57 protein-coding genes and 1 riboswitch (2 of these 58 only partly in view) are annotated in these 55,193 nt (G+C 73.2%); of the genes, 33 read left to right on the forward strand and 24 right to left on the reverse strand.

The annotated features are described in order from the left end of the window. From CFP66_RS21845 to CFP66_RS21900, 12 genes are all read left to right on the forward strand, one after another. On the forward strand, positions 1-292 hold the end of the coding sequence (locus tag CFP66_RS21845) for a xanthine dehydrogenase family protein molybdopterin-binding subunit (RefSeq protein WP_094926985.1). 2,102 nt of this gene lie to the left of the window's left edge; 292 of the gene's 2,394 nt are visible here — the last part of the coding sequence; its start codon lies beyond the left edge, outside the window; it ends in the stop codon at positions 290-292. Between the two features lie 3 nt (positions 293-295). Further along, positions 296-1,075 carry an enoyl-CoA hydratase/isomerase family protein gene (locus CFP66_RS21850; RefSeq protein WP_094926986.1) on the forward strand — a complete coding sequence of 260 codons (780 nt, stop codon included), beginning with the start codon at positions 296-298 and terminating at the stop codon, positions 1,073-1,075. Then, the gene (locus tag CFP66_RS21855; protein ID WP_094926987.1) at positions 1,076-1,954 is read left to right on the forward strand and encodes a xanthine dehydrogenase family protein subunit M; all 879 of its coding nucleotides are present in this window, start codon (positions 1,076-1,078) and stop codon (positions 1,952-1,954) included. Further along, the gene (locus tag CFP66_RS21860; RefSeq protein ID WP_094926988.1) at positions 1,951-3,156 is read left to right on the forward strand and encodes a 2Fe-2S iron-sulfur cluster-binding protein; all 1,206 of its coding nucleotides are present in this window, start codon (positions 1,951-1,953) and stop codon (positions 3,154-3,156) included. Before CFP66_RS21855 ends, CFP66_RS21860 begins: the two co-directional genes overlap by 4 nt. 8 nt (positions 3,157-3,164) lie before the next feature. Further along, on the forward strand, positions 3,165-4,049 hold the full coding sequence (locus tag CFP66_RS21865) for a LysR family transcriptional regulator (RefSeq protein WP_094926989.1): 885 nt from the start codon (positions 3,165-3,167) through the stop codon (positions 4,047-4,049). 129 nt (positions 4,050-4,178) lie between these two features. Then, positions 4,179-5,540 (forward strand): MFS transporter, encoded by a 1,362-nt coding sequence (locus CFP66_RS21870; protein WP_094927119.1) that lies wholly within the window; start codon positions 4,179-4,181, stop codon positions 5,538-5,540. 20 nt (positions 5,541-5,560) lie between these two features. Continuing rightward, on the forward strand, positions 5,561-6,328 hold the full coding sequence (locus tag CFP66_RS21875; protein WP_094926990.1) for an SDR family NAD(P)-dependent oxidoreductase: 768 nt from the start codon (positions 5,561-5,563) through the stop codon (positions 6,326-6,328). After that, a complete protein-coding gene (locus CFP66_RS21880; protein ID WP_198961586.1) occupies positions 6,325-7,722 on the forward strand; it encodes a sodium:solute symporter in 1,398 nt (465 codons plus the stop codon). Before CFP66_RS21875 ends, CFP66_RS21880 begins: the two co-directional genes overlap by 4 nt. After that, positions 7,719-9,104, forward strand: a complete 1,386-nt coding sequence (locus CFP66_RS21885; RefSeq protein ID WP_094926991.1) for a UbiD family decarboxylase — start codon at positions 7,719-7,721, stop codon at positions 9,102-9,104. Before CFP66_RS21880 ends, CFP66_RS21885 begins: the two co-directional genes overlap by 4 nt. After that, positions 9,097-9,681 carry a UbiX family flavin prenyltransferase gene (locus tag CFP66_RS21890; protein WP_198961587.1) on the forward strand — a complete coding sequence of 195 codons (585 nt, stop codon included), beginning with the start codon at positions 9,097-9,099 and terminating at the stop codon, positions 9,679-9,681. Before CFP66_RS21885 ends, CFP66_RS21890 begins: the two co-directional genes overlap by 8 nt. Further along, positions 9,678-10,298 (forward strand): VOC family protein, encoded by a 621-nt coding sequence (locus CFP66_RS21895; RefSeq protein ID WP_094926992.1) that lies wholly within the window; start codon positions 9,678-9,680, stop codon positions 10,296-10,298. Before CFP66_RS21890 ends, CFP66_RS21895 begins: the two co-directional genes overlap by 4 nt. Positions 10,299-10,345: 47 nt before the next feature. Next, positions 10,346-11,329: an LLM class flavin-dependent oxidoreductase gene (locus tag CFP66_RS21900; RefSeq protein ID WP_094926993.1), complete on the forward strand. Its 984-nt coding sequence runs from the start codon at positions 10,346-10,348 to the stop codon at positions 11,327-11,329. 34 nt (positions 11,330-11,363) lie between these two features. Here the strand turns inward: CFP66_RS21900 and CFP66_RS21905 are convergent, their stop codons facing one another. The 8 genes from CFP66_RS21905 to CFP66_RS21940 all read right to left on the reverse strand — a co-directional run bounded on the left by CFP66_RS21905 (position 11,364) and on the right by CFP66_RS21940 (position 20,589). Beyond that, positions 11,364-12,596 (reverse strand): amino acid permease, encoded by a 1,233-nt coding sequence (locus tag CFP66_RS21905; RefSeq protein WP_094926994.1) that lies wholly within the window; start codon positions 12,594-12,596, stop codon positions 11,364-11,366. A 34-nt stretch (positions 12,597-12,630) separates the two neighbouring features. Next, entirely contained in the window at positions 12,631-13,803 is a 1,173-nt protein-coding gene (locus CFP66_RS21910; protein ID WP_094926995.1) for a macrolide family glycosyltransferase, read from the reverse strand. A gap of 59 nt (positions 13,804-13,862) precedes the next feature. Next, the gene (locus tag CFP66_RS21915) at positions 13,863-14,738 is read right to left on the reverse strand and encodes a proline/glycine betaine ABC transporter permease (protein ID WP_094926996.1); all 876 of its coding nucleotides are present in this window, start codon (positions 14,736-14,738) and stop codon (positions 13,863-13,865) included. Between the two features lie 3 nt (positions 14,739-14,741). Continuing rightward, positions 14,742-15,965 carry a glycine betaine/L-proline ABC transporter ATP-binding protein gene (locus CFP66_RS21920; protein ID WP_094926997.1) on the reverse strand — a complete coding sequence of 408 codons (1,224 nt, stop codon included), beginning with the start codon at positions 15,963-15,965 and terminating at the stop codon, positions 14,742-14,744. After that, a complete protein-coding gene (locus CFP66_RS21925; protein ID WP_094926998.1) occupies positions 15,950-16,921 on the reverse strand; it encodes a glycine betaine ABC transporter substrate-binding protein in 972 nt (323 codons plus the stop codon). The genes CFP66_RS21920 and CFP66_RS21925 overlap by 16 nt, the downstream gene beginning before the upstream one ends. Before the next feature lie 87 nt (positions 16,922-17,008). Beyond that, the gene (locus CFP66_RS21930; protein WP_094926999.1) at positions 17,009-17,884 is read right to left on the reverse strand and encodes a TauD/TfdA family dioxygenase; all 876 of its coding nucleotides are present in this window, start codon (positions 17,882-17,884) and stop codon (positions 17,009-17,011) included. Between the two features lie 262 nt (positions 17,885-18,146). Further along, entirely contained in the window at positions 18,147-18,986 is an 840-nt protein-coding gene (locus CFP66_RS21935; RefSeq protein ID WP_094927122.1) for a pentapeptide repeat-containing protein, read from the reverse strand. 247 nt (positions 18,987-19,233) lie between these two features. Continuing rightward, positions 19,234-20,589, reverse strand: coding sequence for an aminotransferase class V-fold PLP-dependent enzyme (locus CFP66_RS21940; protein ID WP_094927000.1), 1,356 nt, complete (start codon positions 20,587-20,589; stop codon positions 19,234-19,236). A gap of 40 nt (positions 20,590-20,629) precedes the next feature. Beyond that, positions 20,630-20,742: riboswitch (SAM riboswitch) on the reverse strand. 184 nt (positions 20,743-20,926) lie between these two features. Between CFP66_RS21940 and CFP66_RS21945 the strand changes: the two genes are divergently transcribed. The 5 genes from CFP66_RS21945 (at position 20,927) to CFP66_RS21965 (ending at position 25,122) form a co-directional block, all read left to right on the forward strand. After that, positions 20,927-21,472, forward strand: a complete 546-nt coding sequence (locus CFP66_RS21945; protein ID WP_143517333.1) for a hypothetical protein — start codon at positions 20,927-20,929, stop codon at positions 21,470-21,472. After that, entirely contained in the window at positions 21,469-21,936 is a 468-nt protein-coding gene (locus CFP66_RS21950; RefSeq protein ID WP_094927002.1) for a hypothetical protein, read from the forward strand. The genes CFP66_RS21945 and CFP66_RS21950 overlap by 4 nt, the downstream gene beginning before the upstream one ends. Positions 21,937-22,088: 152 nt before the next feature. Then, the gene (locus tag CFP66_RS21955) at positions 22,089-22,973 is read left to right on the forward strand and encodes a carbohydrate ABC transporter permease (RefSeq protein ID WP_233159608.1); all 885 of its coding nucleotides are present in this window, start codon (positions 22,089-22,091) and stop codon (positions 22,971-22,973) included. Further along, positions 22,970-23,791 carry a carbohydrate ABC transporter permease gene (locus CFP66_RS21960; RefSeq protein WP_094927004.1) on the forward strand — a complete coding sequence of 274 codons (822 nt, stop codon included), beginning with the start codon at positions 22,970-22,972 and terminating at the stop codon, positions 23,789-23,791. The genes CFP66_RS21955 and CFP66_RS21960 overlap by 4 nt, the downstream gene beginning before the upstream one ends. A gap of 11 nt (positions 23,792-23,802) precedes the next feature. Beyond that, positions 23,803-25,122 (forward strand): sugar ABC transporter substrate-binding protein, encoded by a 1,320-nt coding sequence (locus CFP66_RS21965; protein WP_094927005.1) that lies wholly within the window; start codon positions 23,803-23,805, stop codon positions 25,120-25,122. Positions 25,123-25,173: 51 nt separating this feature from the next. Here CFP66_RS21965 and CFP66_RS21970 read toward each other — a convergent pair whose 3' ends face one another. Together CFP66_RS21970 and CFP66_RS21975 are read right to left on the reverse strand one after the other, a co-directional pair. Further along, positions 25,174-26,334, reverse strand: a complete 1,161-nt coding sequence (locus CFP66_RS21970; protein ID WP_198961588.1) for a Gfo/Idh/MocA family protein — start codon at positions 26,332-26,334, stop codon at positions 25,174-25,176. A 113-nt stretch (positions 26,335-26,447) separates the two neighbouring features. Beyond that, on the reverse strand, positions 26,448-27,059 hold the full coding sequence (locus tag CFP66_RS21975) for a TetR/AcrR family transcriptional regulator (RefSeq protein WP_094927006.1): 612 nt from the start codon (positions 27,057-27,059) through the stop codon (positions 26,448-26,450). 94 nt (positions 27,060-27,153) lie between these two features. Here CFP66_RS21975 and CFP66_RS21980 point away from each other — a divergent pair, with 94 nt between their 5' ends. Genes CFP66_RS21980 through CFP66_RS21990 form a run of 3 tightly spaced genes read left to right on the forward strand, consistent with a single transcriptional unit; the run spans position 27,154 to position 30,214 of the window. Beyond that, a complete protein-coding gene (locus CFP66_RS21980; RefSeq protein ID WP_094927007.1) occupies positions 27,154-28,371 on the forward strand; it encodes an MFS transporter in 1,218 nt (405 codons plus the stop codon). Then, complete coding sequence (locus CFP66_RS21985; RefSeq protein ID WP_094927008.1) at positions 28,368-29,291, forward strand: MBL fold metallo-hydrolase; 924 nt, start codon at positions 28,368-28,370, stop codon at positions 29,289-29,291. The genes CFP66_RS21980 and CFP66_RS21985 overlap by 4 nt, the downstream gene beginning before the upstream one ends. Further along, entirely contained in the window at positions 29,291-30,214 is a 924-nt protein-coding gene (locus tag CFP66_RS21990; RefSeq protein ID WP_233159609.1) for a fumarylacetoacetate hydrolase family protein, read from the forward strand. Before CFP66_RS21985 ends, CFP66_RS21990 begins: the two co-directional genes overlap by 1 nt. 95 nt (positions 30,215-30,309) lie before the next feature. On the opposite strand, the gene CFP66_RS21995 is transcribed toward CFP66_RS21990, so the two are convergent. After that, on the reverse strand, positions 30,310-31,008 hold the full coding sequence (locus CFP66_RS21995; RefSeq protein WP_094927009.1) for a GntR family transcriptional regulator: 699 nt from the start codon (positions 31,006-31,008) through the stop codon (positions 30,310-30,312). A 144-nt stretch (positions 31,009-31,152) separates the two neighbouring features. Here CFP66_RS21995 and CFP66_RS22000 point away from each other — a divergent pair, with 144 nt between their 5' ends. The 8 genes from CFP66_RS22000 (at position 31,153) to CFP66_RS22035 (ending at position 40,185) form a co-directional block, all read left to right on the forward strand. Then, positions 31,153-32,370 carry a serine hydrolase gene (locus tag CFP66_RS22000; RefSeq protein WP_094927010.1) on the forward strand — a complete coding sequence of 406 codons (1,218 nt, stop codon included), beginning with the start codon at positions 31,153-31,155 and terminating at the stop codon, positions 32,368-32,370. A gap of 127 nt (positions 32,371-32,497) precedes the next feature. After that, positions 32,498-33,268 (forward strand): RraA family protein, encoded by a 771-nt coding sequence (locus CFP66_RS22005; RefSeq protein ID WP_094927011.1) that lies wholly within the window; start codon positions 32,498-32,500, stop codon positions 33,266-33,268. Positions 33,269-33,293: 25 nt separating this feature from the next. Further along, positions 33,294-34,142: an NAD(P)-dependent oxidoreductase gene (locus tag CFP66_RS22010; protein ID WP_094927012.1), complete on the forward strand. Its 849-nt coding sequence runs from the start codon at positions 33,294-33,296 to the stop codon at positions 34,140-34,142. After that, positions 34,139-35,095: a carbohydrate ABC transporter permease gene (locus CFP66_RS22015; protein WP_094927013.1), complete on the forward strand. Its 957-nt coding sequence runs from the start codon at positions 34,139-34,141 to the stop codon at positions 35,093-35,095. The genes CFP66_RS22010 and CFP66_RS22015 overlap by 4 nt, the downstream gene beginning before the upstream one ends. After that, on the forward strand, positions 35,092-35,967 hold the full coding sequence (locus tag CFP66_RS22020; RefSeq protein ID WP_094927014.1) for a carbohydrate ABC transporter permease: 876 nt from the start codon (positions 35,092-35,094) through the stop codon (positions 35,965-35,967). Before CFP66_RS22015 ends, CFP66_RS22020 begins: the two co-directional genes overlap by 4 nt. A 15-nt stretch (positions 35,968-35,982) precedes the next feature. Next, the gene (locus CFP66_RS22025; protein ID WP_094927015.1) at positions 35,983-37,314 is read left to right on the forward strand and encodes an ABC transporter substrate-binding protein; all 1,332 of its coding nucleotides are present in this window, start codon (positions 35,983-35,985) and stop codon (positions 37,312-37,314) included. A 31-nt stretch (positions 37,315-37,345) separates the two neighbouring features. Beyond that, positions 37,346-39,343, forward strand: a complete 1,998-nt coding sequence (locus tag CFP66_RS47980; protein ID WP_158228169.1) for an enoyl-CoA hydratase — start codon at positions 37,346-37,348, stop codon at positions 39,341-39,343. An 8-nt stretch (positions 39,344-39,351) separates the two neighbouring features. Beyond that, positions 39,352-40,185, forward strand: coding sequence for an amidohydrolase (locus tag CFP66_RS22035; RefSeq protein ID WP_094927016.1), 834 nt, complete (start codon positions 39,352-39,354; stop codon positions 40,183-40,185). A gap of 175 nt (positions 40,186-40,360) precedes the next feature. On the opposite strand, the gene CFP66_RS22040 is transcribed toward CFP66_RS22035, so the two are convergent. Next, entirely contained in the window at positions 40,361-41,557 is a 1,197-nt protein-coding gene (locus CFP66_RS22040) for an MFS transporter (protein ID WP_094927017.1), read from the reverse strand. Next, positions 41,554-42,135 carry a TetR/AcrR family transcriptional regulator gene (locus tag CFP66_RS22045; protein WP_094927018.1) on the reverse strand — a complete coding sequence of 194 codons (582 nt, stop codon included), beginning with the start codon at positions 42,133-42,135 and terminating at the stop codon, positions 41,554-41,556. The genes CFP66_RS22040 and CFP66_RS22045 overlap by 4 nt, the downstream gene beginning before the upstream one ends. 82 nt (positions 42,136-42,217) lie before the next feature. On the opposite strand from CFP66_RS22045, the gene idi reads away from it, so the two are divergent. Then, a complete protein-coding gene (idi, locus tag CFP66_RS22050; RefSeq protein ID WP_233159610.1) occupies positions 42,218-42,757 on the forward strand; it encodes an isopentenyl-diphosphate Delta-isomerase in 540 nt (179 codons plus the stop codon). A gap of 26 nt (positions 42,758-42,783) precedes the next feature. Next, a complete protein-coding gene (locus CFP66_RS22055) occupies positions 42,784-43,728 on the forward strand; it encodes a ribose-phosphate pyrophosphokinase (RefSeq protein ID WP_094927020.1) in 945 nt (314 codons plus the stop codon). Between the two features lie 117 nt (positions 43,729-43,845). Here the strand turns inward: CFP66_RS22055 and CFP66_RS22060 are convergent, their stop codons facing one another. Genes CFP66_RS22060 through CFP66_RS22070 form a run of 3 tightly spaced genes read right to left on the reverse strand, consistent with a single transcriptional unit; the run spans position 43,846 to position 45,460 of the window. After that, on the reverse strand, positions 43,846-44,325 hold the full coding sequence (locus CFP66_RS22060; protein ID WP_233159611.1) for a nitroreductase family deazaflavin-dependent oxidoreductase: 480 nt from the start codon (positions 44,323-44,325) through the stop codon (positions 43,846-43,848). After that, a complete protein-coding gene (locus CFP66_RS22065; protein ID WP_094927021.1) occupies positions 44,322-44,861 on the reverse strand; it encodes a hypothetical protein in 540 nt (179 codons plus the stop codon). The genes CFP66_RS22060 and CFP66_RS22065 overlap by 4 nt, the downstream gene beginning before the upstream one ends. Beyond that, positions 44,858-45,460, reverse strand: coding sequence for a TetR/AcrR family transcriptional regulator (locus CFP66_RS22070; RefSeq protein ID WP_094927022.1), 603 nt, complete (start codon positions 45,458-45,460; stop codon positions 44,858-44,860). The genes CFP66_RS22065 and CFP66_RS22070 overlap by 4 nt, the downstream gene beginning before the upstream one ends. Before the next feature lie 65 nt (positions 45,461-45,525). On the opposite strand from CFP66_RS22070, the gene CFP66_RS22075 reads away from it, so the two are divergent. Further along, positions 45,526-45,888: a VOC family protein gene (locus CFP66_RS22075; protein WP_094927023.1), complete on the forward strand. Its 363-nt coding sequence runs from the start codon at positions 45,526-45,528 to the stop codon at positions 45,886-45,888. A gap of 5 nt (positions 45,889-45,893) precedes the next feature. Here CFP66_RS22075 and CFP66_RS22080 read toward each other — a convergent pair whose 3' ends face one another. Continuing rightward, positions 45,894-46,496: a TetR/AcrR family transcriptional regulator gene (locus CFP66_RS22080; protein ID WP_094927024.1), complete on the reverse strand. Its 603-nt coding sequence runs from the start codon at positions 46,494-46,496 to the stop codon at positions 45,894-45,896. A gap of 70 nt (positions 46,497-46,566) precedes the next feature. On the opposite strand from CFP66_RS22080, the gene CFP66_RS22085 reads away from it, so the two are divergent. After that, positions 46,567-47,460, forward strand: coding sequence for an NADP-dependent oxidoreductase (locus CFP66_RS22085; RefSeq protein ID WP_094927025.1), 894 nt, complete (start codon positions 46,567-46,569; stop codon positions 47,458-47,460). Between the two features lie 15 nt (positions 47,461-47,475). Here CFP66_RS22085 and CFP66_RS22090 read toward each other — a convergent pair whose 3' ends face one another. The 7 genes from CFP66_RS22090 to CFP66_RS22120 all read right to left on the reverse strand — a co-directional run bounded on the left by CFP66_RS22090 (position 47,476) and on the right by CFP66_RS22120 (position 53,871). Further along, positions 47,476-48,498 carry a S1C family serine protease gene (locus tag CFP66_RS22090; RefSeq protein ID WP_094927026.1) on the reverse strand — a complete coding sequence of 341 codons (1,023 nt, stop codon included), beginning with the start codon at positions 48,496-48,498 and terminating at the stop codon, positions 47,476-47,478. Positions 48,499-48,507: 9 nt separating this feature from the next. Continuing rightward, positions 48,508-48,837: a hypothetical protein gene (locus CFP66_RS22095; RefSeq protein ID WP_143517334.1), complete on the reverse strand. Its 330-nt coding sequence runs from the start codon at positions 48,835-48,837 to the stop codon at positions 48,508-48,510. A gap of 77 nt (positions 48,838-48,914) precedes the next feature. Beyond that, the gene (locus CFP66_RS22100) at positions 48,915-50,237 is read right to left on the reverse strand and encodes an ABC transporter substrate-binding protein (RefSeq protein WP_094927028.1); all 1,323 of its coding nucleotides are present in this window, start codon (positions 50,235-50,237) and stop codon (positions 48,915-48,917) included. Further along, positions 50,234-51,331, reverse strand: a complete 1,098-nt coding sequence (locus CFP66_RS22105) for a branched-chain amino acid ABC transporter permease (protein WP_094927029.1) — start codon at positions 51,329-51,331, stop codon at positions 50,234-50,236. Before CFP66_RS22105 ends, CFP66_RS22100 begins: the two co-directional genes overlap by 4 nt. After that, positions 51,331-52,209: a branched-chain amino acid ABC transporter permease gene (locus CFP66_RS22110; protein ID WP_094927030.1), complete on the reverse strand. Its 879-nt coding sequence runs from the start codon at positions 52,207-52,209 to the stop codon at positions 51,331-51,333. The genes CFP66_RS22105 and CFP66_RS22110 overlap by 1 nt, the downstream gene beginning before the upstream one ends. Positions 52,210-52,217: 8 nt before the next feature. Next, a complete protein-coding gene (locus CFP66_RS22115) occupies positions 52,218-52,970 on the reverse strand; it encodes an ABC transporter ATP-binding protein (RefSeq protein ID WP_094927031.1) in 753 nt (250 codons plus the stop codon). Positions 52,971-53,076: 106 nt separating this feature from the next. Continuing rightward, entirely contained in the window at positions 53,077-53,871 is a 795-nt protein-coding gene (locus CFP66_RS22120; protein WP_094927032.1) for an ABC transporter ATP-binding protein, read from the reverse strand. A gap of 180 nt (positions 53,872-54,051) precedes the next feature. On the opposite strand from CFP66_RS22120, the gene CFP66_RS22125 reads away from it, so the two are divergent. Next, positions 54,052-55,193, forward strand: partial view of a CdaR family transcriptional regulator gene (locus tag CFP66_RS22125; protein WP_094927033.1) — the 5' portion only. 127 nt of this gene lie beyond the right edge of the window; the window shows 1,142 of its 1,269 coding nt (coding positions 1-1,142); it begins with the start codon at positions 54,052-54,054; its stop codon lies off the right edge, out of view.

Genomic DNA, 55,193 nt, shown 5'->3' on the forward strand with positions numbered 1-55,193 from the left:
CGAGGAGTTCACCTACGCCGAGTCGGGCCAGCCCACGGCGGGCACGTTCCTCGACTACCTCTGCCCGACCACCGCCGAGACCGACTACGAGCTGCGCACCGACCACGTGGTGTCGCCGTCCCCGCTCACCCCGCTCGGGGCGAAGGGGTGCGGCGAGGGCTCGTCGATGAGCTTCCCGGTGGCGTTCGCGAACGCCGTCGCCGACGCGCTGCGCCCCGCAGGCGTCCCCATCACCCGGCTGCCCCTGCACGGCGACGTGCTGCACCGGCTGCTCGACACGAAGGAGTCCTGAGACATGCCCCTGACCGGCGGCGACGTGATCCTCGACCGCAGCGACGACGGACGGGTCGCGTACCTGACCCTGTCCCACGGCCGCTACACCGTGATCACCTGGGAGATGCGGCAGAAGGTGGCGGAGCGGTTCGCGGAGATCGACCGCGACGACGACGTGCGCGTGGTGGTGATCCGCTCCGACGGCGAGCACTTCTCCTCCGGCGGGGACATCGCCGGGTTCATGGAGGTCGAGCCGTTCGACTTCACCGACCTCGGGCACAACGTCACCGCGGCGGCGCGCAGCACCAAGCCGGTGATCGCCGCCGTCGACGGCTACTGCTTCGGCGTCGGGCTGGAGCTGGCCCTGTCCTGCGACATCCGGCTGGCCACCCCGCGCAGCCAGTTCGCGCTGCCGGAGATGAACCTGGGGATGATCCCCGGGTCCGGGGGCACGCAGCGGCTGGGCCGGCTCATCGGGCTGTCGCGGGCGAAGTTCCACATCATGACCGCCACCCGCATCCAGGCCCAGCAGGCGCTCGACTGGGGTGTGGTGGCCGGCCTGCACGACGACCGCGACGCGCTGAACACCGCCGTGGACGCGCTCGCCGCGAAGATGGCCGGCTTCTCGCCGTCGGCGCAGCGCACCGCGAAGGAGGTCCTCGACAAGGGCCTGGACGCGCCGCTGTACTCCGGCATCGAGCTGGAGCGCAAGGCGTACGCGATGCTGCGCGCCACCGAGGACTTCGCCGAGGGCGTCAAGGCGTTCGGCGAGAAGCGCAAGCCGAACTTCCAGGGCCGCTAGATGAAGGCCCCGCCGTTCGCCTACGTCCGCCCGGCCACGCTCGACGACGTCCTCGCCGAGCTGGCCGGCGGCGACGCCAAGGTGCTCGCGGGCGGGCAGTCGCTGGTGCCGGTGCTGGCGATGCGGCTGGGCAGGCCCGCGACGCTCGTGGACATCACCGCCGTCCCCGAGCTCGGCGACCTCGAGAACACGGCGGGGGGTCTGCGGGTCGGCGCCGCGGTGCGGCAGCGCACCGTCGAACGGTCGGCGCAGGCCCGTGGTGTGCCGCTGATCAGGATGGCGATGCCCTTCGTCGGGCACCGCGAGCTGCGCAGCCGCGGCACCGTCGTCGGCAGCCTCGCCCACGCCGATCCCGCGGCCGAGCTGCCCGCCGTGGCGTCCTGCCTGGACGCGATGATCGAGATCGCCGGCCCGGCCGGGCGCCGGACCGTGCCGGCGGGGGAGTTCTTCGCCGGCGCGATGACCACTGTCGCCGGCGCGGAGGACCTCGTCGTCGCCGCCACGTTCCCGCCCGCGCGCGCGGGGGAGGGCTTCGGGTTCGCCGAGATCGCGCGCCGGCACGGCGACTTCGCCCTCGCCGGGGTCGCCACCCGCGTGCGGGTCGCCGCCGACGGCGCGGTGACGCACGCGCGCCTCACCGGCTTCGGCGTGTCCGACCGGCCGGTCACCCGGGACGTCACGGCGCTGCTGGCGGCGCACCCGGACGAGGCGCAGCTGCGCCCGGAGACCGCGCGGATCGCGGCCGAGGTCGTCGACACCGGCGGTGACGCGCACGGCTCCACCGGCTACCGCAGGCGCCTGCTCGGAGTGCTCGCTGCGCGCGAGCTGGCCGGCGCCCTGCGCCGGGCCCGGCGCGCTGAACAGGAGGTAGCAGCATGAACCGCCGTCCGGACGCGCGCGCCGTGAAGGTCGCGGCGGGTGAGCGCGTCGAGATCGCGATGACGGTGAACGGCACCGACGTCACCGTCTCCGTGCCGCCACGCGTGCACCTCGCCGACGTGCTGCGCGAGCAGCTCGGCCTGACCGGCACGCACCTGGGCTGCGAGCACGGGGTGTGTGGCATGTGCACCGTGCTCGTCGACGGCGAGGCCGCCCGCGCGTGCCTGCTGTTCGCGGTGCAGTGCGAGGGCGCCGAGATCGTCACCGTTGAGGGGCTGGGCAGCGCCGAGGAGCAGCACCCGCTGCAGCAGGCGTTCTCCGCCCACCACGGCCTGCAGTGCGGCTTCTGCACCCCCGGCATGCTGATGAGCAGCTACGACCTGCTGGCCGACGGCCCCGAGGGCACCGCGATCAGCCCCGACGAGCTGCCGGTGGAGATGTCGGGCGTGCTGTGCCGGTGCACCGGCTACCGCGGCATCCTCGCGGCCGTGGCCGACGTCGCGGCGCAGCACCCCGACGGCTTGCCGGGCCCCCGCAACTGCGGTCGGCGCACCCTGGTCGGACGCGGCGGTGGGCAGCCCGCGGCGCGGGAGGGCGCCATCACCGAGGCCCCGCCCCCCGCCCCGGCCGAGGTGCGCCTGCCCACCGGCGCACCCTCGGCCACGGTCGAGGTGCGCAGCGAGCTCGGCGTGCCCGCGGAGAAGGTGTGGGAGGTGCTCGACGACTTCCACCGGCTGGCCGCCTGTCTGCCCGGGGCCGAGCTCGTCGAGGTGCTGGACGGCGACCGCTACCGCGGCCGGGCGACCGTGGCGCTCGGGCCGGTGAAGCTGGCCTTCGACGGGCTGGCACACGTCGTCGAGCGGGTGCCGGCCGAGCACCGGATGCGGGTGCTGGCGCACGGGGCCGACACCGGCGGCAGCGCCACGCAAGCCGACATCCGCCTCGCTGTCGAGCCCGCGGCCGGCGGCGCGGTCCTGCGTGCCGACGCCGCGCTGTTCCTGTCGGGGCGCATCGCCCAGTTCGGCCGGGCGCTGGCCGGGGACGTGAGCAGGCGGTTGTTCGAGCAGTTCGCCGCCGCCGTCGAGGAGAACGCGCGGACCGGTCGTGCACCGACCACGCCCGCGAGGCCCCCCGGAGCAGTGGCCCTCCTCGTGCAGACGGTGGCCGCGCGGGTGCGCGCGGCGCTGCGCCGTCGGCGATAGTTCCAGCCATGGAGCTGCACCAGCTGCGCTACTTCGTCGCCGTGGCGAGGGAGGGCAGCATGACGCAGGCCGCCGCTTCCCTGTTCCTGGCCCAGCCGACGCTGTCGATCCAGATCCGCAAGCTGGAGCAGGACGTCGGGGCCAAGCTGTTCGAGCGGCTGGCCCGGCGGGTGCAGCTCACGGCGGCGGGCGAGGCGCTCCTCGAGCACGCCGAGCGGGCGCTGGCCGAGGTGGAGCGCGGCCGCGAGCGGGTGGAGGAGGTCGTCGGCCTCCGGCACGGCCGGGTGGCGGTGGGCGTGCTCCCGAGCGTCGGCGCCCACCTGCTGCCCGCGGTGCTGGCCGCGTTCCGCGCCGAGCACCCGGCCGTGGCCGTGCGCATGGTCGAGCACGACGTCTCCCGCGACTTCGAGCAGCTGGTGCACAGCGGTGAGCTGGACATCGCCGTCACCCGCATGCCCGCGACGCTCGCCGGGCTCGGGTCCCGCACGCTCGTGCGCGAGCCCGTCGTGGCGCTGCTGCCGCCCGGTCACCCGCTGCGCGACCGGCCGGACGTCGCCGTGCGGGAGCTCGCCGACGAGGACTTCGTCTGCATGCGCAGCGGCTACGGCCTGCGCGAGCTGGCCGACCAGCTGTGCGCCCGCGCCGGGTTCACCCCCCGCGTGGTGATCGAGACCGGGCAGCTCTCGATCGTGCAGGGCATGGTGCGCAGCGGGGTCGGCGTCGCGTTGCTGCCCCGACTCGCCGCGAGCGGCGCCGAGCACGCGGTGCCGGTGTCCGACGCCGGGGCCCGGCGCGAGCTGGGTGTCGTGTGGCGCCCGGGCTCCCTGGCCTCACCACCGGTGGAGGCGTTCCTGAACAGGCTGCTGGCAGCGGCCGGCGCGCGGCTGGGCTGACGCGGTCGTCCTGGCTCCGCGCCCCGCGGGGACGCCTCGTCCCTATGCCTCCCATTGCGGATCCGACGTACCTTCCGGACCATCCGGATCGTACTGTCATGGGGACCTGTCCCAACGGAGGGAGTGACCGTGAGCGAGAGCGGAGAGCGCCCGAGCGCGCCACCCGCGCCGAGCCGCCGGCAGATGCTCACGGCGGGCTTTTCCTCGGTCGTCGGGTTCGGCTTCGACCTGTTCGACCTGTTCGTGCTGCTCTACGTCGCCCCGACAGTGGGCGCGCTGTTCTTCCCGACGTCGAGCCCCACGCTCACCCTCGCGGCGACGTTCGCCTCGTTCGGCGTGAGCCTGGTGATGCGCCCGCTGGGCGGCGCGTTCTTCGGCCGCTACGCCGACTCGAAGGGCAGGCGGCAGACGCTGATCGTCACCGTCGTCGGGGTGGGGATCGCGACGGCGCTGATGGGCGCCCTGCCCACGTACGCCGCGGTGGGCGCGCTCGCGCCGACCCTGTTCATCGCCCTGCGCCTCGTGCAGGGGCTGCTGGTCGGTGGCGTGGTCGCCGCCACGCACACGCTCGGCACCGAGACCGTGTCGCAGCGGTGGCGCGGCCTGGTGTCCGGGCTGGTGGCCGGTGGTGGGGCGGCCATCGGCGCGGTGGTCGCCTCGCTGGTCTTCGTCGGCGTGTCCGCCGCCTTCCCGGGGGACGCGTTCGCCGTCTGGGGCTGGCGGGTGATGTTCTTCAGCGGCCTGCTGGCCTCGCTGGCGAGCCTGGTGCTGTTCCGCGCCACGGAGGAGTCGCCGTTGTGGCAGGCGGGGAAGCGGGGCGCACCCGTGCAGGCCCGCGAGCTGTTCGCGCCGCAGCACCGCCGCGTCCTGCTGACCAGCCTCGCGCTCGTGATCGGCGGGGGCGCCCAGTACTACCTCACCGCGGGGTACCTGCCGACCTACCTCGCCGAGATCAACGAGGTGCCGGCGGGCCCGCGCGGTGCGCTGCTGGTGTGGACGAGCCTTGCGATCATGCCGGCGGCGCTCATCGCGGGACACGCGTCGGAGCGGTTCGGGCGGCGCCCGGTCTTCCTCGTGACCGGCATCCTCAACGTCGTAGCGCTGCCGCTGCTCGTGCTGGTCATGGCCGGGTTCGGCCCGCAGGACACCGGGCAGCTGCTCGGCTACGGCATCCTGCTCACCGTCTGCGCCAACGCCTCCTACGCCGCGGTGCCGATCTACCTCAACGAGCGGTTCCCCACCCGGCTGCGCGCCACGGCCACGGCCGTCGTCTGGAACGGCGGCTTCGCCATCGGCGGGCTCATGACCACCTTCGTGAGCCTCGCCAGCCCCACCGTGGCCGACATCCCCAGCCGGCTCGCGGCCTTCCTCGGCGGGTGCGTGGTGCTGTTCCTGGTCGGTGCGGTCCTCTCACCCGAGACCCGCGGCGCCCTGGAGCGGGAGCACACCCGCGCCCCGGCCGACCCCGCCGTGACACCCGCCCAGGCCTGACCCTTGCGAGGAGGACCGAGATGCAGTTCGACGGCAAGACCGTGGTGGTCACCGGTGCGGCCGGTGGTATCGGCGGCAACTACGTCCGGGCCTTCGCGGCCGCGGGGGCGAACGTCGTCGCGGCCGACGTCCCCGCCGCCGCCGAGGCAGGAGTCGCGCTCGCCGAGAAGGCCACCGCAGCCGGGGGTGGCCCGGTCGTCTTCGTGGCGGGCGACGTGACCTCCGACGCCGACTGGGCCGTGCTGGTGGCGCGGGCCCGCGACGAGTTCGGCGGGATCGACGCGCTGGTGAACAACGCCGCGATCTACCAGGGCCTGACGGCCAAGCGCCCGCTCACGGACCTGTCCACCGACGACTGGGACACGGTGCTGCGGGTCAACGTGCGGGGCACGTGGCAGGGGATCCGGGCGGTCGCGCCGGTGATGCGGGCCGGGGGCGGCGGCCGGATCGTCACCATCTCCTCCACCACCGCGCGCACGGGCGTGCCCGGCTTCGCGCACTACGTGGCCTCCAAGGCCGCGGTCGAAGGCCTGACCCGCGTGGCGGCGCGCGAGCTCGGTGCCGACGGGATCACGGTCAACGCCGTCGCGCCCGGCCTGGTGAGCGACGAGGCGTCCCGCGCGCTGAACAGCGACGCCTACCTCGCGGCCGCAGCCGGCGGCCGCGCGCTGGGACGGGAGATGCTGCCCGACGACCTCGTCGGGGCGGTGCTGTTCCTGACCTCCGACGCCGGCGGTTTCGTGACCGGGCAGACCCTGGTCGTGGACGGGGGAGGGGTGTTCACGTGAGCGCGCCCTGGATCGTCCTGCTCGTGGTCGCCGGCTACATGGTGGTGCTCGCGGGCATCAGCTACGTCGTGCGGCGCGCCTCCCGGACGTCGGAGGGCTTCGCCAGCGGTGGCCGGGTCTTCCCCGCCGTGCTGATCGGGTTCCTGCTGATGTCGGAGTTCATCGGGACCTCGGCGACGCTCGGGACGGCCCAGAAGGCGTACTCCGTCGGCATCTCGGCGGCCTGGAACGTCATCGCCCTCGCGATCGGCTTCGTCCTGTTCTCGCTCTTCGTGGCCCGCAAGTACAAGGCGCTGGGCGAGAACACGATCTCCGGCGCGCTGGCCACCACCTACGGCGAGGGCGTCCGCACCGCAACTTCGGTGATCATGACGTGCGCCCTGCTGATCGTCGCCGTCGCGATCTACGCCAGCGGCGGGGCGATGCTGTCCAGCCTGCTGGGCATCGACCGCGACTGGGCCATCGTCGTCGTCGGCGTGCTGGCCACGGTGTACGTGGTGGTCGGCGGGATGCGTTCGGTGGTCTACACCAACGTCCTGCACGCGGTGATGAAGCTGGCCGCGGTGGGCGTGCTCGCCGTCATCGGCGTGTCCCGCGTGGGCGGGATCGGTGAGCTGCGGGCGGCGCTGCCGGCCGAGAGCTTCTCCGTCGACGGCGTCGGCTGGGCCCAGATCTTCGCCTGGCTGATCGCCGGGGTCGGGGCGATCTTCGCGACGCAGTACGTGGTGCAGGCCGTCACCACGGTCCGCGATCCGGGACGCGCGCAGCGCGCCGGCTTCTACTCGGCGCTGATGCTGGTGCCGTTCGGCATCCTCGCGGCCGTGGTCGGCATGGTCAGCGCCGTGCTGTACCCGGGCATCGACTCGATCGACGCGCTGCCGGTGCTCGCCGTCGACATCCACCCGCTGCTGACCGCGCTCGTCATGTGCGGGTTGGTCGGGGCGATCCTGGGCAGCATCGCGGCCCTGATCATCGGGTCGGCGACGCTGCTGCTCAAGGACTTCTACCGGCCGTACTTCAACACCGACGGCGACGACCGCAAGGACGTCGTGTTCCTGCGGCTCGCGACGTTCGGGGCCGGCGTCGTGCCGATCGCGCTCGCCCTGTTCGCCGAGGACGTGCTCGCCGTGACATTCCTGGCCAAGTCGCTGCGCGCGGCCCTGGCCGTGCTGATCGTCCTGATGTTCTACAAGCCCGGCTACGGCAGCAGCCGCGGCGCCGCCGTGTCCATCGTCGTCGCGCTGGTGGCGACGACCGGGTGGTTCCTGGCGGGCGACCCGTTCGGCATCGACAACGCCTACGTTGCCGTCGCCTGCCCGCTGGTGATCATGACGGTGGTGCACGTGCTCGGGCGGCGCGGCCGAACACCCGTGGTGAAGGAGGAGGCGACATGAGCGTGCCCGTGGGCGCGTCACTGCGCGGGTGGCTGGACCACCTGGGGTCCCGGGACCGGCTCGTGATGGCGCAGCCGGGCGTGGACCTGCGCTTCGGCGTCGCCGGCATCGCGAACCGGTTCGACGGGGCCGCCGCCACCCTCTTCCCTCAGCCTGGTGGCCACGCGGTCCCGGTCGTGTCCGGCCTCCTGTCGGACCGCGCGTGGATGGCCGAGGCGATGGGCGTGCCGCAGGACGGGCTGATCGAGCGCTACCGCCACGCGTGCCTGGAGCCGGTGCCCAGCCGGGAGGTCGGCGAGGCGCCGTGCCAGCAGTCCGTCCGCAAGGACGTCGACCTCACCGCGATGCTTCCGATCCCCACGCACAACGAGCACGACCACGGCGCCTACATCACGGCCGGTCTGCTGATCGCGCGCAGACCCGACACCGGCGTGCAGAACGTCTCGATCCACCGCCTGCAGGTGAGCGGGCCGAACCGGCTCGGCGCGCTGCTGCTGCCGCGCCACACCCTGGCCTTCTTCCACGACCGCGAGTCCGCGGGCGCCGACCTGGAGATCGCCATCGTGATCGGGGTCGACCCGCTCACGCTGATGGCCTCCCAGGCGATTGTCCCGATCGACCACGACGAGCTGGAGATCTCCGGCGCCCTGCGCGGCGAGCCGCTGCCCGTCACCCGCTGCGTCACCAACGAGGTGCGGGTGCCCGCCGACGCGGAGATCGTGCTCGAAGGCCGGCTGCTCGCACAGGTGCGCGAGCCAGAGGGCCCGTTCGGCGAGTTCCCGCAGTACTACGGGCAGCGCGCCGAGCGACACGTCATCGAGGTCGACGCGCTCACCTCCCGGGAGTCGCCGCTGTTCCACACGATCGTCGGAGGCGGGCTGGAGCACCTGCTGCTCGGTGGCATCCCGCGCGAGGCGTCGTTCCTGGCGAGCCTGCGCCGCAGCTTCCCCTGCGTGCGCGACGTGCACCTCTCGCGCGGCGGGACCTGCCGCTACCACCTGTACGTCCAGGTGGAGCGGCCCGCGCCGGGCGAGGCGAAGAACGTGCTGCTCGGGGCGCTGGGCACCCACTACGACATCAAGCACGTCACCGTCGTCGACACCGACGTCGACGTGCACGACCCCACCGAGGTGGAGTGGGCCGTGGCCACCCGCTTCCAGGCCGACCGCGACCTCGTCGTCGTGTCCGGCAGCCAGGGCTCCAAGCTCGACCCGTCGACGGCCGAGGGGGTCGGCGCCAAGATGGGCCTCGACGCCACGGTCGCGGTGGACGCGCCGCCCATGAAGTTCACGCGGATCGCGGTGCCGGGTCAGCAGGAGCTCGACGTCGGGGCGCTCACCGCGCCCGCTACGGCCGACTGGCGGGAGGCCTGCCGTGGATGAGCCCCGGCTGATCGTGGGGATCTCGGGAGCCTCGGGCATCACCTACGGGGTGCGGCTGCTGGAGCTGCTGCGCCCCACGCCCGTGCAGACCCACCTCGTCCTCACCAAGTCGGCGCGGATGACGCTCGGCTACGAGACCGACATGTCCGTGGGCGACCTCACCGCGCTCGCCGACGTCTGCCACTCCAACACCGACCTCGGCGCCCCCATCTCCAGCGGCTCGTTCCGCACGCTCGGGATGGTCGTGGCGCCGTGCTCGGTGAAGTCGATGTCCGAGATCGCCTCGGGCGTGACGACGAGCCTGCTCGCCCGGGCCGCGGACGTGGTGCTCAAGGAGCGGCGCAGGCTGGTGCTGATGGTCCGGGAGACCCCGCTGCACCGCAACCACCTGCGCACGATGGCCGAGCTCACCGAGGTGGGCGCGGTGATCGCGCCGCCGGTGCCCGCGTTCTACGCGCGGCCGCAGACGTTGGAGGAGATGGTGGACCACACCGTCGGGCGCGTGCTCGACCTGTTCGACCTCGAGCTCGGCGTCGTCCGCCGGTGGGGAGAGGTTCCTGCGAAGGTGACGTCATGACCGAACCGCGCCTGGACCACCTCGTCTACGCATCCACCGACCTCGACGCGCTGGTCGCGGACTTCACCCGCCGCGCCGGTGTGGCACCGGTGCTCGGCGGTCGGCACGTCGGTCGCGGCACCCGCAACTTCCTGGTCGGGCTCGGCGGGAGCGCCTACCTCGAGCTGATCGGGCCCGACGACCCCGCCGCGGTGCCGCTGCCGGAGATCTTCGGCATCGACCGCCTGACCGGGCCGCGGTTGGCGGCGTGGGTGGTGCGGCCCTCCGACATCGAGACGACCGTCGCGGCGGCCCGGGAGGGCGGCTACGACCCGGGCGACATCGCGCCGCTGTCGCGCCGTACCCCCGCCGGGGACCTGCTGGAATGGCGGCTGACCCCCAACCGCGGCGACCGGTTCGGCGGGCTCGCGCCCGCGCTCATCGACTGGCTCGACGCCCGCCACCCCACCGCGGACGGGCTCCCGCAGCTCGCCCTGGTGTCCCTGACCGGGCACCACCCCGACCCGCCGGCCGTCCGGCATGCGCTGGCGGCCCTGGACGTCGAGCTGGACGTCACCACCGGACCGGCCGGCCTGGAGGCGGTCCTCGACACGCCCAACGGGCACATCACCATCTGAGCACAGGCATCTGAGCACAGGCATCTGAGCACAGGGAGGACACCGGGATGACCCAGCAGAGGAAGATCGGCCTGACGCTGCCGCAGCGAGGCACGTTCTTCGACGTCCTGAGCTTGTCGGAGCTGGTCGAGACCGGCCACTGGGCCGACGAGACCGGCCTGTTCGACTCGCTCTGGATCGGCGACAGCCTGCTCGCCAAGCCCCGGCCGGAGGCGGTGGCGCTGTTCGGCTCGCTCGCCGCCGTCACGCGCGACGTCACCCTCGCCGTGGGCTGCCTGGCGACCTTCCCGGTGCGGGACCCCGTCCTGTTCGCCGACCAGTGGGCCACGCTGGACCAGCTCTCGAACGGGCGCATGCTGCTCGCGGTGTGCACCGGGATCGTCAAGCCCAACGACGCCTCCGCGAAGGAGGGCGCCCTCTACGGCGTCACCGACAAGTCCCGGGCCGCCCGGATGGAGGAGAACATCGAGATCGTCCGCCGGCTCTGGACCGAGGACGACGTCACCTTCGCCGGTCGGTACACCTCGTTCGAGAACGTGACGGTCCGGCCCAAGCCCGTGCAGTCGCCGCCGCCGGTCTACATCGCCTCCAACCCGGTGCCGGACCCGCCGGCCACCCGCGCGCTGCACCGCGTGGCCCGGATCGCCGACGGGTGGATGACCACGCGCAAGAGCCCGGAGCACCTCACGGTGAACCTGCCCGCGATCAAGGAGTTCCTGGTGGAGGAGGGGCGGGACCCGGCCGCGTTCGGCGTCTCGGCCTACCACAACCTCAACCTCAACCCCGACCGCGAGGCGGCCTTCGAGGAGAGCTACCGCTTCCTCGGCGAGTACTACGGCCCGGTGTTCACCGAGGAGCAGACCCGCCACTGGACCGCGGCCGGCACCACCGATCAGGTGGTCGCCGACCTGGAGCGGCTCTACGCCGACGGCGCCACCGAGGTGACGCTGCGGATCACCTCGTGGGACTGGCGCCGCCAGCTCGAGCTGCTGGTGAAGGACGTGATCCCCCGGCTGCAGGCGGGCGCGTGAGCCGGCTGCGGTAGCCGTCGGGCCACGACCGGCGTCAGGCCCACCCCTGCGGGACCAGCCCCACGATCGTCAGCAGCGAGTACAGGAACGCCAGGCCGAACACCGCGACCAGCAACACCTGGACGACGGGGTGCGCGACCCAGCCCGCCTGCCACTCCGGCTCCCGGTCCCCGTGGCGGCGGGCCTGGCGCAACATCAGCACCGGGATGATCGACATGATCGCCCCGGCGAACCCGCCCGCGTACCCCAGCGCCGAGACGAAGCCGGCCAGCCCGATCGCGGCGATCAGGAACGGCGGCACGGCCACGAGCGCGATACCCATCACGCGGTGCCGCACCGAACCGGTGGCGGGCCAGGAGAACCGGTCGAAGATGTTGGTGAGCAGGGTCAGCCCGATCGCCCAGAAGGACGTGAGCATCGCGAGCAGGGCGAACACGTTGGCGCAGTAGTACGCGACCGGCCCGAGCCGGTCGGCCCACGCGAGCGTGACGACGGGCGTGATGGCGTCCGGGCCCATCATGCCGAGCGCCGCGAGCGGCACCAGCGCGAGGAAGAACCCGGTGGCGCACATCCCGGCGATCACCGCGCGCGGCAGCGCCCGGGGGGAGTGGGCCAGGCCGCGGGCCAGCTCGGGCACCGTGTACTGGGCGATGAAGGCGAACACCGCCAGGTTCACGATCGGGATGATGAAGTAGGGGCGCAGGTAGACCAGGTTCGCGCCGTCGACGCCGGGACCGAGGAGCGTCCAGCCCACCAGCACCACCATCAGCAGGACCATCCCGACGGTGATCGCCTGCTCGGAGCGGCCCGTCGCCCGCAGCCCCAGCCAGACGACCACCACGCCCGGGACGTAGAACAGCAGGCTGCCCACCACCTGCGGGATCCCGAACAGGTCGGCCAGGATCTGCCCGCTGCCACTGGCGTAGGCGATCAGCGCGCCGAGCCCGTTGACGGCGATGCCCGCGAAGATCAGCCAGGAGCCGGCGTTCCCGAGGTACTTGCGCGCCAGCCCGGACAGCTGCAGCGGTGTGTTCGTGCGCAGCGCCACCTCGGCGACGTACAGCATGGATGCGGTGGTCAGGAAGCCGGCGATCAGCAGCGCGGCCACCAGTGCGGGGAACCCGCCGGTGCGGGAGCCGTAGGGGAGGCTGAGGATGCCCGCGCCGATGTTGGCGCCGAAGATGATCGCGACGCCCTGCCAGAAGGTGATCCGTTCATGGCTCAGGCCGGCGAACTTCCGGGGGGCATGGCCGTCGGGGTCCGTCACACCCGTGATCCTCGCGCGCGCCGCGCGGAACGGCTCAGCCGAGGTGCTCCTCGATCACCTCGGCGCCGCGCACGACCCCGCCGCCGTCGTCGATGCTGCGGCGGATCCGCTGCAGGTTCGCCCGGATCCGGGGGTCGGCGGCCACGCGGGCGACGGTCGCCGCGAGGACGTCCGCGGTGAGGGCGGTGGGGGCGAGGCGCTCGCCGAGCCCGAGCTCGACGATCCGGTCGGCGTTGGCGACCTGCTCGGGCATCTGGGGGAAGGTGATCAGCGGTACGCCGTAGCAGAGGGCTTCCATCGTGGAACCCATTCCCGCGTGCGTGACGAACGCGCCGGCGTGGCGCAGGACCGCGAGCTGGGGGAAGCGCGCCCGGACCTCGACGTTCGCGGGGACCGGGCCGAGCGCGTCCGCATCGGTGCCGCCCACCGTCATCGCGACCTGCCACGGGCCGTCCCCGAACGCGTCGAGGCAGGTCCGGTAGAACTCCGGCTGCTCGGTGAAGATCGTGCCCAGCGAGACGTACAGGACCGGGCGGGCCGGATCCGGTGGTGACCACGGCTCGCGCTGCTCCCGCCGGCCGAGCAGGGGTCCGAGGAAGTGGAAGCGTTCGTCGAAGGTGTCGCCGAAGGGCTGGAACTCCCGCGGGACGAACACCAGGTTCACCGCCTCGGTGACGTCCATCGTGCCCGCCACGTCGAGGTCGACACCGTGTTCGGCGGAGAACTCGGCGCAGTCGGCGCCGAGCCCGGCCATCTCGGGGTGCTCGGGCGGGATGCCCTCCATCAGCTGTTCGTCGATCGAGTACTGCGCGTTCTCCGCCAGGTTGGGGATGCAGCGCACGGCCGGGATCCCCAGCTCGGTGGCCACGAGCCGGCCCGGCCAGTTCGTGACGTCGTAGCAGATGCCGTCCGGCCGGTCGGTGCGCGCACGCTCGAGCAGCACCGGGTAGGTCGCGCGCAGCGCGCGGAAGTAGTGCCGGAGCCAGAAGGCGATCACGGCGGCGTCGACCTGGGCGGGCGGTACGAACGGGACGAGCGGCGGCAGGGGCACCCAGCGCGCCCCGGTCCCCGTCACCGCGTCGCCGAACTCGCCGGAGGTGGCGTAGTCGACCCGGTGGCCGCGACGGACGAGCTCCTCGACGAGGGGCAGCGTCGGCGTGACGTGGCCGTGCCCGGCGAGCGCGACGAACAGCAGGTGCTTCGACACGACGGCCAGGCTAGGAACCGTTCACCCCGCACGCACCCGTATTGCGTACCCGTATTGCGTCAGCCCACGGCGGCCGGCTTCCGCACCGGCCGCAGCCGCCGCCACAGCCCGCGGCCCGGACGCTGCGCGAACGACGCGGTCAGGCGGTCGAGGAAGATCGCCAGGATGACCACGGCCAGGCCGCCCTCGAAGCCCTCCGCGATGTCGAGCTGGGTGACCGCCTGGACGACGACGCTGCCCAGCCCGCCCGCGCCCGCGAGCCCGGCGACGACCACCATCGACAGCGCCAGCATGATCACCTGGTTGATCCCGGCCATGATCGTGGGCAGGGCCATGGGCAGCTGGATCTCGCGCAGGATCTGGCGGGGGTGGGCGCCGAAGGCGTGCGCGGCCTCCACCACCTCCGCGTCCACCCCGCGGATCCCCAGCTCGGTGAGCCGCACGGCGGGCGGGATCGAGAAGATCGTGGTGGCGACGACACCCGGGACGACCCCGATGCCGAAGAAGAACACCGCGGGGATGAGGTAGACGAACACCGGCGTGGTCTGCATGAAGTCCAGCACCGGGCGGAGCACGGTGCTCGCGCTGCCGTTCCGCGCGGCCCACACCCCCAGCGGCACCCCGATGACGGTGGCGAGCACCGCGGCGACCAGCACCACCGCGAGCGTCTCCATCGTCTCGGGCCACAGGTTCATCGACGCGACGAGCAGGAACGCCAGGACCGTGAAGACGGCGAACCCGACCCCGCGGGTCAGCAGCGCGATGACGCCGAACAGCGCCACCCACACCAGGAACGACGGTGCGAGGAACACGGCGGTGATCGCGTCGACCAGCACGGTGAGCACCGCGCTGATCGCGTCGAACAGGCCGGGGACCACCCGTAGCAGCCAGGTGATGAACTGTTCGACAACGGCTCCGAGCTCGATGCGTGGCACGTCTCAGCTCCTGGTCGGAACGGCGGAGAGGGCGGCGAGCACGGCGGCCCGCGGTACGACGCCGAGCAGCCGGTCACGGTCGTCGATCACGGCCATCGGCACCGGATGGCGGCCCAGGCGGTCCATGATGTCGATCAGCGGACGGTCGGGCTCGGTGGTGGCGAAGTCGTGGTGCAGCCCGTCGCGCCCCACGGCGTCGTGGCCGTTGCGCGCGGCGTGGGCGAGCCACTCGTCGTGCACGATGCCGAGGATCCGCTGCTCCTGGTCGACCACGTACGCGTCGGTGGTCTCGAGGGCGCCCATGCGGCGCAGCGCGTCGTCGGGCCGCTCGTCCACCCGCAGCACGAGGCGCGCCTCGCGCAGGACGTCCTCCGCGGTGAGGACCCGGCTGCGGTCGACGTCGGAGACGAAGTCGGCGACGTAGTCGTCGGCGGGGTGCGCCAGGATCTCCGGTCCGGTGCCGAGCTGCACCTGCCGGCCGTCCTTGAGCAGCAGGATCCGGTCGCCGAGGCGCATCGCCTCGTTCAGGTCGTGGGTGATGAAGACGATCGTCTTGTTCAGGTCCTTCTGCAGCCGGATCAGCAGCGCCTGCATGTCGCGGCGGATCAGCGGGTCGAGGGCGGAGAACGGCTCGTCCATCAGCAGCACATCGGTGTCGGCGGCGAGCGCTCTCGCCAGCCCGACCCGCTGCTTCATGCCGCCGGAGAGCTGGTCCGGCAGGGCGTCCCCGCGGTCGCCGAGCCCGACCTGGTCGAGCGCCCACTGCGCGCGCTCCCGGCGGTCGGCGTCCCCGACGTGGCGCACCTGCAGCGCGTAGGCGGCGTTCTGCAGCACCGTCCGGTGCGGCAGCAGCGCGAAGTGCTGGAACACCATGCTCATGTGGTGGTTGCGCAGGGTGCGCAGGTCGGCGTCGTCGAGCCCGCCGAGCTCGCGGCCGTCCACCTCGATGGAGCCGCTGCTGGGCTCGATCAGCCGGTTGAGCAGGCGTACCAACGTCGACTTGCCCGAGCCCGAGAGGCCCATGACGACGAACAGCTCACCGGGCTCCACCGTGAACGAGACGTCGTGCACGGCCAGGGTGGCGCCGGTGCTCTCCTGCACCGCCGCGCGCTCGGCGCCGTCGCCGGCCATGCCCAGCGCCTGCTGCACCGCCGCCGCGGCGCCGAAGACCTTCGTCAGCTCCCGGCACCGGATGGCCGGGCCCTGGGCCGTCAGCTCGCCAGCCATTGCTGCACCACCTGGGGGTTGGCGTCGACCCATTCCTTGGCCACGGTGTCGGCCGACTCGCTGTCGACGTCGACGCGGCGCAGCATCGTCTCGATGTCGGCCAGCGGGAGCTCGAAGCGCTGCAGCATCGCGTAGAAGGCGGGTGCCTCCTGCTGCAGGTCGGTGCTCGCCGCCGTCCACGCCGAGTAGTCGGGCATCGCGCAGGCACCGTTGCCGGTGGTGAAGCAGTCCGGCTGGAACGGCGCGGGCTCCTGCAGCTGGGTCATGTCGAACTCCGCGAACACCCAGTGCGGGTGGTAGAGGTAGACCAGGATCGGTTCCTGGCGCTCGTACGCCCGGCGCAGCTCGGCCAGCTGCGCGGCCTCGCTCGCGGTGACCTGCTCCAGGTTCACCCCGTAACCGGTGAGCCGCTTCGCGTTCTGCTCGGTGGTCACCCAGCTCGGGTCGGCGTCCACGAGCCGGTTCCCGAGCGCGTCGGCGTAGTCGTTGAGCTGCGTGACGCTGGTGAGCCCCTCCAGCGGTTGCCCGGGCTGGGTGGCGTAGGTGGGCACGAACCAGCCCTGGGCGGCGCCGCCGTAGGTCTCGTGCACCATCGTGACCCGCTCGGCGGCGGAGTCGGCCAGCTCCTGCTGGTTGGGCATCGCGACCTCGGTGAGCAGGTCGAGGTCCCCGCGCTGGGCGCCCGCCCACGCCGGTGCGGGTCCGAGCGCGGTCGTCTCGATCCCGGAGACGCCGAGGTCCGGGTGCGCGGCCACCACCTCGGAGAGGATCGCGTTCGTGAGTGCGGCGGCGCTCCACGGGAACTCGACCGCCGAGACCGTGACGCCTTCGCCGGACGAGGACTCGGAATCGCCGGTGGTGTCGGCAGGGGCGCCGCTGCAGGCCGCGAGCAACGCCGTGGCGGCCAGCGCCGCGCTGAGCGCGCCACCGCGGCGGCGCCGGAACGAACCGGTCATGGTCTGATCCTTCTGTTCCGGGGAGTCCCGCACCTGGGGGATCGGCAGGAAACTACCGGGTGTGCGGAGCTGCCTCATCTCGAAGCGTCAGGCGGTAGGCGCCGCGACCCCGACCGGCTCGTCACCGCGCAGGGTGACGCGGTGCATCACGCGCCGTGCGTCGCCGTAGTCGCGGTTCGCGTAGTGGGCCGTGGCCCGGTTGTCCCACATCGCGACGTCGCCCACCTGCCAGCGGTGCCGCACGACGTGCTCGGGTTTGGTCAGGTGCGCGTAGAACAGGTCCAGCAGGTACCGGCTCTCCGCGTCGGAGACGCCGGTGATGTGGCTGGTGAAGCCCGGGTTCACGAACAGCGAGCGGCGGCCCGTCTCCGGGTGCACCCGCACCACCGGGTGCTCGACGGGCTCCAGGCTCCGGTAGCGCTCGCCGTCCCAGAGGCTGCCCTCGCCGCCCCGGCGCTGCGCGAGGTAGTACCCGAACTCGCGGGTGCCGTCGTGCACGGCGGTGAGCCGGTCGGCGAGGTCCCGCACCGGCGCCGACAGCGACGCGTAGGCGAGCTCCAGGTCCGCCCAGTTCGTGTCGCCACCGGACGGCGGCAGCGTCACCGCGCGCAGGACCGATCCGAGCGGCGGCCTGCGCACGAACGTCACATCGGTGTGCCAGACGTCGGCGAATCCGTTGTCGGCGCTGTCCAGCGCGTAGATCTCGGCGTGCGCCTCGTCGATCCCGGGGACGACCGGGTGCGACGCGGTGAGCCCGCCCAGCCGGTTGCCCAGGGCCACCTGCGAGTCGGGGTCCAGGTCCTGCCCCGGGAAGAACAGGACCTTGTGGGCGGTGAGCGCGGCGCGGACCTCGGCGATCACGGCGTCGGACGCGGTGGCGAGGTCGACCCCGTGCACGGCGGCGCCGAAGCCGGGGCCGAGGCGGTCGAGGTCGAGAGTGGGCGTGGCGAGCGTGCTGGTCATGGGGCTCCTTCGAGCTGTGCAGGACGGGCGGGCCCGGAGCGGGCGGCGGTCGGTGCTCAGCGACAGAGCGCGTCGGCCTGGAGGCGGCACAGGTCGACGTGAATGCGTTCCACGAGGACCAGGGCAGCGGGCACGTCCCGGATCCTCACCGCGCACCGGGCGGGATGCAACGAGGCATCCGGATCGTGGACGCAGCGGGTTGGTAGGGAAGCACCTGTCCGGACAAAGCCCCGCGCGGGGCCCGGATCCGGACGTACGAACGTCAGCGCTTGCGGCGGCGCCGGCGCGCGGATTCCGCGCGCTGCGGCCAGTGCGACGGGTGGACCAGTGGCTCCGACAGCGTCGTGCGGGCGTCGCCGCGCGCCGCGGCGAGCTGCGCCTGGGTGAGGAAGAGCGCGCCGGTCAGGTCGGCGGCCGCGAGGTCGGCGCCGCGCAGGTCGGCACCGATGAGGTCGGCGCCGGTCAGGTCGGCCTCCCGCAGGTCGGCGCCCACGAGCAGCGCGCCCCGCAGGTTCGCCCCGCGCAGGCGCGCACCCCGCAGGTCGGCCCCGACGAGGTCGGCTCCCCGGTGGTTGCGGCCCTGCGGCCGGGCCCGCTCGCTCACGCGCAGCAGCAGCTCGCTCACCTCCCGGCGGTGCGCCTCGACGTCCAGCTCGGCGAGCCCGGCGGGGTCGAGGCGGGTGAGCCGGTCCGTGGCGGCGAGGGCGTCGTCGAGCTCGTCGTGCAGCGGGGCCGCCTGCGGCAGCGCGCGGGCCTCGGTGAGGTAGCGGAGCAGCTCGTGCAGCGTGCGCATCACGGGGAACACCGCGAACATCTGCGCGGCCTCGCCGGGGCTGCGCCGCCAGTCCCGCCCGCCGAACGTCACCTGCACGACCTGCTGCCCGGCGCCGAAGCAGTCGTAGACGGTGCAGCCTGGGTAGCCCGACTCGCGCAGCTGCCCGTGGATGCCGCACCGGAAGTCCTCGCGCAGGTTCCGGCAGGGCGTGCCGGCCGGCTTGTCCACGGCGAAGTCGGCCGAGGCGGCGAACGGCAGGGCGGTGCAGCAGAGCGCGGCGCAGCGGGAGCAGTCGGCCTGCAGGTGCTCGGGGACGGGGGAGGACATCGCCTCCATTGTCCCTCGTCCCTCACGCGGCCGACTCGGGTGCCGGACCGTGATCACCTAATGGGTGCGACGGCGGCAGGATGTCGCCGCTCCTGCACCCAACCGGTGATCATGCGCTCCGGGCCCGCTCACGGCCGACAGCACGCCCGGTCCGCCGAGTGCCCGACCGAGCGCGTGCTGCGGCCGGGCGGACCGGGGGCTCGCCGCCCAGGGCGCGGGAGCGCCTGCCCCGGCGCGGTCCAGGGCGTCAGTGGCCGCAGGCGGGCAGTGGGGCGGTGCTGGTGGGGCCGACGCCGAGCGGGTCGAGGTCGCGGGGGTCGGGCGTCGGGCTCCACCGGCCGTCCACCACGGCGTAGGTCCACGCCGGGCCGTCGGTGACCAGCCACTCCAGCGCGTCGACGAGCCGGTCGACGTCGGCCGCCGTGGTGCCGAGACCGAAGCTGGCCCGCACGGCGCAACCGTCGTCGGTGCCGGCGAGGCGCTGCAGCAGCGGGTGGGCGCAGAACTTCCCGTCACGGACGCCGATGCCGTGCTCGGCGGAGAGGTAGGCCGCCACGAGCCCGGCCGGCCGGCCCTCGACCACGAACGTGGTGACGGCGACGCGGTCGGTGCTGTCGGGCCAGATGCGCAGGGTGCGCACGCCGGGGATCGCGGCCAGGCCCGTCTCCAGCCGGTGGAGCAGCGCCGCCTCGTGCGCGGGGTCGAGGCCGCTCTCGAGGTGGCGGCACGCCTCGGCCAGCGCGGCGGCCCCCAGGACGTTCGGCGTGCCGGCCTCGTGCCGGTGCGGTGCGGGCGCCCAGGACACCTCGGTGACGCCGTCGGCGTCCGGCGCGCTCACGGCACGCACCGCGCCGCCGCCGGCCAGGTGGGGCGAGGCGACGTCGAGCCAGTCGCGGCGCCCGACGAGCGCGCCCGCGCCGTAGGGGGCGTAGAGCTTGTGCCCGGACAGCGCGAGGTAGTCCACGCCCGCGGCGGCGATGTCGATCCGGCGGTGCGGCGCGAGCTGGGCCGCGTCGACGACGACCCGGGCGCCCGCGGCGTGCGCGAGCGCGGTGACCTCGGCCAGCGGGAGCAGCTCGCCGGTGACGTTCGACGCTCCCGTGACGGCCAGCAGGGCGGGCCGGTCCGCAGCCAGGGCGTCCCGCAGGTCGGCCAGGGTCTGCGCGACGGTGCCGCCCGTCCGCAGCACCCGGCCCGGCCCCCAGGCCAGCAGGTTCGCGTGGTGCTCGGCGTCGAGCCGCAGCACCGGGCCGGGCACGCAACCGGCCAGCAGGTTCAGCGCGTCGGTGGTGTTGCGGGTGAACACCACGACGTCGTCGGCGCGCGCCCCGACGAACCGGCCCACGGTCTCGCGCGCCCGCTCCAGCACGGTGGTGCTCACCTGCGAGGCGTACCCGGCGCCGCGGTGCACGCTGGCGTAGTAGGGCAGCAGCGCGGTGACGTGGTCGGCGACGGGCTCGAGCGCCGGCGCGCTGGCGGCCAGGTCGAGGTTGGCGTAGCGCACGCGCTCGCCGGTGACGAGCGGGACCTGCAGGTCCGCACCGACCACGCGGGGGAGCGCGGGCGCGCAGACGGCGGGACGGGTGGGCAGCACAGCGGTCATGACGGTCCTCCGGACCCTCTCAGGACCCGGACGGAACTCGGGTCCGCGCTTGCCGCCGTGGGTGCACGGCGGCCTGGTCGTCACCCGGAGCACCCCACCGCGGAGGAGGGTTGCCGGCCAGCGAGCCGGGGCTTGACGCTGGCGCTCTTGACCTGGGAGGCACGGTACGGGCGGGCGGCGGGATCGGTCAAGCGCGGCTCGGGGCACAGTCGATCCCGCGACCGGCTCCACTCGCTGGACCGCTCGGGTGATAGCGGTGCGAACGGCCACGGGGGGAGTGCCGCGACGGCTCTACTGATCGATCTGGGCCCCTGGGCGGGCTGTCGAGGAGGAGACGATGCCAGGTGCACGCCCTGTTCGATCAGCTGCGTCGACGTACGCGCGCGGTCTACTCGCGGCTGTTGTTCTGCTGATGGCGTGTGCGGGTCCAGCGACCGCTGACGAGCCGTTCAGGCCGCCGCGACCACCGATCGATCAGCAGGCAGAAATCATCGACAACTTCTACAACCCTTCCGGGGTGCCGGTGCACCTTCGTCGGGGATTTTGGAACGCGGGGGCACCCAACGCCGGCTTCGGCTGGGAGAAGATCCGCGGCAAGCACCAGGTCTCGAACATGGGCGTGGTTCGGCAGATGGTTCACGCGCCCGGCCGCATCTACGAGAACCCTCCCGGATCGAACCGCTGGATCCACGAGCACATCGCTCGGCGCTTCCGTTGCGGGTTCGGCTGCCTCGAGGTCGAACAGGTGACAGTCAAGCTGGTCGTCGACCACAACGACTTCCACGGGCGAGGCCCCATCGGCATCATCACCCTCTACTGCGAGAATCCTGACAGGTCCTGGGCATGCCCGGCCTATGTGAACAACGCGCTGAACGCCACGTGACAGGTCGGCAGCTCTCGACCGGTAGCAAGGGGAAGTGGGGCTCGTTCATGGTCGAGATGGTCAGGCCGCCGAGGCTCACCTATAGCGGGGTCGTCACCTCCGACTGGGCGTCCAGCGTCGCGCAACACCTCCTCTACGAGGCCGTCACGCTCGCCGATCAGAACCATCTGGAGGTCGTGGAGATCTGGGTGTCGGACGACTTGAGCATCTACATGAGGCATGTCCGGGCAGGCGCGAAGCTCGGGTTGCGCGTCGAGGAGCTCGGGGTGGACCCGATGGTGGGCACGCCGGCTCGCAGCTCCGACCTTGTGGGTGACTCGGTGTACCACTCCCTCTACGACACCCCGCCGGTCCGCGATTGGCGCGACGCGCTGGGGTTCGAGTGGTGGGGTGACGAGCCGGGCGAGGGGTGGGCGGCCGGGGTCGACCGTGCGCGCACCAGCACTCTGGTTCACCGAGCCTGATCACTATGTCGGGGACATGAGCTGCAGAGGTGCGGTTCACGTCCCGATCCCGACGATCGGGGCCCGGTGTGACGTCGGCGGGCCGCGGCCCGGTCGCTTGACAGCGGGAGGCCGGCGATCTTAGCTCCGTTCACCGGTTGCGGAGGGCGGACGTGAGGCAGGTGCGGGTGACCGGACGCGAGTCGCGCACGGCGTACCTGCTGCTCGGGCCCAGCCTGTTCGGCGTCGCCGCGTTCCTGGTGCTGCCGATCCTCGTGGTGGCGTGGCTCGCGCTGCACCGGTGGGACCTGATCAGCCCGCGCACGTTCGTCGGGCTGGAGAACGTGGTCGCCGTGGCGTCCGACGGCCGGTTCGCGCGGTCGCTGCTCGTCACGGCCGTCTTCGTGGCCATCGTGATCCCCGCCCAGACCGTGCTGGGGCTCGTCGCGGCCCTGCTGCTCAATCGCGGTCTGCGCGGCTCGTCGGTCTTCCGCGTGGTGTACGTGCTGCCGTGGATCTGCGCGCCGCTGGTACTCGGCGTCGTGTGGCGCTGGATCCTCGCGCCCACCGACGGCGCCCTGAACGCGCTGCTCGGCCGCCGCGTCGAATGGCTGGCCGACCCGGCGCTGGCGCTGCCGTCGGTGGCGGCGGTGACGGTGTGGACGCAGGTCGGTTACGTCGCGCTGTTCTTCGTGGCCGGGCTGCGCGCGATCCCCACCGCGGTCACGGAGGCCGCCCTGCTCGACGGGGCCGGCCCGTGGCAGCGGTTCTGGCGGGTCACGCTGCCGCTGCTGCGCCCCACCCTGTTCTTCGTGCTGGTCACCGGGGTGATCTCGAGCTTCCAGGTGTTCGACTCGGTCTACGCGCTCACGCCGAACGGCGGGCCGCAGGGCGTCACCGACGTCGTCGCCGGGCGGATCTACTACGAGGCGTTCGAGCAGCGGGCGGTCGGGCAGGCCGCGGTGATGGCGCTGGTCCTGTTCGTGCTGCTCGTGGTGGTCACCCTCGTGCAGCAGCGGTGGTTCGCCCGCCGCACGACCTACGACCTGTCGACGTGACCGGGCTGCGTACCGCGGGCATCTACCTGCTGCTCGTCGCCGGTGGGGTGCTCACGCTCGCCCCGTTCCTGCTGAGCCTGTCCACCGCGCTGAAGTCGCCCCAGCAGTTCGCGTCCGGGTCCGTGCTGGGCCCGCCCGCCCCGCCGACGCTGGCGAACTTCGGCGAGCTGTTCGGGGAGCGCTACGACTTCGTGGCACCGATCGCGGTGACCGCCCAGGTCGTGGCCGTGATCCTGGTGGGGCAGCTGGTGTTCTCCGTCTTCGCCGCCTACGCGTTCGCCCGGCTGCGCTTCCCGGGCCGCGACGCGCTGTTCTGGGTGTACCTGGCCACGCTGATGGTGCCGCAGGCCGTCACGATCATCCCGCTCTACATGCTGTTCACCGACATGGGCCTGCGCAACACGTTCTGGGCGCTGGTGCTGCCCCAGCTCTTCGGGTCGCCGTACGCGATCTTCCTGTTGCGCGAGAACTTCCGCGGCATCCCCGGCGACCTGCTCGACGCCGCGAAACTCGACGGCGCCGGCACGCCGCGCATCCTCTGGCACGTCGTGGTGCCGGTCAGCCGGGGGATCATCGCGACGCTGGCGATCATCACCGTCGTCACGCACTGGAACAACTTCCTGTGGCCGCTGGTGATCACCACCGGCAGGCAGTGGCAGGTGCTCACGGTCGCCACGGCCGGCCTGCAGTCGCAGTACAACAGCAACTGGACCATCGTCATGGCCGCGGCCACGGTGGCGATCCTGCCGCTGATGGTGCTGTTCCTGATCTTCCAGCGACACGTCGTCCGCTCGATCACGATCACCGGGTTCCGGTAGGAGAAGACCTGATGAGACTCCAGCGTCTGGCCACGGCGGCGGTCGCCGTGCTGGCCCTCGCCGCCTGCTCGCCCGCGGGCCCGGACGACGCGCCGGACGCCGAAGGCGTCACCACCGTGTCCCTGCGGCTGTGGGACGAGGACGTCGCCGCGGCGTACGAGGAGTCGTTCGCCGAGTTCAGCCGGCAGAACCCGGACGTGGCCGTGGAGCTGAACGTCGTGCCGTGGGCCGACTACTTCACGCGCCTGCCGCTCGACGTCTCCAGCGGCAGCGCCGACGACATCTACTGGGTCAACGCCCTCTACTACGGCGCGCTGGCCGACCAGGGCAAGCTCATCGACGTCGGGCAGGAGCTCGCGGACCAGGTGGGCGACTGGGTGCCGGCCGCCGTCGAGCAGTACTCGCGGGGCGGCGGGCTGTGGGGCGTCCCGGCGCTGACCGACGGGCGGATCGTCGTCTTCTACAACCGCGACATGGTGCAGGCCGCCGGCGTCGACCCCGAGAACCTCACCTGGCACCCGAGCGACCCGGCCGCCGACACGTTCCTCCCCGCGGCGCAGAAGCTGACGCGCGACGCCGCAGGCGCCACCGCCGACCAGCCCGGCTTCGACACCGGCGCCGTCACCCAGTACGGCTTCAACGCAGGCCGTGACCTGCAGGCGATCTACTACGACTTCGTCGGCTCCAACGGTGGCCGGATCCAGAACCCGGCCGACGACACGTTCGTGCTCACCGAGCCGAAGACCGTCGAGGCGTTCGGGTACCTGGTGAACCTGATCAACCGCGACCACGTGGCCCCGTCGGCCGCCGACACGAACGACAACAGCGACTTCAGCCGCGACCAGTTCCTGCAGGGGAAGATGGCGCTGTTCCAGAGCGGCACCTACAACCTGCAGAACATCCAGGACGGCGCGCAGTTCGAATGGGGCATCGCGCCGCTGCTCGCCGGGCCCGAGGGCCGGGTCAGCGTCGTCAACAGCGTGATCGCCGCCGGCAACGCCGACAGCCTGAAGCGGGACGCGATCCTGCGGGTGCTGGGGTGGCTGGGCTCGGCGGAAGGTGCGTCCTTCGTCGGCGCCGAGGGGGCCGCGCTGCCCGCCGTCACCGCCGCGCAGCAGGGCTACTTCGACTACTGGGCGGGCCAGGGCGTCGACACCCGCTACTTCGGCGACGAGGGGGGCACCGCGACGATCCCGGCGCCGTCGGGCCCGAAGTTCGGCCCGGCGTCCACGGCGTTCGAGCCGATCCTCAACGAGGTGTTCGCCGGACGCACCCCGGTGGCCGAAGGCCTGCAACAGGCCCAGGACACAGGAAACGCGGCGCTCCGCTGAGGCGGCGCGTCTCCCGGAGGTTCAGGAAAGCCACATTCCTGCCCTGCAGGTTCATGAAAGTGGCTTTCCTGAACCGGGGGCGGGGAAGTTCAGCTCGCTGAACAGCGCCAGCTGCTCCGCGCAGCGGCGGACCAGGGCGTCGGCGTCTCTCACTACCGGGCGGCCGTCGACCTCGGTGATCGCGGTCGCCGGGAGGTGGCGGGCGGGGCCGTCCCGGCGCACCGCCTCCAGCAGGTGCATGAACGGCGCGCAGGACGACAGCGGGGCCAGCAGCGGCACCGCCGGGTCGCCGAGGTGGGCCACGAGGTTGTCGAGCAGGACGGTGCGTCCGGCCGGCGCGGTGGCGGGGGAGCCGTCGGCCAGGGTGCCGGTGAGCGTGTCGGTGGTGTACTCCAGCTCCAGCCGCCCGTGCTCGCCGTGCACGACGATCACCGGCATGCGGTGCTCGGCGGCGCACAGGCTGACGGCCACGACGATGGGGATCCCGCCGACGGTGAGCCGCGCCGACGCGGTGTCGTCGCCCTCGGGCGAGGCGACCCGGTAGCGCTGCAGCTCCACGTCGACGTCCGCGTCGGCGGGGACGCCCGCCACCCGCAGCGCGGACGCGGTGGCGTGGGCGAACGCGTTGGTCAGCGCGCCGTCGGTGACCGGCTCGCCGTCGATCTCCATCCGCCCGGCCCAGGCGGCCCGGGCGAAGTAGGCGCGCTCACGCACCCACGCCCCGTGGACGCCGACGCCGCGCAGCGGGCCGAGCGCGCCGTCGGCGACGAGCCGGGCGGCGTGGGCGAGCGCGTGCGACCCGAACGACTGGAAGCCGACCTGGCACACCTTCCCGGCGGCCTCGACCTCGGCGGACAGCGCGCGGAACTGTGCCATCGACGCCGTCGGCGGCTTCTCCACGAACAGGTGCGACCCGGCGGCCAGCGCCGGCCGGGCCAGCGCGAGATGCGTGTGGATCGGGGTGGAGACGATCGTGACGTCCGGGCGCACGCGCTCGAGCAGCTCGGCCGCGTGGGCCAGCACCGGCACGTCGGCGCCCCCGGGCAGGGCCCGCACCCGCGCGAGCGACTCGGGTGCGGGTGGACGCGGGTCGGCCAGGCCGGCGACCCGCACCGCGCCGGCGCCGGCGAGGCGCAGCAGCCCGTCGAGGTGCACCTGCCCGTAGCCGTGCACGCCGATGAGCGCGACGCGCGGAGGCCCGTAGACGTCCATGGTCCCCTCCCTGGGAAAGCGGTTGCCAGCCTACGCGGAGCGCTCGCACACCGATTCGTGTGCTCACGCACCGACTGCAGTCGGTGCGGCAGCACAGAAGTCGGTGTATGGCGTCAGCCGTGGCGCCAGGCCGCCGTGATGAAGGAGCGGAGGAGCTCGACGTTCGACGCCGGCGGGGGAGTGGAGGCGAGGTTGCCGATGCGGTCGTCGAAGGCGCTCTGGGTGAGGGCGCCGACGGCGAACAGGTAGCTCCACTCGTAGAACCCCGGTGGCTTGCCGGGCAGGGCGCGGCGCAGTGCGGCGATGAACTCGCGGGCCATCGGGTCGAACAGCTCCCGGATGACCGGGCGCTGCATGCTGGACGGGTCGGCGGCCTCCCGCAGCACGAGCCGCCGGTACGAGGCGCCCTCGGCGGCGAGGGCGATCACGGGGTCCATGAAGGCGCTGACGATCCGGTCGAGCGCGTCGGGTGCGTCCAGGTCCTCGATCGCCTCGAGCATCCGCAGCCGCTCCTCGTTGACGTGCTGGCGGCGCGCGAAAACGGCTGTGTAGAGCGCGAGCTTCGACTCGAAGTGGTAGCCGATCAACGAGAGCTTCACCTCGGCCGCGGCGGCGATCTGGCGCAACGTCGTGCCGTGGTAGCCGGACTCGGCGAACACGCGCTCGGCGGCGTCGAGGATGCGCCCGCGCCGGTCGAGCGGCGGGTCGCCGGCGGGGGCCTGCATGGCGCCACGGTACTGGACGGCCGTGCAGTCACCTCTTGACCGTACTGACTGGACGTCCGTACAGTCGCCGCGACCGTTTCGAAGGGGAGACGCGATGCGACGCACGCGGTGGGTGGTGCTGGGTGGGAGCTTCCTCGCCTACATGTTCGACGCGATGGAGATCATCCTGTTGTCGCTGGCGCTGCCGGCGATCCGCGAGGACATGGATCTCGGCCCGGCCCAGGCCGGTCTGCTCGCCACCGCGACGCTGCTCGGCATCGGGCTGTCGAGCCTGCTCGCCGGCTACGTGTCGGACAACTTCGGCCGCCGGACCGCGCTGATCGCCTCGCTCGCGACCTTCGGGGTCTTCACCGCCGCACTCGCGGTCGTGCCGAACTTCGAGATCTTCCTGCTGTTGCGGTTCGTCGCCGGGTTCGGCCTCGGCGGGGTGTGGGGCGTGGTGTCGGCCTACGTCGTGGAGACGTGGCCGAGCGAGTCCCGCGGGCGGGCCGCAGCGTTCGTGCTGAGCAGCTTCCCGATCGGCGGGGTCGTCGCCGCGGTGCTTTCGGGAGTGTTCCTGCCCGACTGGCGGCTGATGTTCCTGGTGGCGGGCGCCGGGGTCGTGTTGCCGTTGCTGATCGTGATCATGTTATTCCCCGAGTCGCGGGCCTGGGTGGACGCGAAGGCGGCGGACTCCGGTGGCAGGGTGTCCATCACCGAGATCTTCGCGCCGCAGGTGCGCCGCCGCACGATCCTCGCGACGCTCGTGGCCGGCCTCGCCCTCACCGGCTGGTGGGGCGGCTCGACGTGGTTGCCGACCTACCTGGCCACCGAGCGGGGCATCCCGACGGCGACGGTGGCGGTGTTCATGACGGTGCTGAACCTCGGCATGTTCGTCGGCTACAACGTCTTCGGGCTGATCGCCGACCGGATCGGCCGCCGCTCGGCGATCATCGTCTCGTTGCTCGGCGTGGCCGTGACCCTCCCGCTCTATGCCCTCACCAGCAACCAGACGGCCCTGCTGTGGTTCGGGCCGCTGTTCGCCTTCTTCGCCGCGTTCACCGGCCTGTTCGGCTCCTACATCGGCGAGCTGTTCCCCACCCGCATCCGCACCACCGGCGCCGGGTTCTGCTTCAACGTGGGCCGCGGGGTGTCGGCGTTCGCGCCGTTCGGGCTCGCCGCGCTGGCCACGGTCACCGGCCTGTCCGGCGGCCTGCTGGTGTGCGCGGCGTTCTTCGCCGCGGCGGGGCTGCTGACGTTCCTGCTGCCCCGCACCGACTCGCCCCCCGCCGCGTCCGTCGTTCCCACCGTCACCACCGAGAGGACCGCATGACCGCGCTGCCCCCGCCCGAGCTCACCGAGCTCGCCCCCGGGATCTTCGCCTACGTCCAGCCGGACGGCAGCTGGATGATCAACAACACCGGTGTCGTCGTCGCGGAGTCGGGGCCGCTGCTGGTGGACACGACGTCCACCGAGGCGCGCAACCGGGCGTTGCTCGCGGCCGCGGCGGACGTCTGCCCGGGTTCGCCCCGGGCCCTGGTCAACACCCACCACCACGGTGACCACACCTACGGCAACTGGATGATGCCCCCGAGCACCCCGATCCTCGGGCACGTGCACTGCCGGGAGGACGTGCTGGCCGCCGGGCTGGTCGCCGCCCAGGTGCTCACCGGGCCTGACTACGGGCGCGTCGAGGTCCGGCCACCGGACGTCACGTTCACCGGGAGCATGACGCTGCACCTGGGGGACCGGCCGGTCGAGCTGATCCACGTCGGCCCCGCCCACACCCGCAGCGACGTCCTGGTGTGGCTACCGCACGAGCGCGTGCTCTTCGCCGGCGATCTCGCCTTCGCGGGCGGCCAGCCGTTCCTCGCGGAGGGGAGCCTCGCCGGCTACCCGGAGGCGCTCGCGCGGATCCGGGAGCTGCAGCCCGAGATCATGGTGCCCGGCCACGGTCCGGTGTGCCGCGGAGCGGAGATCCCCGCGCTGCTCGACGACCTCACCGACTACGCCGCGTTCGTCGACGCGGTGGCGCGCGAGCACCACAGCGCGGGCCGCCCGCCGTTGGAGGCCGCCCGCGCCGCCGCGGACAACCGGTTCGCCTCCTGGCAGGAGAGCGAGCGGCTCGCCGGCAACCTGCACCGGGCCTACAGCGAGCTCGACGGGAACCCGCGCGGCACCCGGATCCCGCTCGACTCGGTGTGGCCGGACATGGTCGCGTTCCACGGCGCCCCGATCGGGTGCGTGGCCTGATGCGCTGGGTCACCTACCGCGCCGTGGACGGCGCCGAGCGGGCCGGGCTGTTGCGCGAGGGCCGGGTGCACGGCCTGGACGGTTCCCTGCTCGCGCACCTGGAGTCCGACGGCGGGCTCGCTGCCGCGGGTGAACGGGCCGCGAGCGACCCGGTGGAGGTTGTCGACCTCGCCGACGTGGCGCTGTGCGCGCCGGTGCCGCGCCCGCCGTCGGTGCGCGACTTCCTGTCCTTCGAGGAGCACCTGCGCAACGCCGTGCGCGCTCTCGGGCGTGACGACGTCCCGCCGGTCTGGTACGAGCAGCCGGTCTTCTACTTCACGAACCCGGCGGCGATCCGCGGCCCGGACGCGGAGATCCCGATCTCACCGGGCTGCGCCGCGTTCGACTACGAGGTGGAGGTGGCCGCCGTCGTCGGCCGTGCCGGCAGCGACCTCACCCCGGAGGAGGCCGAGTCGCACATCGCCGGCTACACCGTGTTCTGCGACTGGTCGGCCCGCGACGTGCAGGCGCGCGAGTCGACGATCGGGCTCGGCCCGGCCAAGGGCAAGGACGGCGCCACCTCGCTCGGCCCCGTCCTCGTGACGCCCGACGAGCTCGAGCCCCACCGCAGCGGGAAGGGCTTCCGCCTCGCGATGCGGGCGGCGGTGAACGGCCGCGACCTCGGCGGCGGCACCTGGGCGGACATCCACTGGTCGTTCGGGCAGATGCTCGCCTACGCCTCCCGCGGCACGCAGCTGCGGCCGGGCGACGTGATCGGCAGCGGCACGGTGGGCACCGGCTGCCTGCTGGAGCTCTCCGGCCTCCACGGGCCCGAGCGCTACCCGTGGTTGCGGCCGGGGGACGTCGTCACGGTGGAGGTGGAGCAGCTCGGCGCCGTGACGGGCCGGATCGTGCCCGGCCCCGACCCGGTGCCCCTCGGCTGAGGCGACCGCCGGTCCCGCGCACTCGCACACCGACACCTGCGTTCACGCAGCGACTGCAGTCGGTGTGCGAGCGCGGGAATCGGTGTGCGAGCGGCTCACTCCGGGTCGCGGCGCTCGGCGAAGCTGCGCTCCCCGTGCACGGCCAGCTCGTCCAGCACCGCCTGCGGGTCGCCGGCCTCGATGAGCTCGAACAGGTAGCGGTGGCGCGCCACGTGCTCGACGAGGGTCTCGTGGTAGCGCTCGCGGGTGTCGAGGTTGCGCGACATGCACAGCAGCATCTGCTGCTGCACCGAGCGGTAGATCTCCGAGAGCCGCTTGTGCCCGGCCAGCCCGACGATCGAGGCGTGGAACGCGTAGCCGTCCTCGACGAGCGACCCGCGGTCCTCCTCGCGGGCGTCGCGCTCCATCCGCTCGACGGCGGCGCGGCAGACGGCCAGCCGGTCGTGGTCCTGCACCGGCACACCCAGCTCGACGGCCATCCGCTCCAGGCCGGTCCGGAGGGTGAGGATCTCGAAGACGTCCTGGTCGGTGAGCGTGGCCACGGTGGAGCCGTACCGGGGGCGCGTGACGACGAGCCCGTCGTTCTGCAGCAGCCGCAGCGCCTCGCGCAGGGGAGGGCGGCTGATGCCCAGGTGCTCGGTGAGCCGCTCCTCGATGAGCCGCTCGCCCGGCGCGAAGGCGCCGGAGAGGATCATCTTGCGGATCGACTCCGCGGCCAGTGACACCAGGCTGGGCGGGTCGATCCGCTCGCCGGGCCGGGTGCTCCGCGCCCCGGCGGCGTCGACGCTGGTCATGTCGCCCTCCCTGTTCTGCGTGCCCCCAGCATCCCGCACCGGGCTGCGCGCCTCGGCGCCGCGCCGATGAGTCGTGCGCGCCCACCGAGTCTGCCTCTGCGAGATCCTCTGACGGTCGGATCACGGAACGGAGCACTGCACACGATGACCTCCTCCACGAACGGCTTCTCCCGATCCGGTCTGCAACGGCTGCACCGCGCCATGGCAGGGCACGTCGACGCGGGCCGGGTGCCCGGCCTGGTCACGCTGGTGGACCGGCACGGCGAGACGCACCTCGACGCGATCGGGACGACCGAGCTCGGCGGCACCGTGCCGGTGCGGGCCGACACGATCTTCCGGATCAGCTCGATGACCAAGCCGATCACGGCGGTTGCCGTCATGATCCTGGTCGAGGAGTGCCGGCTGCGCCTCGACGCGCCGGTCGAGGAGTGGCTGCCCGAACTGGCCGACCGCCGGGTGCTGCGCTCCCCGGACGCCCCGCTGGACGACACCGTCCCGGCGGAGCGGCCGATCACCGTGCGGGACGCGCTCGACTTCCGGCTCGGGCTCGGGATGATCCTGACGGCGGAGGCGTTCGGGTCCCCGTTCTTCGCCGCGGCGCAGGAGCTGGGCGTCTCCGGCTTCGGCCCGCCGCGGCCGGACCTCCCGCACACCCCCGACGAGTGGCTCGCGCGGGTGGCGACGCTGCCGCTGCTCGACCAGCCGGGACGGCGCTGGAGCTACAACATCGGCTCGTACGTGCAGAGCGTCCTCGTCGAGCGCGCCACCGGGGCGTCGTTCCCCGAGTTCCTGCGAGAGCGGATCTTCGAGCCGCTGGGGATGCGGGACACCGGCTTCGCCGTACCGGCCGCGGATCTCGACCGGTTCACGGCCGCGTACGGCGTCGGCGCGGACGGTGCGCTGGAGCTCTACGACCCGCGCGAGGGCAGCGCCTGGTCGCGCGAGCCGGCCTTCCCCGACGGCGCGGGCGCCCTGGTCTCGACGGCGCACGACTACCTGGCGTTCGCGCGGATGCTGCGCGACGGGGGAACCTGCGGCGGCGAACGCATCCTCTCGCGCCGCGCGGTCGCGCTGATGACGTCGAACCGGCTCACCGCGCAGCAGTGCCAGGAATCCTTCGGCGGCGTGGACGGCTGGGGCTTCGGCGTCGGGGTCGGCCTGCGCGGCGACGACCTGTGGCGCACGCCGGGGCGGTACGGCTGGGACGGCGGGATGGGCACGTCCTGGTACACCGACCCGGCCGAGGGGCTCGTGGGCGTCCTGCTGACCCAGCGCCTCGAGTACCCGAGCGCGAACCCCGTGTGGCTGGACTTCTGGACCTCGGTCTACGCCGCGCTCGAGGGCGCCACTGTCGAGGGCTGAGCGCACGACCTCCTGCGGCACTGCGTGACCTCCGATCCTTGCGCGCGTCTTTTGACTGTTGTAGACAATAGCCGACTCGCAGCGGGGTGTAGGCCCGGCTGCCGGAGGACAACGCGAAAGGCGCCCGATGACGACCGCGCACGACCAGTCCGCCCCCGCCGGCCCCGTGAAGGCCGACCCCGAGAACCTCGGCTCGCTCTACCAGCACCTGCGGGTGGCCGACGTCGCCGACGCCCTCGACGGCATCGGCTACTTCGACCTCACGCTGATGACGCCGGACATCCGCCCGCTGTGGGAGGGGATGCGGTTCTGGGGGCCCGCGGCGACGCAGCGCTGCGTGCCGTCGAACAAGCCGATGTGGAAGCTCGACACCACCGAGGAGATCGTCGGGGCGCACGGCATCTGGTTCGACCGCCACGGCCACAAGCGCCTGCCCGACGGGCTCGAGCAGGGTCACGTCGTCGTCACCGACTCCGGTGGCGGGCGCGAGGTCGGGTTCTGGGGTTCGGAGAACACGATGGGCGCGGTCGTCAAGGGCGCCAACGGCATCATCACCGACGGGTACTGCCGCGACACCGACGAGGTGATCCGCCAGCGCACACCGGTCTGCGTGCGCCACCGCGGCCGCACGATCATCCCCGGCCGCATCGAGGTGGTCGAGGTGCAGACGACGATCGCGTGCGGCGGCGTTCAGGTCCGCCCCGGTGACATCGTCGGCGCCGACGGCGACGGCTGCATCGTCGTGCCCGTCGAGGTCGCGCACGAGGTCGCCACGCACGCCCGCGCGATCCTGCTCGCCGACATGGCCGCCCGGCGCAAGCACTACGCCGCCCTGGGCCTGCCCGCCGACAGCACCGTCGACATCGACGCCGTCGAGGCCTACTACGCCGGCGTCTGAGCCGGCCCGTCACCAGGAGCAACGCATGGCAGCGCCGCTCACCTCCGTAGGCCTCGTCGGCCTCGGGAACCTCGGCCTCCCGCTCGCCACCACTCTCGTGCGGGCGGGGTGGGACCTCGCCGTCCTCGACGCGCACGCCGAGCGCGCCGAGCCGGTCGTCGCGCTCGGCGCCACGGCGGTGCCGGACGTCGCCGCACTCGCCGACCGCGACGTGCTGGTGCTCGCCGTTCCCGACGACGCCGCGGTCGAGCAGGTGCTGCAGGGCTACCTCGCCCTCCACCGCCCCGGTCGCGTCGTGGTCGTGCACAGCACCGTGCTGCCGCAGACCGCGACGCGCCTGGCCTCGGTGGCCGCCGCACACGGGGTCGACCTACTCGACGCCCCCGTGAGCGGGGGCGCCGAGCGCGCCGGCACGGGCACCCTGACCGTGTTGGCCGGCGCCGACCCGGCGGTACTGGAGCGGGTGCGCCCCCTGCTGGACGCGGTGGGCGACCCGGTCCTGCACGTCGGCCCGGTCGGTGCCGGGGCGGCGGCGAAGCTCGCGAACCAGCTGACGATGTTCGCGAACCTCGCCGGCGTCTACGAGGCGATCGACTTCGCGGCGGCGCACGGCGTGGCGACCGACGCGCTGCTCACTGCCCTGGAGACCAGCCTCGGGGACTCGTGGATCGCCCGGAACCTCGGATTCTGGGACCGCACGGCCGCCGCGTACGACGAGAGCGGCACGCCGGTCGCCGCGCGGCCCTGGAGCAAGGACCTGGCCGAAGTGGTGCAGGCCGCCCGTGCCGCCGAGGTCCCGGTGCCGCTGGCCGGCTGGCTCGCGCAGACGCTCGCCGCCCGCGTCGAGGAGCACGCGCGGGAGGCGGCCCGATGACGGCCGGGACGGTGAGCCCGGTCGCCCCGACGGCGTCAACGCCGCCGCCGTCGGGGAGCGGGCGCAGCAGGCGCACCCGCGAGGCGCTCGCCGCCTACGGCTTCCTCTCGCCGTGGATCGTCGGGATGCTGCTGCTGACCATCGGCCCGATGCTCTACTCGCTGTACCTGTCGTTCACCCGCTACAACCTCATGACGCCGGCGCAGTGGGTGGGGCTCGACAACTACGTGCGGATGTTCACCGCCGACCCGCGCTACCTCGCGTCGGTGAGCGTCACGCTGCGCTACGTCGCGATCTCGGTGCCGTTGCTGCTGGTGGTGTCGCTGCTCGTGGCGATGGTGCTGAACAAGGGCATGGCGTTCCTGTCCGGCTACCGCGCCGCCTTCTACCTGCCGTCGCTGATCGCCTCGAGCGTGGCGATCGCGGTGCTGTGGCGGCAGGTGTTCGGCCAGGACGGCATCGTCAACGCGGCGCTCGCCCTCGTCGGGATCGAGGGCGGCAGCTGGATCGGCAACCCGGACACCGCCCTGTCGACGCTGGTGGTGCTGCACGTCTGGTCGTTCGGCTCCACGATGATCATTTTCCTCGCCGGGCTGCGGCAGGTGCCGAAGGAGTACTACGAGGCCGCCGCGGTGGACGGAGCGGGCGCGGTGCGCCGGTTCGTGCACATCACGCTGCCGATGATCACGCCGCTGATCTTCTTCAACCTGCTGCTGTCGACGGTCAACGCGTTCCAGGCGTTCACGCCGGCGTACGTGATCTCCGGGGGCGAGGGCGGGCCCCTGGACTCCACGCTGTTCTACACGCTCTACCTCTACCAACGCGGCTTCGCGAACCTCGAGATGGGCTACGCGTCGGCGATGGCCTGGGCACTCGTGGTCGTGCTGGCCCTGTTCACCGCGGGCCTGTTCGCCAGTGCCCGGTTCTGGGTGCATTACGGAGACGAACGATGACGGCTCTCGCTCCCCGCCCGCGGTTCGGGCGCAGGCCATCGCGCAACCCGCTCGTCCTCGCGCTCGCGCGGCACGCGCTGCTGGTGGCGATCCTGATCGTGATCCTCTACCCGCTGCTGTGGATGGTGGGCGCGTCGTTCCGGCCGAGCAACGAGGCGTTCGGCACGCTGTCGATCTGGCCCGGCAACTTCACCACCGAGAACTACACCGAGGGCTGGAGCCTGGGGAACCTGAACTTCTCCCGGTTCTTCCTGAACTCCCTGGTGATCACGCTGCTGTGCGTCGTCGGCAACGTGGTGGCCTGCTCGATGGCCGCCTACGCGTTCGCGCGGCTGAGTTTCCCGCTCAAGAAGACGATGTTCGCGCTGATGCTCGGCACGATGCTGCTGCCCTACCACGTGACGTTGGTTCCGCAGTACGTGCTGTTCAACGAGCTGGCGTGGATCAACACCATCCTGCCGCTCGTGGTGCCGAAGTTCCTGGCCACCGACGCGTTCTTCATCTTCCTGATGGTGCAGTTCATCCGCACCCTGCCCCACGAGCTGGACGACGCCGCGCGGCTGGACGGCTGCGGGCACGTCGGGATCTTCCGGCGGGTGGTGCTGCCTTTGTCGATCCCGGCGCTGGGCACCACGGCGCTGTTCACGTTCATCAACACCTGGAACGACTTCCTGGGGCCGCTGCTCTACCTCGTCCGACCCGAGACGTGGACGGTCGCCCAGGGCCTCAACGGCTTCCTCGACGCCACCGGCGAGTCCGCCTACGGGCCGCTGTTCGCCATGGCGACGCTCTCGCTCGCCCCGATCGTCGGGTTCTTCCTCGCCGCCCAGCGGCTGCTCATCGAAGGCATCGCCACCAGCGGGCTGAAGTAGTAGAAGGGAACAAGGGTGTTCTTCAAGAAGGCATTTGCGGCCGGCTCGGTCGCGCTCGCGCTGGTGGCCACGGGCTGCGCGGGTGGCACCTCCATCGGCGACAACCCGAACGAGGGCGCCGACGGCACCGGTGAGGTCACCGGGAACATCCGCGTCGCCTGGTGGGGCTCCGGCCCGCGCAACGAGGTGACCAACTCCGTGATCGATCTGTTCAGCGCGGCGCACCCGGGCACGACGGTGGAGGGGGAGTCGGCCGACTTCCAGGCCTACATCGAGCGGCTCAACGTGCAGGCCTCCAGCGGCAACCTGCCGTGCGCCACGCAGCTGCAGGGCCGCCAGCTCAACGACTACACCACCAAGAACGTGCTGCTCGACCTGCAGCCGATGATCGACGCCGGGACGATCGACGTCTCGCAGATCCCGCCCGAGGTGCTCGACACCGGCCGCGGGCTCGACGGCAAGCTCTACATGATCCCCTACGGCGCCGCCTACGACGCGATGACGGTGAACCGGACGCTCGCCGAGCAGGCCGGGGTCGAGCTGCCCGCGCAGGGCTACGACTGGGAGGCCTTCGCCGACTGGGCCGTGCGGGCCCAGCCGGGGCTGCCCGACGGCGTCCCGGCGGTGAACCTCGGCGGCGGGCTGCCCAACAACTTCATCTCCTACGTCGCCGGGCGCGGTGAGTCGCTGTTCGCCGACCGGCAGCTCGGGTTCTCCGAGGACCTGCTCGTCGAGTACTGGGAGATGTGGGAGCGCATCCGCGCCGCCGGTGTCACCCCTACCCCGGAGGTGAACGCCGAGGAGCCCGACCAGACCGAGCAGCGCTTCGTCGCCCAGGGCAAGGTGGCGGCCGACAACCTGCCGGGCAACGCCCTCACGCCGGCGCAGGAGACGCTCGACGGCACGCAGCCCGGCCAGCAGCTGGCCACCCTGCCGCTGCCGTCCGGCCCGGCCGGTTCCGGGAACGTGCTGTTCACCTCGGGCTTCGCCATCCCGACCACGTGCGCCAACGTGCCGGCCGCCGCGGCGTTCGTCGACTTCTTCGTCAACGACGACGCGGGCGCGAAGGCGTTCCTCTCGGCCAACGGCGCCGTCACCAACAGCCGGCACCTGCAGCAGCAGCTCGACGACCCGGCGCTGCCGGAGCTGAAGCGGGCCGAGCTGGACCTGTACCAGCGGATCGTGGCCCAGGGACCCGTCAGCGTCGTCTACCCGCCGGGGTACCAGGCGAGCTTCGAGAACGCGTTCGTGCGCGCGTACGAGAGCATCGTCTTCGCCGACACACCGCCGCGCGAGGCGGCGCAGGCGTTCATCACCGAGGTCAACACGGTCCTCGCGACCACCTAGAGTCCCGGACACCAGCGGAGGGAAACAACGCATGGCGACCCCTGAGGGCGCACTCGCGGGCATGACGGTCCTCGACCTCACCCAGGTCATGGCCGGCCCGTTCTGCACGATGATCCTGGCGGACCTCGGGGCCGACGTCGTCAAGGTCGAGAACCCGCAGGCGGGGGACCAGACGCGGGCGTCGTTCGGGCAGGCCGGGGCAGGCACGGACAGCAAGGCGTTCCTCGCGCTCAACCGCAACAAGCGCAGCATCACCCTCGACCTGAAGTCCGACGAGGGCCGCGCGACCTTCCACGAGCTCGTGCGCTCGGCCGACGTCGTCGTCGAGAACTGGCGGCCCGGAGTCGCGGCGAAGCTCGGCGTCGATCACGCCACGCTGGCCCCGCTCAACCCGGGGCTGATCTACGCGAGCGTGTCCGGTTTCGGGCAGACCGGCCCGTACGCGGACCGGCCCGGCTACGACCTGATCGCGCAGGCCATGGCCGGGGTCATGAGCGTCACGGGCGAGGAGGGGGACCGGCCGGTGAAGTCCGGCATCCCCATCGGTGACCTCGGTGCGGGCCTGTTCACCGCGGTCGGGATCCTCGCCGCGTGGGCGTCGCGGCAGCGCACCGGCGAGGGGCAGTACGTGGAGACGTCGCTGTTCGAGGCGGCGCTCGCGCTGTCGGTGTGGGAGTCCACGGAGTTCTGGGCCACCGGGGAGGCTCCGCGGCCGCTCGGGTCGGCCCACCGGATGTCGGCGCCCTACCAGGCGCTGGCCACGCGTGACGGCTACGTGACGGTCGGGGCGAACAACGAGCGGCTCTGGCAGCGCCTGTGCGGAGCGCTGGAGCTCCCACAGCTGGCCGACGACCCGCGCTTCGCGACCAACGCCGACCGGATGGATCACCGGGCGGAGCTGGTGGTGGAGCTGGAGCGCCGCCTCACCGAGGAGGACACCGGCGTCTGGGTGGAGCGGCTGCTCGCCGCCGGCGTGCCGGCCGGGCCGATCCAGGACTACCGGCAGGTGCTGGAGGAGGACCCGCACGTCAAGGCGCGCGGGATGGTGGCCACCGTCGAGCACCCGGTGGAGGGGGCGGTGCCGGTGCTCGGGTCGCCGTTGCACCTGTCGCGCACGCCCGCCCTCGTGCGGCGGCCGCCGCCGTTGCTCGGGGAGCACAACCGGGAGTTGCTGACCCGTGGTGAAGCTGCCTCCGATGGAACTGCCGTGAGTGGGTACGAGGGCTCCAGCACTCGTATCCACTCACGGCCGCAGGGGGAGGTCCGCAGCAGGCGCGACGGGCCCGTCCTGCACGTCGAGCTGGCCAACCCGGCCCGGCGCAACGCGCTCACCTGGGAGATGTACGACGAGCTGCAGAAGATCTGCGTCGCGGCACGCGCCGATGCGGACCTGCGCGTCGTCGTCGTCCGCGGGGCGGGCGAGGCGTTCGCGGCCGGCACGGACATCGCGCAGTTCACCGAGTTCTCCGGCGCTGCGGACGGTCTCGACTACGAGCGCCGGGTCGGGGCCGTCCTGGAGGACCTGCTCGCCGTGCCGGTGCCCGTGCTCGGTGTGGTCGACGGGCCCGCCGTGGGCGGCGGGCTGGCCATCGCCGCGTGCTGCGACGTGCTGGTGGCCACCGACCGAGCGGTCTTCGGCGCGCCCATCGCGCGCACGCTGGGCAACTGCCTGGCGCCGGCCGTGGTGGCCCGGCTGCAGCAGCGCCTCGGCGCCGGCCGGACCACGGCCATGCTGATGACCGCCCGCACGGTCGACGCCGCCGAGGCGGCCACCGCGGGGTTCGTGCACGCCGTCGTGCCGCCCGAGGAACTCGACACGGCCGCCGCCGAGCTCACCCGCCGGCTGGCGACCGGCGCGCCCCGCACCCTGGCGGGGCTCAAGGAGATCGACCGGCGGCTCGCCGCCGCGGATGGCGCCGCGGGTGTGGACGCCGACGATGTGCTCGCCGACTGCTACGGCAGCGCGGACTTCCGGGAGGGCGTCGCCGCGTTCGTCGCGCGCCGGCGTCCGGAGTGGACAGGACGGTGAATGCAGCCATGCGGATCGACACCCACCACCACTTCTGGCGCACCGCGGCCCAGGAACAGCCGTGGCGCGGGGCGACCCACGCCGAGCTGGCCGCCGACTTCGAGCCGGCCGACCTCACCCCGCTGCTGGAGGCATCCGGGGTCGACTCCACCGTGCTCGTCGAGTCGGTCGACAGCGCGGACGAGAACGACCGGATGGCCGCCTACGCCGCCGCGTGCCCGCAGGTCGCCGGCATCGTCGGGTGGCTGCCGCTCGCCGACCCGGACGCCGCGCGCGCCGAGCTCGCCCGGGCCGACCGGACCCGCTGGTGCGGTGTGCGCTGCCTGGTGGCCCGCGAGCCGTTGGACTGGCTCGCCCCCGACCTCATGGCCGAGCTCGCCGCGGCCGACCTGGCCTGGGACGTCGTCCCGGTCACCGACGCGCAGGTCGAGTCCGTCGTCGGGCTCGCGCAGCAGGTGCCCGACCTGCGGATCGTCGTCGACCATCTGGCGCGGCCGCCCCTGGACACGGGCGGTCTCGACGCGTGGTGCGCCCGGCTCGGCGCCCTCGCCGGCTGCCCCAACGTGGCGCTCAAGGTCTCGGTCGGCATCGACGTGCTCTCGTCGTGGGAGCGGTGGGAGCCCGGCGCGCTGGCCCCGGTCGTCGCGGAGGCGGTGGCGGCGTTCGGCCCGGAGCGGCTGATGCTCGCCAGCAACTGGCCGGTCGTGACCCTGCGCGCCGACTACGCCACGGCCCTGCGCGATCTCGACGCCGCGGTGGTGGGGGCGGGCGTCGGGGGCGCCGACCTGGCCGAGGTCCGGGCCGGCACCGCGCTGCGCTGGTACCACCTGCCCCGCAGCTAGCCCGCCCGCGAGTCGGGCTCTGGCTCTGTGGCTCCCGCGAGTCGCGCCGTGGTTCCCGCGAGTCGCGCTGTGGTTCCCGAGTCGGGGTCTGGCTCCGGCGAGTCGGGGTCCCGTCCCTGCGGGGGGCCGCGCCCGCACACCCGTTCTCCGGTAACGCCCCCCGTGTGCGTCGGCGCTACCCGTCGACCGGGTGCTTCGGCGCAGAAGGGGTGCGTCGGTGCAGCAGCAGTCCGAGTCCGGTGAGCGCCGCGAGCGCGGCGGCGGCGATCGTCGTGGCGGCCACGCCGGCGAGCGCGGCGGCCGTCCCCGCCGCGAGTGGGGCGACGGCGAGCCCGGCGGTGTAGGCCAGGTTGTAGAGCGCGTACGCGGCGCCGTAGGCGGGCGGGCGGGTGTGCTCGGCCAGCGCGCCGATCAACACGAGCGTGGGCGCCAGGACCAGCTGGGCGCCCACCCCGACCGTGACGACGCCGGCGATCGACGGCCCGGGCGCCGGCAGCCCGCACAGCACGAACCCGACGGCCGCGAGGAGCGTGCCGACCGCGGCGACCCGGGTGGCCCCGAACCGGTCGGTGAGCACACCCGCCAGCGGCGCGGCGAGCCCACCGAGCAGCGCCGCGACGCCGAAGACCAACCCGATCCCCGTGATGCCCAGGCCGAGGGCGGACAGGTGCAGCGGGAGCACCGGCTCGGCGAAGGCGATCGCCGCGGCACCGAGTGCGGTGAGCCCGATCAGCAGGCCGGCCCGTGGACCACGGGCCACGACGCGCAGGGGTGTCGGCGCCGGGGCACCGGCGACCGGCGCGATCCAGAGCAGCCGGGCCACCGCGTCGACCACGGCCAGCGCCGCGACCAGCAGGAACGGGGCGCGGAGCCCGAACGCTGCGGCCAACGGCCCGGAGACGGCGGGGCCGAGCAGCACCCCGACCCCGACGGCGGAGAGCGCGAGCCCCATCACGGTGCCGCGCCGCTGCGGGGGGTGCGTGGCGGCGATCAGCGCGAGCCCCGCCGACCAGGTCGCGGCGGCGGCGACGCCCTGGGCGGCGCGCGCCAGCAGCAGCACGGTGAGGCCGAGTGGCCCGGCGGCGTCGACGGCGGCGGCGAACAGCGCGGTGGCGGCGGCGAGCGCGAGCAGGCCCGCGAGCAGGGGAGCCCGGGGGCCACTGCGGTCGACCCAGCGTCCGACCAGCGGTATCGCGCCGAGCATGGCGACCGCGTAGACCGCGAAGAGCGCTCCCGCCGCGCTCGGGGAGCCGGCCACCGCGGGGAGCACGGGCAGCAGCGGGACGAGGCTGCCGTAGAGGAACATGTCGACGGCGAGCGCCAGGCTGACGACCGCGACGGCGGCGCGCGGGCGGGTGGCGGTGGGGGTCACGCGAGGATCCCTCCGAGTACGGGCCGGACGCTCGCGGCGTCGGCCGGGGGAACGAGGTCGGGGTCGTGACCGGCGAGCAGCGCGGTGCCGCTCAGCCAGGCCAGCAGGTGCGCGGCGGCGGGTGCCGGGTCGCCGCGCAGGTCCGCGCGGTCGCGGGTGAGGGCGGCGAGCAGCCGATCGTGCCAGGCCCGGAGGCCGGCGGCCTTCTCCTGCGTCGGGAACGCGCCGCCGGCCGCCCGCAGGCTCACCGTCATCAGGGCGGTGAAGTGGCGATCGGTGTGCAGCGCGGTCAGCCAGGCGAGCGCGAACGCCTCGAGGCGGTCGGCGAGCGCGGTGCCGCGCGGGTCGAGCGCGGCCCACACGGGCGCGGCGACGACGTCCCACTGCTCGGCGAGCACGGCCGCGAGCAGTGCGTCCTTGTCGGCGAAGTGGTGGTAGAGCGCGCCGCGGGTGACACCGGCGGCGGCGGCGATGCCGGCGAGCGTCGCGCTCTCGACGCCGTCGCGGGCGAAGGCGATGAGGGCGGCGTCGACGAGCGCGGCTCGGGTGGCTGCCGAGTCCTCGGCGGTCCTGCGCACGCCATCATTCATACATGCACGTATGTATGTTGACAACGGGGTCGGCGCGCGGGATCCGCCGGCATGGCGCACAGTGGTGCGCGTGACCGCCCCGGAACAGGTCGTCCTCCTCGACGACGACGGCCTCGCCATCGGCGTCGCCGACAAAGCCACGGTGCACGGGCCGACCACCCCGCTGCACCTCGCGTTCTCCTGCTACGGCTTCGACCGGGATGGGCGGCTGCTGGTGACGCGCCGGGCGCGGCACAAGCCGACCTTCCCCGGTGTCCGCACCAACACCTGCTGCGGGCACCCCGGGCCCGGCGAGGCGATGGAGGACGCCGTGCACAGGCGGCTGGACCAGGAGCTCGGCCTGGCGGCCGAGGACCTGCGCCTCGTGCTGCCCGACTTCGCCTACCGGGCCTCCGCGGGCGGTGTCGAGGAGAACGAGCGGTGCCCCGTGTACGTGTGCACGCTGGTCGGGGAGCCGCGGTCCCGGCCCGACGAGGTCGAATCGGTGGAGTGGTGGAGCTGGGAGGCCTTCCTCGCCGCGGCCGACGCGGGCGAGCTGTCGCCGTGGGCCCGGCTGCAGGCCCCGCTGCTGGACGCCCGGCGCGACGGCTGGGCCCGGGTTCTCACCTGAGGACCGAGGTGGAAGGGTGAGCCGCGATGAAGGAGATCACGCTCTTCACCGGCTCGGCACACCGGGAACTGGCGGCCGCGATCTGCCACCACCTCGAGGTGCCGCTGGCGCCGTCGCGGGTCACGCGGTTCTCCAACGACTGCCTCGAGGTGCAGCTGCAGGCCAACTGCCGCGAGCGCGACGTGTTCGTGGTGCAGCCGCTGGTGCCGCCGGTGCAGGAGAACCTCGTCGAGCTGCTGCTGATGCTGGACGCGGCCCGCGGTGCCTCGGCCGCGCGGATCACCGTGGTGATGCCGCACTTCGCCTACGCGCGATCGGACAAGAAGGACGCGCCGCGGATCTCGATCGGCGCCCGGCTGATGGCCGACCTGATGAAGACCGCGGGCGCGGACCGCGTGCTGACGATGACGCTGCACTCGCCGCAGGTCCACGGCTTCTTCGGGATGCCGGTCGACCACCTGCACGCGCTGCACGAGCTGGCGGAGCACTTCCGCGCAGGCGACCTGTCGCACTCCGTCGTGGTGTCGCCCGACCTCGGCAACGCCAAGGAGGCCTCGCGCTTCGCCCGCCTGCTCGGCACCCCGGTGGCCGCGGCGGCGAAGGAGCGGCTCTCCGACGACAAGGTCGTGATCAGCTCGATCATCGGTGACGTCCGGGGCAAGGACGTCGTCGTGCTCGACGACGAGATCGCGCGCGGCAGCACGATCGTCGAGCTGCTCGACCGGCTCGTCGAGCACGACGTCGCGTCGGTGCGGGTGGCCTGCACACACGGCCTGTTCAGCGACGGAGCGCTTCAGCGGATCGGGCAGCGCGACGACGTCACGGAGATCGTCTGCACCAACACGGTGCCGGTCCCCGGCGCCGATCGGGCGCCGAAGCTCACGGTCCTGTCGATCGCGCCCGCGCTCGCCGAGGCGGTGCGCCGGATCCACAACGGCGAGTCCGTCAGCGTGCTGTTCGACGCGCACTAGCCGCGCCCCGGAGCGCGACACGCGCGCACGGAGACCCCGACACGCGGGGGCCCTCGCGAGTCGAGGTCCGGGCGCGTACGTGTCGCGCTCGCCGAGGACGTCGAAGGCTCGGGTCGGTCATGGCGTCGGGCGCAGCGCGACGAGCGGGACGCCCTGCTCGCGGTCGGCGCCGAGCCGTTCGTACGCCTCCGGGCCCTCGACGTCGTGTCCGAGGGTGCGCATCAGCGCCGCCGCGGTGCGGGGGTGGTCGTGGGCGTAGGCGGCGAGCCTGCGGCCGGACTCGGCGGGGGGCAGAACCTCGGCCCGGCCGGTGAAGCGGCGTCGGCCGACCTGGAACCGCACCCGCGGCTGTGCCGTCACGTTGCGGAACCACTGCGCGCGGCCGCCGTACCCGGAGGCGACGAGGTAGCCCTCGCCCTCCCGGCCGACGACCTCCAGGACGACCTGCCGCTCGCGCCCGGTCGTGCGCCCGACGTGGGTGAGCAGGACGAGCCGGGAGCCGAGCAGGCCGCCGAGCCCGAGCCGGAACAGCAGGACGGGGGCCCGGTGCACGGCGCGCTGCAGGCGGCTGCGGGGCGGGCGGGCGAACAGGCTCACGATGCCTCCTCGGGCAACAGGTGGCCCAGCAGCAGCTTGACCAGCAGAACGGGGGCGACCCAGGCCAGGAACGCGGGCAGCGGCACGGCCACCAGCGCCGCGACGCTGCCCACCGCGGTGACGGCGAAGCCGAGCGGGCGGCGCAGTCGCGGCTCCGTCAGGAGCAGGGCGACGGCGCCGCCGACGGCCAGGCCGTAGGCGAGCGCGGCGGCCGTCCAGCCGAACCCGGGCACCAGGAGGGCCAGCAGGAACGGCTGCACGTGCGCCGCCACGAACGCGAGCCGGTGCGCGCCGGAGCGGCCGGGGCCGTGGAAGCGGCGCTTCGCCGCGGGCGTGGCGTTCACGACCGCGCCGCCGACCAGGTCGAACGCGACGGCCGCGAGGACCACCACCGACCACCACCTGAGCCCGGCGCCCTGCGCACCGGCCGCCGCGATCGCGGCGCCCGCGCCGGCGGCGACGTAGCAGAGGGCGCTCTCCGCCGTGTCCGCATCGGGTGCGACGAGGACCGCGTTGACGCGGGCGAGCACCGTCACGACCGCGCCGCCAGCCCGTCGAGGCAGACCGCGACGACGGCAGCGTCCATCCCGGCGATCGGCAGCCCGGGGTCGACCACCCATTGCAGCAGGCATCCCTCGATCGCCCCGACGACCACGGCGGCGTGCGCGGGGGAGACGTCGGCGCGCACCTCCCCGCGGGCGGACGCCTCGGCGAGCAGCACGCCGATCGCCTCCCGGTACTCGGCGTAGAGCGCGGCCATGTCCAGCGGCACGCGCGCGTCCCCGCGCCGGCCCAGCGACCACAGGTCGAGCAGGACGCGTGCGAGGTCCGGGTCGGCGGTGGCCGCGGCGAGGACTCCGCGCACGAGCTCGGCGAGCCGCTCCAGGGGTGGCCCCCCGCCCGAGCGGGCGCGGCCGAGCACGTCGCGCGACGTGGCGCTGAGGGCGGCCAGCGCGGCGTCGAGCAGGGCATCGCGGCTGTCGAAGGAGAGGTAGACGCTGCCCTTGCCGACGCCCGCCTCGGCGGCCACGTCCTCGATCCGCGTGGCGGCGAAGCCCTTGCGCGCGAACACCCGTACGGCCGCGGCGAGGATCTCCTCCCGCCGGGCCGCGTGGTCCACTCGCTTCGGACTCATCTCTCGCTCCTCATGGCTGACTGGTCAGTCATGTTAGCAGGCCGCGGAAGCGGGAACGCGCACACATGGTCAGCAGAGTGCTAGCGGTGACCGTCGACTGCCGGGACGCCGAACGCTGCGCCGCCTTCTGGTGCGCGGCGCTCGGCACCGAGGTCGAGGAGCGGTGGCGGGATGCGCACGGCGTCGAGTACGTGCAGATCGGCACGGGGGAGGGCGCGCCGCTGCTGTTCCAGCCGGTGCCCGAGGGCCGGTCGGGAAAGAACCGGCTGCACCTGGACCTCGCACCGGCGCGGGGAACGCAGGAGGTCGAGGTCGCGCGGCTCGTCGAGCTGGGTGCAAGGTGCCTGTCCGACCCGCCCGAGCACCCGTGGGTGGTGCTCGCGGACCCGGAGGGCAACGAGTTCTGCGTGCTGCCCCCGCGCGAGTAGCAGGCTCAGGCGCTCCGACCCGGCAGGCGCGGAGAGGGGCAGGCGACCTCCCAGGCCGCCTCGATCATCCGGAAGACCTCGTCCACCGCGGCCTCCGGATCGACCGACTCGCGGGCCAGCGAGAAGGCGTCGACCACGAAGCGCGCGATCGTCCGGCAGGCCGTCGTGGTACGTGGCAGTTCGAGATCAGCGGCGATGGCCGTCGCCAGCGACTCCGCGTGGCGCAGCCTCATGGAGCTCTCGTACTCCTGCAGTGCGGGTGATCCGTCGATCATGCGCCAGAGCGGGGCGGCGCTGTCGGCCGCGCAGTGTCGCACCATGGCCCGGATCTCGCGGCGCAGCGCAGGGATGAGCGGGTCGTGCGGCGCTCGCCCGGTGACCGCCTGGGTGAGGCGTTGCTCGAAGTCGTCGTCCTGATCGAACACCAGGGCCTCTTTCGAGGCGAAGTGGGAGAACAGCGTGGTGACGGCCACGTCGGCCTCCATGGCCACATCCCGGATGCCCACCGCGTCGTACCCGCGCTCCAGGAAGAGCCGCAGAGCGGTGTCGGCGATCTTCTGGCGGGTCGCGGCCTTCTTGCGCTCACGGCGGCCAGGCGGCTCGGTCATCAGCTGATGCTAGCAGTTACGAAAGCCTAACTGCTCTGAAATGCTAACGGTTAGTGTTACAGTCGGTCGCATGAAGAGAGTGAGCTTCGACGAGTTCGGCGGTCCGGACGTTCTGCAGCTCGTGGACGCCGAGGAGCCCCACGCGGGTCCCGGCCAGGTCCGCATCGCGGTGCGGGCGGCGGGTGTGAACCCCGTGGACTGGAGGATCCGCGAAGGACAGTTCCGGGAGGCCCATCCGATCGACCTGCCCTCCGGGGTCGGGCAGGACGCCGCCGGGGTGGTGGACGAGGTGGGCGAGGGTGTCGACGGGGTCGAGGTCGGCGACCACGTGTTCGGTGAAGGCGCGAGCACCTATGCCGAGTTCGCCGTGCTGTGGGCCTGGGCCCGCATGCCCGGGGGCCTGACGTTCGACGAGGCAGCCGGGTACCCCTCCGTGGTGGAGACCGCGCTGCGCATCATCGGCCAGGTCGGAGTGTGGTCCGGGCAGACGCTGCTGGTCAGCGGTGCGTCCGGGGGAGTCGGGTCGGCCGTGCTGCAGATCGCCCGCGACCGCGGCATCACGGTGATCGGCACGGCCGGGGCCGGGAACCAGGACTACCTGCGCAGCCTCGGGGCCGTCGCCACGACGTACGGCGAGGGCTGGGTCGAGCGGGTGCACCGGCTCGGTCAGGTCGACGCGGCTCTGGACCTGGCCGGATCGGGCGCGGTCCGCGAGCTCGTCGAGCTGACCGGGGACCCGCAGAAGGTGATCTCCATCGCCGACCTCGGTGCGCCGGAGCTCGGTGTCCGGTTCTCCGGAGTGGCCGCGAGCATGGCCGAAGCGCTCGCCGAGGCCGTCGACCTCATCTCGCGGGGAACGCTCCGCATCCCGGTCGAGAAGTCGTACACGCTCGCCGACGCCGCGGCGGCGCAGATCGACAGCCGGGCCGGTCACACGCGCGGGCGGCGGGTCGTGCTCGTCTGAGCGCGGGGTGCCGGTTCAGCCGGACTCGGAGCCGATCGTCACCGGCAGGTCTACGCGCTGGCCACCACGCGCCACCGTCACCGTGGTCTGCCGGCCCGGTTCGGTGTCGCGCAGCGCGCCGAGCAGGTCCTCGATGCTGCCGACCTCCTGGTCGCCGAGCGCCACGACCACGTCACCGGCCTGCACGCCGGCCGCCGCGGCCGGGCCATCCGGCGGCACGTGCGTCACCAGCGCTCCCGACTCCACGTCGAGGCCGTACGCCCGGATGATCTCGGGCGTGAGCCGCGCGACGTTCACCCCGAGCACCGGGTGGGTGGCCGTGCCGGCGGTGAGCAGCTGGTCGGCGACGTCGACGGCGGTGGCGGCGGGGATCGCGAAGCCGAGCGAGACGGCGCCCGCGGCGGGCGGGATGTAGGCCTCGTTGATGCCGATCACGCGGCCGGTGGCGTCGAGCAGGGCGCCGCCGGAGTTCCCCGGCGAGATCGCGGCGTCGACCTGGATGAGGTCGACGAGGGCGGAGGACTGCGTGGCGGAACCGGGGATCTGCCGGTTGAGCGCGGAGACGATCCCGGCCGTCACCGTGCCCTCGAAGCCGAGCGGGCTGCCGATCGCGAGCACCGGGTCGCCCGGGCGGGGCAGCTGCGTGCGGTACTCCGGCACGGGGAGGCCGCTGCGCGCCGTGCGGATCACGGCGATATCGGTGATCTCGTCGCCGGCCAGGACGGTGCCCTCGGAGGACGTGCCGTCGGCGTAGTCGATCGTGACCGCCACGGCGCCCGCGACGACGTGCTGGTTGGTGATGACGACGTCCGGCTGGTACACGACGCCGCTGCCGACACCCTCGTCGGTGCGGACGGTCACGACGCTCGGCGCCAGCCGCGCGACCACATCCGCCGCGGACGGCGCCTCGCCCGGCGGCGCCTCGGACGTCGCAGGCGGCGCATCGGCCACGGGCGGGCGCTCCGGTGCCGCTGTCGTGCATCCCCCGAGAAGGGCCCCCGCGAGCACGAGGCCCGCCGCTGTCGGTCCGGTCCGCATGCTGCTCCTCTACCCCGCGTGGCCCAGCAGGAACGCGGCGATGAACCCCGCACAGGTGACGAGCCCGACGGAGTTGCCGGCGTTCTCGAAGCCCTCCGGCATCATCGTGTCGGCGAGCATGGTGAGGATGGCGCCCACGGCGAAGGCCTGCACGACGGCGACCGTCGCAGGGGACGTGCCGCCGAGCAGTCCGTAGCCGGCGGCCGCGGCCGCCGCGGAGAGCAGCGCCACGCCCGCCCAGAGCCCGAGGATCCAGGCGACCGAGTGCCCCGCCTTGCACAGCCCGACGGCCGCGGACAGCGAGCACCCTGAGTGCCTTCCCGGAGGGCGCCGGCCCAACCGGGCGGGGGTGTCAGCAAAGCCACTTTCACGTCACCTGAGGTCATGAAAGTGGCTTTGCTGACGTTCCCATGCACTTAGCTCGCCGGCTGCACGTCCGGGATGCCGTTCGCCGGTGGCGCCGCCCGCTCGCCCGTCGCCTCCGTGATCGGGGCTTCGCCGTTGTCGGTGACCAGCACCGGGGTGAGGCTCTCCGTCGTGCCCCCGGTGATCCGGGTGACCTCGACGCCCGCGATGCCGGCGTGCCGCTGCGCGGAGTAGCGGAACGGCGCCGCCCACGGCCCCTCGAACGTGCTGCCGACGTCCTCGATCGCCGCGACGATGCCCTCGCGGGTCGGGTCCGGCCCGGCGGCCTGCAGCGCCTGCACGAAGGTGTACGCCTCGGCCATGCCGTAGACCCGGAAGTTGGTCAGTTCGCCCTCGCCGCCGTGGGAGTCCCAGACGCGCTGGAACAGCTGCGTCCAGGGGTCGTCCGGCTGGTCCACCCCCGGCAGGTACTCGGTGGTGATCACGCCCTCCAGCAGTCCCGCGTCCGTCACCGCGCCCTCGGAGAAGCGCGCGAGGAGCGAGCCGACGAGCACCGGGTCCGACCCGATGTTGGAGTAGATCCACTGCGGCTGGTAGTTCAGGCGCAGCGACTGCAGCTGCGACAGCGCCGTGTAGGACGGCACGTTGAACCCGATCACGAGGTCGGCGCCGGACGCCTGCAGGGCGGCGATCTGCGGGGCCACGTCGGTGTTGCCGGGCGTGTACCGCTCGGCGGCCACGATCTGGTTCTCCAGGAACCGCCGGGCGCCGATCTCGGCGTCCCGGCCCAGGTCGTCGTCCTGCAGGAACAGGCCCACCTTCGCCTGCGGGAAGTTCTGGGCCACGTACTGCCCGATGATCTTGGCTTCGATCTCGTAGTCGGGCTGCCAGCCGAACGTCATGGGGTTCTGCTCGGGCTGGTCCCAGAGCAGCGAACCGGAGGAGACGAACAGGTCGGGTACACCCTCGCTGTTGAGCTGGTCGAGCACGGCCGAGTGCGTCGGCGTACCGAGCCCACCCATGATCGCGAAGACCTGGTCCTGCAGCACCAGCTCGTTGACCACCTGGCTGGTCTGGGTGGGGTTGTAGGCGTCGTCGCGGAAGATGTACTCGATCTGGCGCCCGTTCACCCCGCCCGCGGCGTTCACGAAGTCGAAGTAGGCCTTCGTGCCCGTCGGGATCTCGCTGTAGCCGGGCGCGGCCACGCCGGTGAGCGGGAAGTGGGCGCCGACCTTCACCGATGTCTCGGTGATGCCGACCTCGGCGGCCGCGGCATCGCCGGAACCTGCGCCCTCGTCCGGGCGCCCGCCCGCCCCGCACCCGCTGAGCAGCAGCACCGCCGCCAGTGCGGCGTAGAGACCCCTTGCCTTCATCCCGTCCTCCTCCGGCGAGCCCAGACCTTCTTCAACACGCCCACGGCTCCCGACGGCGCGAGCAGCATCACGAGCACGAGCACCACCCCGTAGACGAACGGCGCGAGCTGCGCGGCCTGCGTGCCGTCCAGCCCGGCGCCGATGCCGAGGTTGGTGACGGCGGGCGGCAGGAACACCAGCAGCGCGCTGCCCAGCAGGGCGCCGACCAGGCTGCCGAGCCCGCCGACGACCACGGCCGTGAGCAGGCCGAGCGAGAGCACGATGGTGAACCCGCTGGGCGCGGCCAGCCGCACGACGACGCCGAGCACCGCCCCCGCGAGCCCGGCGCACGCGGCGCTGACCACGAACGCGAGCACCCGCACCTGTCCCAGCCGGATGCCGGCGAGCTCGGCGGCCACCTCGTCGTCGCGCACGGCGCGCCACACCCGCCCGACCCGACCGGCCATGAGGTTGGCCAGCAGCAGCAGGACGAGCAGCAGCGTGCCCCAGCCCAGGTAGGCCAGGTACTTCGCGCTCGGCGTCTCGTGGGCGAACAGGAAGTAGATGGTGGCGTCGAACCAGCCCGGCACCTCGGGCGAGGAGATCCGCAGGCCCTGCTCGCCGCCGAACGTGTGGTCGAAGTAGATCGCCAGCCCCGGCACCGCGACGGCGAGCGCGAGCGTGGCGCCTGCGAGGTAGGGCCCGTGCAGCCGGGCGGCCGCGGCACCGACCACGGCCCCCACGAGCGCCGTCACCGCCGCGGCGATCAGCATGATCAGCGCGAGCGGCAGCGCGCCCTCGCCCTCGGAGCCGAGCAGCAGCCCGGTCGTGTAGGCCCCCACGGCCATCAGCGCCCCGTGCCCGAGCGAGATCTGCCCGTTCAACCCGGTGAGGACGGTCAGCCCGGCCGCCGCGATCGCGTAGTAGGACATCGTGGCGAACTGCGAGTTGCGGAACGGGCTGGTCAGCTCCAGCACGAGCACCACGGCCACGAGCGCGACCACGATCACGAGCGCGTGCCGGGCGAACGTCGAGCGCGGCCGCCAGCGGCGCAGCTCGGCGAGGCGGCGGCGGGCCGGTGCAGCGGCGGCGGGCCGGTCGGTCTGCTGCACCATCACACCCTCCGCGCCGCGGTACGGGCGAACAGCCCCTGCGGCCGCACCAGCAGCACCGCCACGAGGATCGCCAGCGCCGCGAGCGCGACCAGCTCGCTGCCCAGGTAGCCGCTGACGTAGGACAGCAGCAGCCCGATCGTCAGGCCGCCGACGACGGCGCCGCCCGGCGAGTCGAGCCCGCCGAGCACGGCGGCCACGAACCCGTAGACGATCACCGCGTCCATGTAGGCCGGGAAGACGAGGCTCCCGCCGGCGATCAGCAGCCCGGACAGCGAGCCGACCACCGCCGCGAGCGCCCAGCCCAGCGTCAGCATCCGGCCCACGCGCACGCCGAGCAGCCGCGAGACCTCCTGGCTGAACGCGGCGGCCCGCATCTTCAGGCCGAGGTCGGTGAGCCGGAACAGCGCCACCAACGCGAGCATCACCACGACGACCGCGACGATCACGAAGATGCTGTTGGCCGTGAAGGCGATGTTGACCCCGCCGACGGTGAAACCGCGCAGGTCGAACGGGGCCGGGAAGGACCGGAAGGTCGAGCCGAACAGGATCGCCGCGAGCGCCTGCAGCGCCACGAACAGCCCGAGCGTGACGATCACGGCGTTCAGCTCCGGCCCGCCCTCGACCGGGCGGATCACCAGCCGCTCGACGACCGCGCCCAGCACCAGCCCGGCCAGCAGCGCGACGACGAGCCCCACCCAGTAGGACTGGCCGCCCTCGATGACGGTGAGCGCCAGGTAGGTCGTGAACATGCCCATCGCGCCCTGGGCGAAGTTGACGATCCGCGTGGAGCGCCAGATCAGCACGAGGGCGAGGGCGAAGGCGGCGTAGACCGCGCCCTGACCGAGGCCGGTCAGCGTGACGTTGAGGAACTGCTGCATCCCGCTCCCTAGAACCCGAGGTAGGCGTGGCGGAGGGCGTCGTCGGCGGCGAGGGTGGCGGCGCGGTCGCGGGCCACGACCCGGCCCAGGTTCAGCACGATCCCGTCGTCGGCGATGGCCAGCGCGCTGCGGGCGTTCTGCTCCACCAGCAGCACCGTGGTGCCCTCGGCGTCGACGAGCCCGCGCAGCAGCGCGAAGATCTGCCCGACGATCCGCGGCGCCAGGCCGAGCGAGGGCTCGTCCAGCAGCAGGACCGACGGCCCGGACAGCAGCGCCCGCCCGATCACCAGCATCTGCCGCTCCCCGCCCGACAGCACGTGCGCGTCCCGGCGGCGGCGCTCCGCGAGCGGCGGGAACATCTCGTAGACCTGCTCCAGGCCGCGCTGGACCGATGGGCGCTCCGCCTGCGCTCCGCGCCGCGTCTTGCGCCGGGACGCCCCGAGCATCGCCCCGAGCCGCAGGTTCTCCTCCACGGTGAGCTCGGTGATCACCCCGCGCCCCTCGGGGACGTGGGCGATCCCGGCGCGGGCGATGTCCTCGGCGGGCGCCCTCGTCAGGTCGGCCCCGTCGAGGAGCACCTGCCCGGCCTGGGGCCGCACGAGCCCGGAGATCGTGCGCAGCAGCGTGGTCTTGCCGGCCCCGTTGGCCCCGAGCACGGCGGTCACCCGCCCCGGCGAGGCGACGATGTCGACCTCGTCGAGCGCGGTGACGGCCCCGTAGGCGGTGCGGATCCCCCGCACGGTGAGGCTCCCGACGCTCACGAGCCACCCCCGGCAAGGTTCAGGAAAGCCACATTCACGAACCTGCAGGGCATGAAAGTGGCTTTCCTGAACCTCCGGGGGCGTATCTCGCGGGGCCGTATCCTGATCATGCCTGCGTCTCCTCGCCCAGGTACGCGTCGATGACCGCTGGGTCGTCGCGCACCTCGTCCGGGGTGCCGTCGGCCACCACCCGGCCGAAATCCAGCACGGTGATCCGGTCGCAGACGCTCATCACCAGGTCCATGTGGTGTTCCACCAGCACCACCGACATGCGTGCGGTCAGCGAGCGGATCAGCTCGCCCAGCTCGGCCATCTCGTCGGCGCCCAGGCCGCTCGCCGGCTCGTCGAGCAGCAGCAGGTCGGGCTCGCCCGCCAGGGCGCGGGCCATCGCCACGCGCTTCTGCACCGGGTAGGGCAGGCTCCCGGGCAGCCGCTCCGCGTAGCCGTCGGCCCCCAGCTCGGCCAGCGCGGCCATGGCGCGCTCGCGCAGGGCGCGCTCGTCGCGGTCGGAGCGGGGCAGGGCGAACAGGGTGGACGCGAAACCGGCGCGGCGGTGCCGGTCGGCGCCCACCATCACGTTCTCCACCACCGACAGCCCGCGGAACAGGCCGACGCCCTGCAGCGTGCGCGAGATACCCATGCCGGCGAGCCGGTGCGGGCGCAGGTCGGCCACGGGCTCGCCGTGGCGCAGCACCCGGCCCGTGTCGGGCTGCACGAACCCGCAGCAGACGTTGAACAGCGTGGTCTTGCCCGCGCCGTTCGGTCCGATGACGCCGTGCACGACACCCGCGGCGACGTCGAGCGAGACGTCGTCGAGCGCGACGAGCCCACCGAACCGGACGCCGACGCCGGCCACCGCGAACACGGGCGTCTGCCGGGCAGGAGGTGCGGGCGGGCTCACGGCGTGCGTCTCCCGGGGAGTTCGGGGGCGGCGGTGACCCCGGCGGCCGGGGGTGAGGCACACTTTGGGCGCAGCGCCCAGCCGGCACCATGGGCTCAGCGCCCAATATCGAGGCCGTTCGGCTGGGCAGAGCGCCCGCAGGGCTGGACGCCGCTGTGCGCGCTGCTGCACAGTGCGCGCATGGTGCCCAGCGGGCGCGGCGATGCCGCCGTGGGGTCCGACGCGGGCCGCACCGAGGAGGGGCGCCCGGGCCGGCGGCTGCCGCCCGCCGCCGACGAGGCGCTGCGCGTCCTCGGCGCCGCCCTGCTGCAGGACCTCGACGGGCTCGCCGACCGGCTCACCGTGCTGGTGCTGCAGCGCGAGCCGCTATACGCCGAGCGCGAGATGGTCGAGGAGCTGCGCGCCGCCTGCCGCCGCAACATGGAGCGGGGCGCCCAGGTGGTCGCCGACCGGGTGCCCGGCGGCGTCGACCCGGAGGACACCTCGCGCGAGACCGGCCGGCGCCGTGCCCGTCAAGGCGTGCCGCTGGAGGTCGTGCTGCGCGCCTACCGGCTGGGCGGGCGGGTGATGTGGGAGGCGCTGCTGTCCGCATCGCGCGACCGTTTCGCGGGGCGGCACGACGAGGCGTTGCTGGACGCCGCGAGCTACGTCTGGCGGGTCAACGACGGCAGCTCGTCGGCGCTCGTGCAGGCCTACCGGCTCGAGGAGCTGCGGATGCAGAGCCACGACCTGGGCCGCCGCCACGCTGTGCTCGACGGGCTCATCGAGGGCCGTGGTGGGGACCCGGCGTTCCTGCGTGACGCCGCGAGCGTGCTCGGGCTGCCGGAGGCCGGCGCGGTGCTGTGCGTCGTGGCGCCGGTGGACCCCTCGGGTGCGGACCCGCTGCGCGCGCCGCAGGAGGCGCTCGCACCGCACGGCGTCGGGTCGGCCTGGTTCGTCCGCCCCCGCGACGAGGTCGGCATCGTGGCGTTGGGGCACCGGGACCCGCAGGTCGTCCTGGACGCGCTGCGGCGCTGCGCGGTCGGCCGGGTGGGCGTCTCGCCCGCCGTCGAGGGACTGGGCGCCCTGGACACCGGCTACCGGTTGGCGCACACCGCGGCCCGGACGCTGGCCGGCCCCGGGCTCGCCGTGCTGGACGAGAGGCTGCCCGAGGCGCTGCTCGCCGACAGCCCCGAACTGACACCGCGGCTGGTGCGCGGCGCGCTCGGCGGTCTGCTGGAGCTGCCGCCGGCGGACCGCGACACGCTGCTGGACACGCTGGAGCAGCTGCTCGCCGCGGGCGGCTCGCCCACGCACGCGGCCGCCGCCCTGTTCTGCCACCG

Source organism: Pseudonocardia sp. MH-G8 (genome assembly GCF_002262885.1).
Taxonomy (GTDB): Bacteria; Actinomycetota; Actinomycetes; order Mycobacteriales; family Pseudonocardiaceae; genus Pseudonocardia.

What these genes read in the sequence shown, in the direction of transcription:
- CFP66_RS21850 (WP_094926986.1), top strand. Translation starts at nt 296, where the DNA reads ATGCCCCTGACCGGCGGCGACGTGATCCTCGACCGCAGCGACGACGGA.
- CFP66_RS21855 (WP_094926987.1), top strand. Translation starts at nt 1,076, where the DNA reads ATGAAGGCCCCGCCGTTCGCCTACGTCCGCCCGGCCACGCTCGACGAC.
- CFP66_RS21860 (WP_094926988.1), top strand. Translation starts at nt 1,951, where the DNA reads ATGAACCGCCGTCCGGACGCGCGCGCCGTGAAGGTCGCGGCGGGTGAG.
- CFP66_RS21865 (WP_094926989.1), top strand. Translation starts at nt 3,165, where the DNA reads ATGGAGCTGCACCAGCTGCGCTACTTCGTCGCCGTGGCGAGGGAGGGC.
- CFP66_RS21875 (WP_094926990.1), top strand. Translation starts at nt 5,561, where the DNA reads ATGCAGTTCGACGGCAAGACCGTGGTGGTCACCGGTGCGGCCGGTGGT.
- CFP66_RS21885 (WP_094926991.1), top strand. Translation starts at nt 7,719, where the DNA reads ATGAGCGTGCCCGTGGGCGCGTCACTGCGCGGGTGGCTGGACCACCTG.
- CFP66_RS21895 (WP_094926992.1), top strand. Translation starts at nt 9,678, where the DNA reads ATGACCGAACCGCGCCTGGACCACCTCGTCTACGCATCCACCGACCTC.
- CFP66_RS21900 (WP_094926993.1), top strand. Translation starts at nt 10,346, where the DNA reads ATGACCCAGCAGAGGAAGATCGGCCTGACGCTGCCGCAGCGAGGCACG.
- CFP66_RS21920 (WP_094926997.1), bottom strand. Translation starts at nt 15,965, where the DNA reads ATGGCTGGCGAGCTGACGGCCCAGGGCCCGGCCATCCGGTGCCGGGAG.
- CFP66_RS21925 (WP_094926998.1), bottom strand. Translation starts at nt 16,921, where the DNA reads ATGACCGGTTCGTTCCGGCGCCGCCGCGGTGGCGCGCTCAGCGCGGCG.
- CFP66_RS21930 (WP_094926999.1), bottom strand. Translation starts at nt 17,884, where the DNA reads ATGACCAGCACGCTCGCCACGCCCACTCTCGACCTCGACCGCCTCGGC.
- CFP66_RS21935 (WP_094927122.1), bottom strand. Translation starts at nt 18,986, where the DNA reads ATGTCCTCCCCCGTCCCCGAGCACCTGCAGGCCGACTGCTCCCGCTGC.
- CFP66_RS21940 (WP_094927000.1), bottom strand. Translation starts at nt 20,589, where the DNA reads ATGACCGCTGTGCTGCCCACCCGTCCCGCCGTCTGCGCGCCCGCGCTC.
- CFP66_RS21945 (WP_143517333.1), top strand. Translation starts at nt 20,927, where the DNA reads ATGCCAGGTGCACGCCCTGTTCGATCAGCTGCGTCGACGTACGCGCGC.
- CFP66_RS21965 (WP_094927005.1), top strand. Translation starts at nt 23,803, where the DNA reads ATGAGACTCCAGCGTCTGGCCACGGCGGCGGTCGCCGTGCTGGCCCTC.
- CFP66_RS21970 (WP_198961588.1), bottom strand. Translation starts at nt 26,334, where the DNA reads ATGGACGTCTACGGGCCTCCGCGCGTCGCGCTCATCGGCGTGCACGGC.
- CFP66_RS21975 (WP_094927006.1), bottom strand. Translation starts at nt 27,059, where the DNA reads ATGCAGGCCCCCGCCGGCGACCCGCCGCTCGACCGGCGCGGGCGCATC.
- CFP66_RS21980 (WP_094927007.1), top strand. Translation starts at nt 27,154, where the DNA reads ATGCGACGCACGCGGTGGGTGGTGCTGGGTGGGAGCTTCCTCGCCTAC.
- CFP66_RS21985 (WP_094927008.1), top strand. Translation starts at nt 28,368, where the DNA reads ATGACCGCGCTGCCCCCGCCCGAGCTCACCGAGCTCGCCCCCGGGATC.
- CFP66_RS21990 (WP_233159609.1), top strand. Translation starts at nt 29,291, where the DNA reads ATGCGCTGGGTCACCTACCGCGCCGTGGACGGCGCCGAGCGGGCCGGG.
- CFP66_RS21995 (WP_094927009.1), bottom strand. Translation starts at nt 31,008, where the DNA reads ATGACCAGCGTCGACGCCGCCGGGGCGCGGAGCACCCGGCCCGGCGAG.
- CFP66_RS22000 (WP_094927010.1), top strand. Translation starts at nt 31,153, where the DNA reads ATGACCTCCTCCACGAACGGCTTCTCCCGATCCGGTCTGCAACGGCTG.
- CFP66_RS22005 (WP_094927011.1), top strand. Translation starts at nt 32,498, where the DNA reads ATGACGACCGCGCACGACCAGTCCGCCCCCGCCGGCCCCGTGAAGGCC.
- CFP66_RS22010 (WP_094927012.1), top strand. Translation starts at nt 33,294, where the DNA reads ATGGCAGCGCCGCTCACCTCCGTAGGCCTCGTCGGCCTCGGGAACCTC.
- CFP66_RS22015 (WP_094927013.1), top strand. Translation starts at nt 34,139, where the DNA reads ATGACGGCCGGGACGGTGAGCCCGGTCGCCCCGACGGCGTCAACGCCG.
- CFP66_RS22020 (WP_094927014.1), top strand. Translation starts at nt 35,092, where the DNA reads ATGACGGCTCTCGCTCCCCGCCCGCGGTTCGGGCGCAGGCCATCGCGC.
- CFP66_RS47980 (WP_158228169.1), top strand. Translation starts at nt 37,346, where the DNA reads ATGGCGACCCCTGAGGGCGCACTCGCGGGCATGACGGTCCTCGACCTC.
- CFP66_RS22035 (WP_094927016.1), top strand. Translation starts at nt 39,352, where the DNA reads ATGCGGATCGACACCCACCACCACTTCTGGCGCACCGCGGCCCAGGAA.
- CFP66_RS22055 (WP_094927020.1), top strand. Translation starts at nt 42,784, where the DNA reads ATGAAGGAGATCACGCTCTTCACCGGCTCGGCACACCGGGAACTGGCG.
- CFP66_RS22070 (WP_094927022.1), bottom strand. Translation starts at nt 45,460, where the DNA reads ATGAGTCCGAAGCGAGTGGACCACGCGGCCCGGCGGGAGGAGATCCTC.
- CFP66_RS22075 (WP_094927023.1), top strand. Translation starts at nt 45,526, where the DNA reads ATGGTCAGCAGAGTGCTAGCGGTGACCGTCGACTGCCGGGACGCCGAA.
- CFP66_RS22080 (WP_094927024.1), bottom strand. Translation starts at nt 46,496, where the DNA reads ATGACCGAGCCGCCTGGCCGCCGTGAGCGCAAGAAGGCCGCGACCCGC.
- CFP66_RS22085 (WP_094927025.1), top strand. Translation starts at nt 46,567, where the DNA reads ATGAAGAGAGTGAGCTTCGACGAGTTCGGCGGTCCGGACGTTCTGCAG.
- CFP66_RS22090 (WP_094927026.1), bottom strand. Translation starts at nt 48,498, where the DNA reads ATGCGGACCGGACCGACAGCGGCGGGCCTCGTGCTCGCGGGGGCCCTT.
- CFP66_RS22100 (WP_094927028.1), bottom strand. Translation starts at nt 50,237, where the DNA reads ATGAAGGCAAGGGGTCTCTACGCCGCACTGGCGGCGGTGCTGCTGCTC.
- CFP66_RS22105 (WP_094927029.1), bottom strand. Translation starts at nt 51,331, where the DNA reads ATGGTGCAGCAGACCGACCGGCCCGCCGCCGCTGCACCGGCCCGCCGC.
- CFP66_RS22110 (WP_094927030.1), bottom strand. Translation starts at nt 52,209, where the DNA reads ATGCAGCAGTTCCTCAACGTCACGCTGACCGGCCTCGGTCAGGGCGCG.